Annotated in this window: 44 protein-coding genes (2 of these 44 only partly in view); 31 read left to right on the forward strand and 13 right to left on the reverse strand. The window is 49.0% G+C overall.

Going from position 1 to position 57,671, the window contains the following annotated elements; translation table 11 throughout:
- Together CZ379_RS12105 and CZ379_RS12110 are read left to right on the forward strand one after the other, a co-directional pair.
- Positions 1-4,062 carry the 3' portion of a WIAG-tail domain gene (locus tag CZ379_RS12105; protein ID WP_110931848.1) on the forward strand. The gene continues 1,209 nt to the left of window position 1, outside the view, so 4,062 of the gene's 5,271 nt are visible here — the last part of the coding sequence; its start codon lies beyond the left edge, outside the window; it ends in the stop codon at positions 4,060-4,062.
- A gap of 361 nt (positions 4,063-4,423) precedes the next feature.
- A complete protein-coding gene (locus CZ379_RS12110; RefSeq protein WP_110931849.1) occupies positions 4,424-5,437 on the forward strand; it encodes a LacI family DNA-binding transcriptional regulator in 1,014 nt (337 codons plus the stop codon).
- A gap of 100 nt (positions 5,438-5,537) precedes the next feature.
- Here CZ379_RS12110 and CZ379_RS12115 read toward each other — a convergent pair whose 3' ends face one another.
- Positions 5,538-6,482 (reverse strand): sugar kinase, encoded by a 945-nt coding sequence (locus CZ379_RS12115; protein ID WP_110931850.1) that lies wholly within the window; start codon positions 6,480-6,482, stop codon positions 5,538-5,540.
- A gap of 285 nt (positions 6,483-6,767) precedes the next feature.
- Between CZ379_RS12115 and CZ379_RS12120 the strand changes: the two genes are divergently transcribed.
- Positions 6,768-7,403, forward strand: a complete 636-nt coding sequence (locus tag CZ379_RS12120; protein WP_110931851.1) for a bifunctional 4-hydroxy-2-oxoglutarate aldolase/2-dehydro-3-deoxy-phosphogluconate aldolase — start codon at positions 6,768-6,770, stop codon at positions 7,401-7,403.
- A 90-nt stretch (positions 7,404-7,493) separates the two neighbouring features.
- Here CZ379_RS12120 and CZ379_RS12125 read toward each other — a convergent pair whose 3' ends face one another.
- The 5 genes from CZ379_RS12125 to CZ379_RS12145 form a co-directional block, all read right to left on the reverse strand.
- The gene (locus CZ379_RS12125) at positions 7,494-8,093 is read right to left on the reverse strand and encodes a sugar O-acetyltransferase (RefSeq protein ID WP_110931852.1); all 600 of its coding nucleotides are present in this window, start codon (positions 8,091-8,093) and stop codon (positions 7,494-7,496) included.
- 219 nt (positions 8,094-8,312) lie between these two features.
- The gene (locus CZ379_RS12130; RefSeq protein ID WP_110931853.1) at positions 8,313-9,416 is read right to left on the reverse strand and encodes a Gfo/Idh/MocA family protein; all 1,104 of its coding nucleotides are present in this window, start codon (positions 9,414-9,416) and stop codon (positions 8,313-8,315) included.
- A gap of 54 nt (positions 9,417-9,470) precedes the next feature.
- Complete coding sequence (locus CZ379_RS12135) at positions 9,471-10,205, reverse strand: ThuA domain-containing protein (RefSeq protein ID WP_110931854.1); 735 nt, start codon at positions 10,203-10,205, stop codon at positions 9,471-9,473.
- Positions 10,206-10,221: 16 nt separating this feature from the next.
- The gene (locus tag CZ379_RS12140) at positions 10,222-11,382 is read right to left on the reverse strand and encodes a Gfo/Idh/MocA family protein (protein ID WP_110931855.1); all 1,161 of its coding nucleotides are present in this window, start codon (positions 11,380-11,382) and stop codon (positions 10,222-10,224) included.
- Between the two features lie 162 nt (positions 11,383-11,544).
- The gene (locus CZ379_RS12145; protein WP_110931856.1) at positions 11,545-12,369 is read right to left on the reverse strand and encodes an AraC family transcriptional regulator; all 825 of its coding nucleotides are present in this window, start codon (positions 12,367-12,369) and stop codon (positions 11,545-11,547) included.
- Between the two features lie 266 nt (positions 12,370-12,635).
- Between CZ379_RS12145 and CZ379_RS12150 the strand changes: the two genes are divergently transcribed.
- The 6 genes from CZ379_RS12150 to CZ379_RS12175 all read left to right on the forward strand — a co-directional run bounded on the left by CZ379_RS12150 (position 12,636) and on the right by CZ379_RS12175 (position 18,557).
- Positions 12,636-13,424 (forward strand): thioesterase II family protein, encoded by a 789-nt coding sequence (locus CZ379_RS12150; RefSeq protein ID WP_110931857.1) that lies wholly within the window; start codon positions 12,636-12,638, stop codon positions 13,422-13,424.
- 300 nt (positions 13,425-13,724) lie between these two features.
- Positions 13,725-14,342: a helix-turn-helix transcriptional regulator gene (locus tag CZ379_RS12155; RefSeq protein WP_110931858.1), complete on the forward strand. Its 618-nt coding sequence runs from the start codon at positions 13,725-13,727 to the stop codon at positions 14,340-14,342.
- 13 nt (positions 14,343-14,355) lie between these two features.
- Entirely contained in the window at positions 14,356-15,153 is a 798-nt protein-coding gene (locus tag CZ379_RS12160; RefSeq protein WP_110931859.1) for a pyruvate, water dikinase regulatory protein, read from the forward strand.
- Between the two features lie 54 nt (positions 15,154-15,207).
- Positions 15,208-16,182, forward strand: a complete 975-nt coding sequence (gene glpX, locus CZ379_RS12165; RefSeq protein WP_110931860.1) for a class II fructose-bisphosphatase — start codon at positions 15,208-15,210, stop codon at positions 16,180-16,182.
- A gap of 300 nt (positions 16,183-16,482) precedes the next feature.
- On the forward strand, positions 16,483-17,430 hold the full coding sequence (locus CZ379_RS12170; protein WP_234405043.1) for a pectate lyase family protein: 948 nt from the start codon (positions 16,483-16,485) through the stop codon (positions 17,428-17,430).
- Positions 17,431-17,588: 158 nt separating this feature from the next.
- Positions 17,589-18,557: a radical SAM protein gene (locus CZ379_RS12175; RefSeq protein WP_110931862.1), complete on the forward strand. Its 969-nt coding sequence runs from the start codon at positions 17,589-17,591 to the stop codon at positions 18,555-18,557.
- A 124-nt stretch (positions 18,558-18,681) separates the two neighbouring features.
- On the opposite strand, the gene CZ379_RS12180 is transcribed toward CZ379_RS12175, so the two are convergent.
- From CZ379_RS12180 to CZ379_RS12190, 3 genes are read right to left on the reverse strand one after another with little or no spacing between them, the layout of a single operon-like run.
- Positions 18,682-19,806: an ABC transporter permease gene (locus CZ379_RS12180; RefSeq protein ID WP_110931863.1), complete on the reverse strand. Its 1,125-nt coding sequence runs from the start codon at positions 19,804-19,806 to the stop codon at positions 18,682-18,684.
- Positions 19,766-20,800 (reverse strand): ABC transporter ATP-binding protein, encoded by a 1,035-nt coding sequence (locus CZ379_RS12185; RefSeq protein ID WP_110931864.1) that lies wholly within the window; start codon positions 20,798-20,800, stop codon positions 19,766-19,768. The genes CZ379_RS12180 and CZ379_RS12185 overlap by 41 nt, the downstream gene beginning before the upstream one ends.
- Before the next feature lie 2 nt (positions 20,801-20,802).
- Positions 20,803-21,963 carry a COG1470 family protein gene (locus CZ379_RS12190; protein WP_110931865.1) on the reverse strand — a complete coding sequence of 387 codons (1,161 nt, stop codon included), beginning with the start codon at positions 21,961-21,963 and terminating at the stop codon, positions 20,803-20,805.
- A 234-nt stretch (positions 21,964-22,197) separates the two neighbouring features.
- Here CZ379_RS12190 and CZ379_RS12195 point away from each other — a divergent pair, with 234 nt between their 5' ends.
- The 7 genes from CZ379_RS12195 (at position 22,198) to CZ379_RS12225 (ending at position 31,065) form a co-directional block, all read left to right on the forward strand.
- A complete protein-coding gene (locus tag CZ379_RS12195) occupies positions 22,198-22,812 on the forward strand; it encodes an RNA polymerase sigma factor (RefSeq protein WP_110931866.1) in 615 nt (204 codons plus the stop codon).
- Positions 22,787-23,686: an anti-sigma factor gene (locus tag CZ379_RS12200; RefSeq protein WP_110931867.1), complete on the forward strand. Its 900-nt coding sequence runs from the start codon at positions 22,787-22,789 to the stop codon at positions 23,684-23,686. The genes CZ379_RS12195 and CZ379_RS12200 overlap by 26 nt, the downstream gene beginning before the upstream one ends.
- A 190-nt stretch (positions 23,687-23,876) precedes the next feature.
- Positions 23,877-25,688 (forward strand): sensor histidine kinase, encoded by a 1,812-nt coding sequence (locus CZ379_RS12205; protein ID WP_110931868.1) that lies wholly within the window; start codon positions 23,877-23,879, stop codon positions 25,686-25,688.
- Positions 25,689-25,762: 74 nt separating this feature from the next.
- Entirely contained in the window at positions 25,763-27,334 is a 1,572-nt protein-coding gene (locus tag CZ379_RS12210) for a response regulator (protein WP_110931869.1), read from the forward strand.
- A 196-nt stretch (positions 27,335-27,530) separates the two neighbouring features.
- On the forward strand, positions 27,531-28,451 hold the full coding sequence (locus tag CZ379_RS12215) for an ABC transporter permease (RefSeq protein WP_110931870.1): 921 nt from the start codon (positions 27,531-27,533) through the stop codon (positions 28,449-28,451).
- Between the two features lie 18 nt (positions 28,452-28,469).
- Positions 28,470-29,414 (forward strand): carbohydrate ABC transporter permease, encoded by a 945-nt coding sequence (locus tag CZ379_RS12220; RefSeq protein ID WP_110931871.1) that lies wholly within the window; start codon positions 28,470-28,472, stop codon positions 29,412-29,414.
- Positions 29,415-29,484: 70 nt separating this feature from the next.
- On the forward strand, positions 29,485-31,065 hold the full coding sequence (locus CZ379_RS12225) for an ABC transporter substrate-binding protein (RefSeq protein WP_110931872.1): 1,581 nt from the start codon (positions 29,485-29,487) through the stop codon (positions 31,063-31,065).
- A 53-nt stretch (positions 31,066-31,118) separates the two neighbouring features.
- On the opposite strand, the gene CZ379_RS12230 is transcribed toward CZ379_RS12225, so the two are convergent.
- Positions 31,119-31,958, reverse strand: coding sequence for an AraC family transcriptional regulator (locus CZ379_RS12230; RefSeq protein WP_110931873.1), 840 nt, complete (start codon positions 31,956-31,958; stop codon positions 31,119-31,121).
- Positions 31,959-32,142: 184 nt separating this feature from the next.
- Here CZ379_RS12230 and CZ379_RS12235 point away from each other — a divergent pair, with 184 nt between their 5' ends.
- The 5 genes from CZ379_RS12235 (at position 32,143) to CZ379_RS12255 (ending at position 39,700) form a co-directional block, all read left to right on the forward strand.
- Complete coding sequence (locus CZ379_RS12235) at positions 32,143-34,200, forward strand: beta-galactosidase (protein WP_110931874.1); 2,058 nt, start codon at positions 32,143-32,145, stop codon at positions 34,198-34,200.
- Between the two features lie 183 nt (positions 34,201-34,383).
- Positions 34,384-36,807 (forward strand): beta-galactosidase, encoded by a 2,424-nt coding sequence (locus tag CZ379_RS12240; RefSeq protein WP_110931875.1) that lies wholly within the window; start codon positions 34,384-34,386, stop codon positions 36,805-36,807.
- A 19-nt stretch (positions 36,808-36,826) separates the two neighbouring features.
- Entirely contained in the window at positions 36,827-38,116 is a 1,290-nt protein-coding gene (locus CZ379_RS12245; protein ID WP_110931876.1) for a galactokinase, read from the forward strand.
- A 264-nt stretch (positions 38,117-38,380) separates the two neighbouring features.
- Positions 38,381-39,319 carry an arabinan endo-1,5-alpha-L-arabinosidase AbnA gene (locus CZ379_RS12250; RefSeq protein ID WP_110931877.1) on the forward strand — a complete coding sequence of 313 codons (939 nt, stop codon included), beginning with the start codon at positions 38,381-38,383 and terminating at the stop codon, positions 39,317-39,319.
- Between the two features lie 105 nt (positions 39,320-39,424).
- Positions 39,425-39,700: a hypothetical protein gene (locus CZ379_RS12255; protein WP_234404898.1), complete on the forward strand. Its 276-nt coding sequence runs from the start codon at positions 39,425-39,427 to the stop codon at positions 39,698-39,700.
- Positions 39,701-39,756: 56 nt separating this feature from the next.
- Here the strand turns inward: CZ379_RS12255 and CZ379_RS12260 are convergent, their stop codons facing one another.
- Positions 39,757-41,502 carry a sensor histidine kinase gene (locus CZ379_RS12260; protein ID WP_110931878.1) on the reverse strand — a complete coding sequence of 582 codons (1,746 nt, stop codon included), beginning with the start codon at positions 41,500-41,502 and terminating at the stop codon, positions 39,757-39,759.
- Between the two features lie 15 nt (positions 41,503-41,517).
- Positions 41,518-43,089, reverse strand: a complete 1,572-nt coding sequence (locus CZ379_RS12265) for a response regulator transcription factor (protein WP_110931879.1) — start codon at positions 43,087-43,089, stop codon at positions 41,518-41,520.
- Positions 43,090-43,356: 267 nt separating this feature from the next.
- On the opposite strand from CZ379_RS12265, the gene CZ379_RS12270 reads away from it, so the two are divergent.
- Genes CZ379_RS12270 through CZ379_RS12280 form a run of 3 tightly spaced genes read left to right on the forward strand, consistent with a single transcriptional unit; the run spans position 43,357 to position 46,368 of the window.
- On the forward strand, positions 43,357-44,664 hold the full coding sequence (locus CZ379_RS12270; protein ID WP_199925585.1) for an ABC transporter substrate-binding protein: 1,308 nt from the start codon (positions 43,357-43,359) through the stop codon (positions 44,662-44,664).
- Between the two features lie 25 nt (positions 44,665-44,689).
- Positions 44,690-45,565: a carbohydrate ABC transporter permease gene (locus tag CZ379_RS12275; RefSeq protein WP_110931880.1), complete on the forward strand. Its 876-nt coding sequence runs from the start codon at positions 44,690-44,692 to the stop codon at positions 45,563-45,565.
- Positions 45,562-46,368 (forward strand): carbohydrate ABC transporter permease, encoded by an 807-nt coding sequence (locus CZ379_RS12280; protein WP_110931881.1) that lies wholly within the window; start codon positions 45,562-45,564, stop codon positions 46,366-46,368. The genes CZ379_RS12275 and CZ379_RS12280 overlap by 4 nt, the downstream gene beginning before the upstream one ends.
- 290 nt (positions 46,369-46,658) lie before the next feature.
- On the opposite strand, the gene CZ379_RS12285 is transcribed toward CZ379_RS12280, so the two are convergent.
- Complete coding sequence (locus CZ379_RS12285) at positions 46,659-47,609, reverse strand: helix-turn-helix domain-containing protein (RefSeq protein WP_110931882.1); 951 nt, start codon at positions 47,607-47,609, stop codon at positions 46,659-46,661.
- Positions 47,610-47,804: 195 nt separating this feature from the next.
- Between CZ379_RS12285 and CZ379_RS12290 the strand changes: the two genes are divergently transcribed.
- The 7 genes from CZ379_RS12290 to CZ379_RS12320 all read left to right on the forward strand — a co-directional run.
- Positions 47,805-49,937 (forward strand): glycoside hydrolase family 52 protein, encoded by a 2,133-nt coding sequence (locus CZ379_RS12290; protein WP_110931883.1) that lies wholly within the window; start codon positions 47,805-47,807, stop codon positions 49,935-49,937.
- 157 nt (positions 49,938-50,094) lie between these two features.
- Entirely contained in the window at positions 50,095-51,828 is a 1,734-nt protein-coding gene (locus CZ379_RS12295; RefSeq protein WP_110931884.1) for a sensor histidine kinase, read from the forward strand.
- A 1-nt stretch (position 51,829) separates the two neighbouring features.
- Positions 51,830-53,494: a response regulator transcription factor gene (locus CZ379_RS12300; RefSeq protein ID WP_110931885.1), complete on the forward strand. Its 1,665-nt coding sequence runs from the start codon at positions 51,830-51,832 to the stop codon at positions 53,492-53,494.
- A 106-nt stretch (positions 53,495-53,600) separates the two neighbouring features.
- Positions 53,601-55,259, forward strand: coding sequence for an extracellular solute-binding protein (locus CZ379_RS12305; RefSeq protein WP_110931886.1), 1,659 nt, complete (start codon positions 53,601-53,603; stop codon positions 55,257-55,259).
- Positions 55,260-55,362: 103 nt separating this feature from the next.
- Positions 55,363-56,262, forward strand: a complete 900-nt coding sequence (locus CZ379_RS12310; RefSeq protein ID WP_110931887.1) for an ABC transporter permease — start codon at positions 55,363-55,365, stop codon at positions 56,260-56,262.
- A gap of 12 nt (positions 56,263-56,274) precedes the next feature.
- A complete protein-coding gene (locus CZ379_RS12315) occupies positions 56,275-57,156 on the forward strand; it encodes a carbohydrate ABC transporter permease (RefSeq protein WP_110931888.1) in 882 nt (293 codons plus the stop codon).
- Between the two features lie 34 nt (positions 57,157-57,190).
- On the forward strand, positions 57,191-57,671 hold the beginning of the coding sequence (locus CZ379_RS12320; protein ID WP_110931889.1) for a glycoside hydrolase family 43 protein. 1,013 nt of this gene lie beyond the right edge of the window; only the first 481 of its 1,494 coding nucleotides appear in the window; its start codon is at positions 57,191-57,193; its stop codon lies beyond the right edge, outside the window.

The raw sequence follows: 57,671 nt of genomic DNA on the forward strand, positions 1-57,671 counted from the left end.
CAAGCGGTGACATCCTCCAAAATTGCCGATCAAAGCATTCTGCCGCAGAAAATAGCGGATGAATCCGTGCTCACGAGACATCTTGCACAGGGATCGGTTCAAAAATCGCAGCTTGCCCTAGGCGCAGTTACGTCGCGGCATATTGCTGTTGATTCCGTTCAGGGAGAGCATATCGCATCCCATGCGATTGATGAATGGCATATTGCGGAAGAAGCCGTCACCGGAGCTAAAATTGGAGATGGGGAAATATCGGAGCGGCATCTGGCTGAAGATTCCATCTCAACCTCCCTGCTTCAGGACGGTTCAGTGACAAGTGACAAGCTGGACAATGGAAGTGTGACCGGAAATAAAATTGCGAACGGGGCCGTAACCGGTTCGGCCATTGGTACGGAAGCTATCAATTCACGCCATCTTACTACCGGGTTAATTCATACGTCTCATCTATCTCCCAATATTGTGGGTGGAGAGCAACTGCAAGCTGGTGCTATAGAGGAGGAGCATATTCGACAAGGAGCCGTATTTTCTCATCATTTGCAGGATCATGCTGTAACTGCGCTGAAATTGTCGCCTGAGAGTGTCACAAGCGATAAGATCAATGATTTGGCAGTAACGACATCGAAGCTTGCGGAAGGAAGCGTACTCTCCACCAAGCTAGCCCCTGCCGCGATTCTGCCCCAGCATTTTTCTAAGGGAGCCGTTCAAAGCGATTCATTGGCAACCGAGGCGGTACTGTCCGAGCATCTAGCCAATGAATCCGTTACAGACAGGCATCTAGGCATGGGCATATTGAAATCTCATCATTTATCTGATGGCTCTGTGTCGGAACGGGTACTTGAAGACGGATCGATTTCGGCTTCCAAGTTAAGAGAGGGGGCTGTTCAGTCAACTCATTTAACTAAGGGCGTTATTGAAAGCCAACATCTTGGCAGTGAGGTAATAGAGTCTTGGCATGTAGCACCCCAGACGATTACAGGAGCTCATCTAGCTCCGGAATTATATCGCGACGGGCTGCTTCCAGAAGAAGGGATCAGCGGAAACAGTTTGAAGCCTGGTTCCGTGAGACGAGATCATCTGCAGCCGGGATCAGTCGATGAAATCGTGCTGAAGCACGGAGGGGTTAGTTCCCTGCATTTGCAGCCTCAATCCGTGCAAGGTCATCATATGAGTGCAGAGTCAGTCTCAAGTGAGCATTTGATCAATAATATTTTGGAATCTCGCCATTTGTCCGAAGGAGCTATAGGTGCAAGGCATATTGCCGATGGAGAAATTGATTCACGTCATATTCGGCTGCAGGCTTTGCAGATCGGGCATTTGTCTGCCGAATTGCAGCGGGAGGGACTGCTGCCGGAGGGCGGAATTCCCGGAGCAGCCATTATGCCAGAGGCGATAGGGCGTACTCATTTGCAAAGAGGTGCAATCGCCGACGAACAGCTACAAAGCGAATCCGTGGGTTCGTCCCATTTACAGCCAGGTTCTGTACAGAGCAATCATTTGGCGCAAAGATCTGTGCAAAGCGAACATTTGGCTGATGGAGCAATTCAGGGTCAACATTTGTTAATGGGCGCCGTTGACGGAAATCATATCGCTGAAGCATCGCTGGCATCCTGTCATATTCAGTCTCAAGCGGTGCAAGCAGAGCATTTATCAGCAGAACTGCAGCGGGAAGGATTACTGCCAGAAGGGGGGATCGCCGGCAGTGATATTGTACCGGGAGCGATTACTCGGTTGCATCTACAGGATGGATCGGTGGACAGCGATGTATTGCAAAGAGAATCCGTTGGCCCATCCAAACTGCAGCCGCGGTCGGTACAGCGCCATCATTTGAGTGATGAATCGATCATTAGTCCACATCTATCGGAATCTGTAATTCAATCTCATCACCTAACCAAGGGGATTGTAGACGGCAGCCATATTGCGGATGCTTCGCTTGATACCCATCATATCCGGCCTCTAGCAATTCAGTTAGAGCATTTATCAGCGGACTTGCAGCGGAATGGATTGCTTCCGGAGAGAGGGATTATTGGAAGCGATGTGACAACAGGTGCGATCCACCGCACTCATTTACAGGCGGAGATCGTAGATGGAGAAGTATTGCAGGGAGAGTCCGTTGGTTCATCACATTTACAGGCGGGCTCCGTCCAAAGTCATCATCTGGGGAAGGAATCAATCCAAGGCCAACATTTAGCCCCGGGGATCGTAGGTTCTTGTCATCTGTCTGAGGGAAGTGTAGAAGGAAAACATATCGCGGAGTCTTCCCTTGATTCCCGCCATATCCGGCCTCTTACAGTTCAAGTAGAGCATTTATCAGCAGACTTGCAGCAGGATGGATTGCTTCCGGAGAGAGGGATTATCGGCAGCGATGTGACCGCCGGTGCGATCAATCGCACGCATTTGCAGGCGGGGATCGTAGATGGAGAAGTACTGCAGGGAGAATCCGTTAGTTCATCGCATTTACAGGCGGGCTCCGTGCAAAGTTACCATCTGGTGGATGAATCGATCCAAAGCCATCATCTAGCCCCGGGTAGCGTAAATTCTCGTCATCTGTCTGAGGGAAGTGTAGAGGGTGAGCATATCGCGGAGTCTTCCCTTGATTCCCGCCATATCCGGCCTCTTGCGGTTCAAGTCGAGCATTTGTCAGCGGACTTGCAGCGGGACGGATTGCTCCCGGAGAAAGGGATTATTGGAAGCGATGTGACCGCGGGTGCGATCAATCGCACTCATTTGCAGGTGGGGATCGTGGATGGAGAAGTACTTCAGGAAGAATCTGTCGGTTCATCGCATCTCCAGGCGGGCTCCGTACAAAGTTACCATCTGATGGATGAATCGATCCAAGGTCAGCACCTGTCTAGTGGTATCGTGGAATCCGAGCATTTATCCGACGGAAGTGTGGATGGAAGCCATATTGCGGAAGCCTCGCTTGATTCCCGTCATATCCGTTCGCAAGCAGTACAGGTGAAGCATTTATCCATTGATTTGCAGCGTAATGGCTTGCTCCCGGAGAGAGGGATTATCGGCAGCGATGTGGTAGCAGGTGCAATTAGCCGCGCACATTTGCAGGCGGGTGCGGTAGATGGGGAAGTGCTGCAGGCAGAGTCTGTGGGTTCCACGCATATACAAATCGGTGCGGTACAGAACTATCATCTGGCGGATGAATCGATCCAAAGCCAGCATTTGGCGTCAGGAGCGCTGGAGTCCCGCCATTTGTCCGAGGCCAGCGTGACCAGTGCTCACTTGTCTGAAGCAGCGATTGAATCAGGACATATTCAGCCTCAATCCGTGCAGCTGGAGCACTTATCGGCGGATCTTCGCCGGGAAGGCCTGCTGCCAGAAGGCGGTGTGAGCGGAAGCGGCCTAGCGGAGGATTCGGTTAGCCGCGCACATTTGCAGGCGGGTGCAGTAGATGGGGAAGTGCTGCGGGCAGAGTCTGTGGGTTCCAAGCATATACAAATCGGTGCGGTACAGAACTATCATCTGGCGGATGAATCGATCCAAAGCCAGCATTTGGCGACAGGAGTGCTGGAGTCCCGCCATTTGTCCGAGGCCAGCGTGACCAGTGCTCACTTGTCTGAAGCAGCGATTGAATCAGGACATATTCAGTCCCAATCCGTGCAGCTGGAGCACTTATCAGCGGATCTTCGTCGGGAAGGCCTGCTGCCAGAAGGCGGTGTGAGCGGAAGCAGCCTGGCGGAGGGTTCGGTTAGCCGCGTGCATTTGCAGGCGGGTTCCGTTCAGAGCCAGCATATTCAGCAGGGCGCTGTTCAATTGGAACATCTAGCAGTGACGCCAACATTATCCATCCATGGTCAGCCAACGATACAGCAGTTTGGAATGGCAGCTTTTCTTCTTCAGAATCATGAAGAGTCGACTGAAGTGTTGGTTATGTTCGAAGAGCCGTTTGCTCATGCTCATTATGTAATTGTGGCGATGTCGAATCATTCCGGATATTATGCTACATTGAAATCACAATCGCCTGAATCAGCAATTTTTGAAATTACACGATTGAAGAATAGCTCTAAAAATTATGGATTCATAACATGGATTGCCGTAGGCAGTATAAATTAATCGGCTGAACCGAGAAAAGTGTAATTAAGTTTGGCACTGCGATGTAAGAGAGACATTTCCTTTTGTAATTTATCCGCAGTTAAAAGAAATCATGATCAAATCATCGGGGATTTTCTCAGAAATAAGCCGATTCGATTTTAAATATAAGCCTTGTCCAAATCTTAATGTATAGCCTGCCGGCAGTCCGGTGGGCTTTTTCGATATTAGAAGGCTGTTAAGGGCATTTTTAACGGTGGATAGTCAGCAACTATAGATTATTTACTAAAAGGCAGGTATACTTTTTTAGTAATACTGATTTTTAGTAACGATATCCGATTAGCATTGTTTCTCAGCTGGATTGGAGAAGGAGCGGTGAAGGCTGATGAAAAAACCGACAATCGAAGATGTAGCGAAAAGAGCAGGGGTTTCTAAAAGTACAGTTTCCCAATATTTGAATGAACGATATCAGTATATGAGCGAGAATACGAGACAGCGGATCAGCGAAGTTATCGAGGACTTGAAATACCAGCCTAACGGGCTTGCGCGAAGTCTGAAGCAGAATCGAACCTTCATGGTCGGCATTATTGTGGCGAACATCGACTACTCTCTTTCGATTAAATGCATACGTGCCATTGAGAATGAACTCCAGCAGCACAAGACACAGGTAATTATTTGCAACGCTGACGAAAATCCTGAAAAGGAGCGGGAGTACATCGAGATGCTGGCCGCGCGCCAGGTCGATGGTTTGATTGTATTTCCCTCCGGCAATGGAAATAGTTCATATAACAGAATTATGGAAATGAAGCTGCCGCTTGTATTTCTGGATCGCCTTGTCGATGGAGTATCGACGCAAAGTCTGCTGCTTGATAATGAGGCCGCGGTGAAAATTGCGATACAGGAAATGGCAAGCAGGGGCCATGAGCGAATTGCGATGCTGTCGCTGCCTTTGGGCGAATATGCCATCACTCCGCGCAAGGAACGGGTCAGCGGCTATAAAAAAGCGATGGAGGAGCTCGGTCTGCCGATCGATGAATCCTACATTTGTCACGCTCCAAAAGATGAAATACCCGAAATTTTGGGGAAGCTGCTGTCATTGCCCCAGCCGCCTACGGCGCTACTCGCGGGCAATGATATCGTGCTGGCGGAAATATTAAAGTATGCCAATCAGACAGGCCTGCGGATCCCGGATCAGCTATCTGTTATTGGCATCGATGATGCTGAGTTTGCGCATATTTACAATCCAATTATCACGACGATATCCCAACCGGCTTCTGATATGGGGACGCAGGCGGCGAGGATTTTACTTTCTTCGATTGAGCAGAAGGGGACGGAGCTGCCGATTACGTATCGTTTTCCGCCTGTTTTGCAGCAAGGGCAATCTGTACAAAATGTATAAGCTTAAACAAAGAAGAACATGCTTCACTTTTATAAGTGAAGCATGTTCTTTCGTTTGTAGAGCGTAATATTCATCATTCTAAATCTATGATTGCACCCAATTATCGGTTCATAAACTTTTGCAGCTTTTCCCGGTCAGGCAGACCGTCCATATCTCCCGGCGACATGATATTGATGGCACCGATCGCATTGCCGCGGCGGACAGCTTCTTTGAGCGGCAACTGCTCCAGCAATCCGCTAATAACTCCAACAGCAAATCCGTCTCCGGCACCAACGGTATCTACGACTTCCTCGACCTTGAAGCCTTCAGCATATCCCTCCTGATCGGCTGATTTGAAATAAGCGCCCTCCGGCCCGAGCTTAATGACGACGAGCGAAACACCGCGCTCAAGGTAAAAATCGGCGATATCCTCAGGCTTATCATGGCCTGTAAGCTGCTTGCCTTCGCTTATGCCCGGGAACACCCAGTTGGAGCGCGCTGCAAGATCATTAATGGCTTGAATCATTGTGTCGGTATCCGGCCAGAGAGAAGGGCGCAGGTTTGGATCGAAGGATACGGTCTTGCCCTTGGATCTCATAAAATCGATAGCATGAAGAGCGAATTCATGGCACGATTTAGATACGGCCGGGAAAATGCCCGTCACATGCATATGCTTGGCCAAAGCGAAGTAATCGCTATCAAAATCAGCCAAGTTCAACGTGGATGCGGCTGAATTTTTGCGGAAATATTCTACAACGGGATCACCCGTCAGCACCTTGGATTTGACCAGCATGCCTGTTCTATATTCATCCGTAAATTTTACGTTCGAAGTGTCGATGTTTTCTTGGTTTAAAGTTTCGGTAATAAAATGGCCAAAGTTATCTTCTCCAAGCTTGGTGACAAGGCCAACGGAATGTCCCAGGCGGGATAAACCAACGGATACATTGCATTCCGCTCCAGCCATTGCCTTGGAGAAAGAAAGCGCTTTATGCAATTCCCCGGGTTCATTGGCGTAAAACATGGCCATCGGTTCACCGAAAGTGACTACGTCCAGCTTTTTGTTCATGTGTGCTTCCTCCTAAACCTTTTTAAAGTGATTGTTTATGGGTGTACTCCAGAATTAATGCTTTACCTTGAAATTAACACATAAATCGGTTTTGTACAATAAAGGAATCGTTAATTTGTGATAAGACACATAAAATCCTTAAGAAATCACGAAAATTAGCGAGAATATAATTATTTTTCAATAATATAGTGCATTTACTTCGGGAATGTTGTTTAATATGATGTAGATAATAGTAAAATAAGAGAGTAAATTTAATAAAAAAGTTTAGTTGAAAGGGAGATTGCGATGAAAAAAATAAAAGTGCTGCAAAATATTACGACGCTGGGCGTTGTAGCGGTTATTCGTGGTGATGACGCAGAGTCGGCCTACCAGATGTCTAAAGCTTGCATCGAGGGCGGCTTGAACAATATCGAGGTTACTTTTACAACGCCTGATGCGGATCAAGTCATTAAACGGCTGATTCAGGAATATGGGGAGAAGGCGGTGATCGGCGCTGGGACAGTGCTCGATCCGATTACGGCGAGAATCGCCATTTTGGCTGGAGCTGAATTTGTAGTGAGCCCGTCATTTGATGAGGAGACCGGAAAGCTCTGTAATTTATACAGCATTCCTTACATGCCTGGATGCATGACGCTGAACGAGATGAAGGAAGCATTGAAGGTAGGCGTGGATGTGCTGAAGCTCTTCCCTGGAAACAACTTTGATCCTGGCTTTATTAAAGCCGTCAAAGGCCCGATGCCGCATGTGAACATTATGCCGACGGGTGGGGTGGATCTGGACAATATGGAGCAGTGGGTTCGTAGTGGATGCGTGGCTGTAGGGATTGGCGGCAACCTGACTGCCCCGGCTAAGGAAGGACGCTATGACCTGATTACTGAGCTGGCAGCCAAATATGTAGCTAAATTTCGCGAGATTCGTTAATTGACGCTTATCCGATATTGATGCAGAAAAAGATCGAGCAGGGCTAAATCATCGCGCCTTGCTCGATCTTTTTTCGTTTGGCTCTGTAAATTAATTATTATTTACAGTAATTTTTAACCCGATTTTATCTTTTTCGGTTATTGGTCGGATCACTCTACATGGTACACCCGCCGCAACAACATTTGCAGGTATATCTTTTGTAACAACACTCCCAGCACCGATAATAGTATTATCACCAATAGTCACTCCTGGAACAATCGTAACAGAACCACTAATCCAAACATTATCCCCTATATGAATTGGCGATGACCTCTCATAGCCTGCTTTACGCTCAGCAGCATCCATTGCATGATTTGGTGTATACAAACTAACATTTGGACCAATCAACACATTGTTTCCAATAGTAACCTTGGCACAATCCAAAATAGTGCAATTTGTGTTTGCGTAGAAGTGATCCCCAATTGTAATGTTATAGCCAAAATCACAGTTAAAAGGTGATTCAATCCACGCGTTTTCTCCTACGGAATGAAACAATTTTTGAATGATTTGGTTTCTTTCATAGCGTTCCGATGGTTTCATATTATTAAATTCAAATAACAAATCTTTCGCTCTTTCTCTTTCTTTGGTTAACTCTTCGTCCCAACATATGTAATACTCTTGATTTAACATTTTATCTTTTTCAGATTTCATTGTGTAAATCTCCTTTTTAGCCTTTTAATTGTACATACCATTATAATGACATGTATTTTCCAGTCACTCCAACAAAAACTCCAACAAAAGCCTTTATTCAACTATACTAACTGCTTTGTTAGTTGAATAAAGGCTGCACATTGAATTTTGGCAGTCGTAAACTGTCATAGGTGTTGGTCATTTTCATTGATTAAACGACCAACAGCAGAGCCTTTCGCTTTAGTCCAGCGTGTATGGCGCAAGGTTGGACGGAAGAGCTGCTGGACGATGGCACCGGCTTGTCATTTCGTAATAATGTCCTGAATCGGAGGATTCATGGAAAGCCCACATCGCTTCCAGAACGTGATAAGCCAGCTCGCCACTGGCTCGGTGCGGACGTTTATTGATTAGAGCATAGGCCATGTCAGCAGGGCCTATTCCGCGGCTATTCTCGGAATAGCCCGGGAGAAGGGGCTGCTCGCTCCATTCGGCTTCACCGATTTTGCGGTATTTCACGGGGCCGCCGAAGGTGTTGGGATCCGGCACGAGGATCGTCCCTTCTGTACCATGTATTTCGATCGGAGGCAGGCTGCTGCCTCCAAAAATATCAAAGCTTGTAATCAGCGTGGCGATGGCCCCGTTTTCGAAGCGCAGCGTACCGGCGACATGGGTCGGAATGTCCACAGGAATCGCTTTGCCGTACTTTTTCTCGCTCGTAATGACCCGCTCCTCCATCGCTTTTCCCGTCATTCCGGCAATGCTGCGAATTGGCCCGAGCAATTGGATGAGGGCAGTCAAGTAATACGGACCCATGTCAAACATAGGCCCTCCGCCTTGCGCATAGTAGAACTCCGGATCGGGATGCCAGAATTCGTGACCACGGCTCATCATGAAGGCCGTCGCCGATACTGGGCGGCCGATGACACCGTCCTCGATTAATTGGAGTGCGGTTTGGATGCCGGCTCCGAGGAAGGTTTCCGGGGCACTGCCAACGAGAAGGCCGAGCTTTTTCGCCTTATCCAGCACGAGCCTGCCTTCCTCTAGTGTGGCGGTAAGCGGCTTTTCCACGTAGACATGCTTGCCGGCTTCCAGCGCTTTAATGCTCACCTCGGCGTGAACGGCTGGGATCGTCAAGTTGATCACGATATCGATATCCGGATCGCCGAGCAACTCATCCGTGGTGCAAGCACGGGGAATACCGTATTTCTCCGCTTGTTCCCGAGCCCGGTTCAAATCCAGATCAGCGCAGGCCGCGAGCTCCAGAACGCCGAATTTCTTGCAGTTTTCCATATAAATGCTGCTTATTTTTCCACAGCCGATAATGCCTACCTTCATTCTATCCATCATAGGACTCTCCTCTTAGAAGCAGCTTTGGGGTTATCACCCATAGCTCCTGGGTTATTGACTGTCGCCCATACCGGTATAATTGTTCTGCGGCTTAAGTGCCTTGTCGCCATACAGCGCTTCGGCCTGCTGCTTGCCTTCCGCTGCCCAAAGCAAGCCGCGAGTCATCAGCTCAGTGACCTGCGGAAGTGCGACGATGTCTGCGTGATGCCCCAGAGAGTTATAGTAGACGCGCCCGACTCCCCAGCGCTTCGTCCAAACAACCGGCATATCGACGGCCTTATTCAATCGATGTGGACCGTCTGCTACAGGAAAGCGGGTTGTAGCCAGCACTTCGACCGCAGGGTCGACATGCAGATAATATTGCTCGCTTTCCACCGTGAAATCTTCCATTCCTGCGACAAGCGGACTTGAGGACTGCTTGATTTCCACCGTATATTTCACACCGTCATTGCCCGGATGGGCCACCCATTGGCCGCCGGTCATAAACTGCCAATCTACGTTATGCCGGAAAGAATCGCACATGCCGCCGTGACAGCCGGCCAGACCAGTACCGTTCTGTACAGCTGCCGATACATTGTCGACGTAAGCCTGCGGGATTTCTCCCATCGTCCAAACCGGTACGATCAGATCGAGATTCATCAGCTTCTCTGCATCTGCATACGCTTCCAATGTATCAGCAACCTCGACGTCAAATTGATGCTTGCGCAATATATTTGCAAAAATGGCAGCGACTTGTTCCGGCTCGTGTCCATCCCAGCCGCCCCAAACGATTAATCCCTTTTTCATATCTTATATATCTCCTTTACATTTCCGAGATTTCAACCCAGCGACGCTCATCGATGGAGCGTTCTACTGCTTCGAGGACAGCTTGGCATTTTACGCCGTCATGGAAATTTGGCTGCGGCAGCCTGTTTTCCCGAAGAGCATTCGTAAGTTCTAATATTTCATGGATGAAGGTATGCTCGAAGCCGATCGTATGTCCTGGCGGCCACCAGGCTTCTGCATATTCATGAGCCGGATCCGTAGCCAACACCCGCCTGAAACCTTGCACATCCTCTTCATCGGAGGTGAAGTAGACTTCAAGTTCGTTCATCCGTTCAAAATCAAATTTCACACTGCCGAGACTTCCGTTAATTTCAAAGGAATTGGTCGACCGATGGCCTGCTGCAAAGCGCGTTGCTTCGAAGCTGCCGAGTGCGCCGCCTGCAAAGCGTGCCAAGAAAAGCGTAGCGTCGTCAACGGTTACGGGGCCCTTCGGAGCGTCCTTACTGCCTTTAGCGCTCAAGCCCGTCATCTCAGCAGCAATCGGGCGTTCTTTAATGAAGGTCTCGCTCATGCCGATAACCTCATCGATGTCTCCTACTAAATAGTGGGCAAGATCAATCAAATGGGCGCCGAGATCGCCATGCGACCCGGAGCCGGCGATTTCCTTCTGTAATCTCCAGACGAGCGGAAATTCTGGATCCATGATCCAGTCCTGCAGGAACCAGGCTCTGAAGTGATAGATTTTGCCTAGCCTGCCGCTCTCCACCAGCTTCTTGGCCAGCTTGACCGCTGGCGAGAAGCGGTAATTAAAGCCGACCATATGAGCGACCTTGGCTTCTTCCGCTGCCTGCAGCATTTCGCGAGCATCGCTTAACGTCAGCGCAAGCGGTTTCTCGCAGAAAATATGTTTCCCCGCCTTGGCAGCAGCGAGCGCGATTTCTTTATGTGCGTCACTAGGAGCATTAATGTCGATTAAGTCGATATCGTCACGGGCGATCAGATCCTTCCAGTCTGTTACGATATCAGACCATCCCAATTGTGTGGCGGCCTCAGTTACAGCAGCTTTGTTTCTTCCGCACAGAGCGGTCATTTCAGGCTTAAGAGCTTCAGGAAAAAACATCGGCAGCGTTCGATAAGCGTTGCTGTGTGCTTTACCCATAAATTTATAACCAATCATTCCGACGCGCAGCTGTTTCATTGTATCCCTCCATCACATCATAATAATTGATATCACTATCATTATAGAAAGTAGCGCAATGAATCTCTCGCCAGTTTATGCTTATTCATAGACAAAAAATGCACTTTAAGCATAAAGTGCATTTCAGATTGAAGATAGAATTGGCTAATAGGCTTTATAATATCAAGAGACGCCGTAACGTGAGCTTGAAGGAACGCAGCCCTTCAGTTCTTTATATACCCGATTGAACGTACGAATGCTGTTGAAGCCGCATTCCAGCGCAATCTCCATGATGCTGGCATCACTGCTGATCAGTTTGCGTTCCGCCTTGAGCACACGGATCGTATTGAGATAGGTTCGAAAATTCATACCTATAGCGCTTTTGAACGTACGGCAAAAATAAGATGGCTCCATTTGAAAATGGGCCGAGATCATTTCCACCGATAAATCATCCTGATAATTCTCTTCGATGAACGACAAAATTTGCTGTGTTCTAGCCCGCTTCGATTCGAGCTTGCTTCGCGAGCTGCGGCTCAGGCTCTGAGTCGGCAAGCTTCTCTGCAGCGTTCCGCATAACTCAAGCAGACCGGCCTTAATGAACATTTGATGACCGGGCCTGGCGTTCTCTTTTTCCTCTATAATGCCGTAAAGCAGCTGCTTGATATGCGTAAATGCCGGGTGCCCTCCCGGGATGAAGGGAGAAACAAAGCTGAAATCATTTGGCCAGTTCACGGCCAGGCTGATCATTTCCGGTTTGAATATGAGTATGATGACCTGTGAATTTTCCTTGCTCTCAAAATAATGAATGTCGTTACTGCAGCAAATGACCATATCGCCTTGCGTGAGAAGACGTTTTTCCTCATTTACTCCGACTAGGATGCTTCCTGTTTCCACATAAATAAACTCAATTTCAGAATGATAATGTGCATAGAACGTCAGGTTATGTCCGTGGTGGATAACTAATGGCAGCTCGTAATCCAGTATCCAATTTTGATAGAAAGATTTCATGCCCTCACTCCCGTGCTTTGAACATTACACACTTTCATCATATCGAGAAGTACAATTAATGTCTAATGGGAGAGAGAGGGCATAGCTGTTTGAAGCCTCTTTTATTTGGTTTTTCTGAACAGGGTAGCAATAACGCCGATCACGATAAACAGAATGATGCTGGAGATCATTAATTCTTATGTAAATAATTTGAATATCGAAGTATAATTAGTCTATTGGAAGAAAAATATGGAATATTGGCGACTGTTAGGAGCTGGACATCTCCGATGCAGTCCAATATCGACAGCCGGGAGTATGTTCATTTGCTTGGGGATGAAATGGAGAGGAGAGATATACATATGTCTATAGGTAAATTAATATGTATTGCGCATGCGGGTGGCAGTGCATCGTCTTACTTGCGTTGGAGCAGGTATTTCGATGCGAATATGAAGGTTGTTCCGCTTGAGTATGCGGGGCGAGGGGTGAGATCGAGTGAGAAATTATACAATAATATGAACGAGGCCGTGGCAGATCTTGTCGATGAGTTGAAGCCGCATCTAGCCGATGGCATTCCTTACGCACTGTTTGGGCACAGTCTCGGAGCGCTGGCTGCTTACGAGCTGGCTTGTGAGCTGCAAAAGTCTCATTTGCTTATGCCGACAATATTAGTCGTCTCGGGGAGAAATCCACCCCATATGAGGAGTACAAAAAAACGTCATGAATTGCCCGAGGCAGAGTTTCGGGAGGAATTGATCACTATGGGCGGAACGCCTTCCGAGCTGCTGCAAGACAAATCGTTCGCCGAATATTTCATTCCGATCGCCCGCTCCGATTTCAAGCTCGCCGAAACGTATCAGTTGCAGTCGGCAAGACCTAAGCTGCATACAAACGTAGGTATATTGAATGGTATGGCTGATGAATGGGTCGATCTGGAGCATGCGGACAAATGGGGGGATTACTGTGAAGGGATTGTTTGGAATGAGCAGTTCCCGGGAGGTCACTTTTACCTGCATGAGTCTCCCGAGCAAGTGGCTTTATTCTTGAACCGAAGGCTCGCCCAGCAGCCCGTTTGGTAAATATCGTTTGAAGGCTAATTTTATAGAACTGGAGAAGGCTGGCGCCATAATGGCGCCGGTTTATTTGCTATTAAAACATACTAATATAATCATTAATCGTTTTAAATTAACAAATAGTGCGTATTATATATTGAATATTAATTAATTATGACGTAATATATACACAATAAAACTTTTTTTAAGGAAAGGAGGAATCGAAATTCGCTAATATGACATTCTAATGATCGATGCAGGAATGTTATACTAAGAGCGAACTTATCTGAAGCGGAGGGATTTATTATCAAACTTACATCCCGTCAAATAGAAATTATTGACATTGTGAAAAAGCATGCTCCGATTACCGGAGATCTCATAGCTGAAATGCTAAATTTAACTCGCCCAACGATCCGTTCAGATTTGTCCATTCTCGTTATGCTCGATTACATCGATGCTAAACCGAAGGTAGGATATTTTTTGGGCAAGAGAAGAACGCCTGAAGACGGGAGCAAGCTTCCGCTGCTCGATATGAAGGTCGGTGATCTTCACGGCGTGCCGGTGATTGTCCGTGAAACAACAACGATTCAAGAGGCGGTCGTCTCGCTGTTTTTAGAAAATGTAGGTCATTTGATTGTTACAGATGAGCAAGGAAGATTAGCCGGGATCGTATCCCGCAAGGATCTGCTCAAAGTAACGCTTGGCAATGCTACTGCATCTTCAATGCCCGTAAGTTTCATCATGACTCGGCGCCCCAACATTATCACCGTCTCGCCGGAGGATTCTGTGCTTGAGGCGGCAAGGAAAATTATCGCTCATCAAATTGACAGCTTGCCTGTTGTTGTGCCGGCGGAAACCGGAGAAGAAGGGGACGTGAAGGTGGTAGGGCGAATTTCTAAAACAAACATAATAAAAATGTTGCTAGATACGATAGCTGAGGAATAGTGGGAGGAATGGGATGAATCAGGCTCCAGCTCATTTTATAGCAATCTGTTCAGATTCCATCGGGGAGACTGCCGAGGCGGTTGTCCGGGCCACTCTTGAGCAATTCGAATTATCCAACACAGAGATCAAGAGATTTATGCATGTGCGCGATGAAGAGGAGTTAAGTCGTCTGATGGAGGAAGTATCTGAACGCGGAGGTTTCGTTGTATACACGTTAGTGCAGCCCGAGCTGCGAGAGGCGATGAGGGAGGAAGCCGTCCGCTTAAACGTTCGTGCCGTAGATATTATGGGGCCGATGATGCAGGCTTTTGTTGATACATTTAATGATACGCCGAAACGTACGCCAGGCCATAAGCTCGATGAGGATTATTTCCAGCGGGTGGACGCAATAGAATTCGCCGTAAACAACGACGATGGCAAAGACGTAGGCGCAATACTTAAGGCAGATATCGTTATTCTCGGGGTTTCGCGAATTTCCAAGACGCCGCTGTCCATGTTTTTGGCACATAAGGGGAGGAAAGTCGTCAACTATCCCGTTGTTCCTGAATTAACGCCTCCTAGCCAATTGAAAGAGGTCGACAGCCATAAAATAATCGGATTGACGATCGATGCGCAGCATTTGGTCAAAATCCGTTCAGAACGACTTAAGGCGCTGGGATTGCCGGATGATGCCGAATACGCTTCATTGGAGCGGGTTGAGAATGAATTGAAATATGCCCAGTCGCTGTTTGCCTCGTTAGGCTGCCAGGTCATTGACGTCACCGACAAGGCGATCGAAGAAACCGCTGGGCTGATCATGAAGCACTTATAAATTTCTTGAAATGGAAGTTTGCAAAATATAAATAAGTGGGTGGAGGGAGTAAATATGGAGCGTCATATAGCACTGGAATTAGTACGCATTACGGAGGCGGCAGCCCTTGAGGCGGCTCGCTGGACAGGTCGGGGCGACAAGAATAGCGCTGATGAGGCGGCAACATTAGCAATACGCAGCAAATTTAATTCCGTAGCTATTGACGGTACTGTAGTTATTGGTGAAGGAGAGATGGATGAAGCCCCTATGCTGTATATCGGTGAAAAAATAGGCAATCGCCGCGGCCCAAGAGTCGATATCGCGGTCGATCCTTTGGAGGGGACGGAGACGGTAGCAAACGGGTTGAACAATGCCATCTCCGTTATTGCCGCTGCTCCCCAGGGCAGCCTGCTCCATGCCCCCGATATTTATATGGAGAAGCTCGCTGTAGGGCCGGCGCTTGCCGGACAGCTATCACTCGATGATCCCATCGAGACGACGCTCGCCAAAGCTTCTGCTATATTAGATAAGCCGCTCGCGGACATGACAGTGTCAATTCTGGATCGGGAACGGCATGCGGCTTTGATCGATGCCCTGCGTAAATCCGGCGTCCGGATCAAGCTGCTGAGTCACGGCGATGTGATGGGAGCCATCGAAGCTGCTATGGAGAAGGATGTCGATATGTATGTGGGCTCCGGCGGAGCGCCGGAAGGCGTGCTTGCCGCAGCCGCGCTAAAATGCCTCGGCGGGGAGATGCAGGGCAGACTTCTTCCTAATGGACTTGAGGAATACAATCGCTGCATTCGCATGGGGCTTGCCAAGCCGGATCAATTGCTGCGGATGGAGGATATGATCGGTCATGACAACGTCCTGTTTGTAGCTACCGGCGTGACATCGGGTGATTTTCTGCATGGGGTGCGCTACCTGCCTAAGCATAAGGCAGAAACCCATTCCGTTATTATGCACTCCGAGAACAGAACGATCAGCTATATTGAGACCACGCATCATTTTACCGAGCAGCTCAACTCGGTGAGAGGTGCGGCCATATAACAACTACTGGATCGAATTACTTATGAATAGAACGGGACTACTTCTAGAGCTGCGCTGGCTTTGTAGAGTAGTCTCGTTTTTTGAAGAGAATATAAATAAAATATACCAAAATATATAATTTATGGTAGAATCGAAAGTGTGGGAGGTGATTAATCTGGATCGAGAGGCGAGGGGAGGTTATGGGATCAATCTATTAATCAGCAAATTGAAAACGCTTTCTATTCTCTGTGCTTACTATATTTGAAAAAGGATGTGAACCGTATGAAACAAAGATTAGCTTTATTGTTGGTACTGACAGTCATGATAAGCATGTTCTCTCTTCCTTCTTCGCAAGCAGCTGATCCCGGGTATGTTGGGTTTGCGACTTTGAATGGCGGAACAACCGGGGGAGCCGGGGGTACTTCCGTTACGGTCACCACAGGGGCCGCGCTGCAAACAGCGCTCAAAAACAAAGGCAGCCAGCCGCTGACGATTTATGTATCGGGCAAAATCACTCCGGCCAACTCCTCGGACAATAAAATCAGCGTCAAGGACGTAAATGACGTCTCGATCCTGGGCGTGGGTGCCGGAGCTGAATTTGATGGGATAGGTATCAAAGTGACGCGTGCCAGCAATATCATCATCCGCAATCTGAAAATCCACCATGTCAATATTGGCGACAAGGACGCGATCAGTATTGAAGGTCCGGCCAATAACGTCTGGGTGGATCACAATGAGCTGTATTCCACTCTGGATTCCGACAAAGACTATTATGACGGGCTGATCGACGTGAAGAAAAATGCCGAGTATGTTACAATCTCGTACAATTACATCCATGACAGCTGGAAAACATCGCTGGTCGGCTCGTCCGACAGCGACAATTATGACCGGAAAATCACTTATCACCATAATCGGTTCGAAAATATCAATTCCCGCGGGCCGCTGTTCCGTTTTGGCCAGGGCCATCTATTCAATAATTATTACAACAATATTATCGACACAGGGATCAACTCAAGAATGGGGGCCAAGCTCCGTATTGAGCATAATGTGTTTGAAAATTCAAAAGATCCGATCGTTACATTGTACAGTAAAGAGCAAGGATATTGGGATGTGAAGGACAATCTGTACGTGAACAGCACGGGCAGCATGCCCACTACATCTACAACCAGCTACACTCCGCCTTACAGCTATTCGCTAGATGCGGTAAATACGGTGAAGAATCACGTGATTGCGAACGCAGGCGTGGGCAAGATCAACGTTGGAAATTAATCGATAGATTGAATTTTATACGCGTGTACCCGGCAGGGTTGCGCGTTTTTTTGTATGAATGGATAGTTGTCTTCCTCTGATGTATAAGAAGGGTCATAGACAGTCGGCGGCAAGTTATTTTAAGATAAAGCCTAATTTGCCCTAAAGGAGTCATAAGCATGAAATACAAATCGTTAGAGCTGGAAAAACCTATAACTTATGAGTTGGAAGGGCTGGAAATCGGCATCACTTCCAATTGTAACTTCCGCTGCGATTATTGCTGCGCCTATCAGAGAAACGACGGGAACAGCATCGGAGCGAAGGAGATCATTCCTCTTCTGGAACAGCTGCCGCACCTCAAGAGAGTGAGGCTCTCCGGCGGCGAGGTCACTTTAAAGTATGAAGATTGCGTGGAGGTTGTAAGTTACTGTGCGGCTCGCGGGGTTCAAACTCAGCTCAATTCCAACGGCAGCCTGCTGAGTGAGGAACGAATCCAGCGGCTGGCTGATGCGGGACTTACGACGATCCATATATCGTTTAATTTTACTACGGCTGAGGCGTTTTCCCAGTACTATCATATTCATCCCAGCGTGTATCAGAAAATTAGAAACAACATTGCTATGTTCGCTAAGACTAGGGTCGATACCGTGCTTGAGACGCTGCTCTTCAGTGAAACCGAGCATCATATGAAAGAGATTCATGACCATGTCTATGAAATGGGCGCTCGCACGCATGAGATACAGAATAGCATCATTATGAACCATAGCGGGTGGAAGGCCATAGCTGCACGGGAAACTTTGAAGCAGGCGGTAAATGATCTCATTGCCCATAAAAAAGAAGATATGACGCTATATTTTACCTGCATGGATCGGTTTATGGAGGAGCTTGGTTTTCAGGAACGGCCGGGCGTTTATTTCCCGCACTGTATCGAAGGAAAGAAGCAGCTTCATTTGCACGGCAACGGCGATATCATTATTTCGGAGCTTTGCCATCCTGTCATTATTGGCAATATACACAAAGGTACTTCACTGCGTGATATTTACCTTGAAATGCCAGCGGCATTAAAGCAGTTTCTCGACCAGGAACCATGTCCCGCGCGGGAAGCCCTATTTCCGTCCGACCCTCATTCGGATGAAACCGTGCTGTAGGTAAGCGGCCATTATCGCTCGAAGCATGGTAAATTAGAACAGATAAAAACGGCTATCCTCAATGCGCGGAGGATAGCCGTTTGTTGATTTAAAGACGGCTGCAAAACCGCCGTTTTCGGTTCCGTCAGGAGCGGCCGCGAATTTCCTGCCGAAGGAACAGAACGTAGGAAATGGCGAAGCAGATCAAGGTCAAAGCGATAAGGCCGGTCACCTGCGGCCAGACGAGCAGCAGGCTTTGCCCGAAGGGCAAGGGACTGGCAATGGCACCGTAGACCTGCTCGGTCGTAAGCGGCCCCAGGTTGCGAACCGAGGGCATGAGCAGAGTCGTCGTCGCTTCATTGAAGAGCGTGTAGGGAGACAATCTGCTCAGCCATAGCATTTGATTCTGAAAGCCAACAATGTCCTCGACGGTTGCCGTTCCGGCATTTGGGGCGATACCCTTGGACACGATGTTTAATATCATGTCATAGAAGAAGCTGAAGAACAGCCATACGGCGATTCCTGATAGCGCCGAGGTGGCGGGCTGCCGGAAGCGCACCGAGAATACGATGGATAAATTAAGCCAGAACCCGATATAAAAAATAGTGACGAGCAGGAAGCTGATCATTCTTAAAAATTCCTCTAATGTAGGAGGAATGCCGATAATGATCGTTCCCAGCGCCATAATAAGGAAGCCCAGCGTCAGGAACATCATGCTGATGACGCTTAGGGAGGCGGCGAACTTCGCGTTCAGCAAAGCGTCGCGGTGCAGCGGCTGTGCCATGATTCGGCTTAATGTTCCTTTATTCCGTTCGCTGTTAATGGCGTCAAAACCAAGCCCGATTCCGAGAAGCGGGCCGAGAAACCCGATAAAGCTGATAAAGGAAGGCAAGGTTCCGTCCGACAGCGTGAACAGCTTCAGAATCACGAATTCATTTGCGGAGCTGTCCGATTGGATTGCCTCTTGTATGCTGTTCATGGCCGTATACAAGGAGGCGATACAGGTAAGAAGGATTATGCCAAGCAGCAGCATAAAGCGCCAGCTTCGGATATGATCGGAAATCTCTTTTCGCACCAATACGCCAAAAGGGGAGGCGACCCGGCTTAAAGTATCCTTACTCCTTTCGGAGAAAGATTCCGGCTTCCGGCTTTCGACATTACGTGAAGCCCAGCGAAGCAGAGGCGATTCTCGCCAGCTTTGGACTGCACGCCGCAGGCTGCCTATGAGATCAGGCTTGCTGTTTTTCTGTTCGGTCGCTTCCTTGGTCATGTCCTTCACCTCCTTCGAAATAACGATGATAGATTTCATCAAGCCCATACTGCTTCCGCTGCAAGCCGAACAAGGAGACGCCGGATTCCACGATCATTCGGGCAATTCCATCGCTGCAATCGGTATCGGAGCCGATCAGCAGTCTTGTGCGACCACTGGACTCGACTCTATCCTGCAGGGATAGCTGCCCATCCTCGTGACCTTCGGCCAATTCGGCATGCCGTACGCCTGGGATGGCCCGAATCCGCTGCAGCAGCTCGGCATCCAAGGGTCCGCTCTCCACGGTAATTTGCAGAGGATCGTCGGCAAAGAGCGTGTGTGACAGGCTGGCTATGTCGCCTTCGGCGAGCAGACGACCGCGGACGAACAAGCCAACCCGGTCGCAAATTTGCTGCACCTGGTGGAGTTGATGGGAGGACAGCAGCACTGTCAATCCTTGTTCCTCGCTCAGGCTGCGGATGAGAGTGAGCAGCTCATCCATTCCCTTGGGATCAATGCCAAGGGTAGGTTCATCCAGAATAATAATTTCCGGCGCTTTAATCAGGACATCGGCCAATCCGAGCCGCTGCCGCATGCCTCGAGAATAAGCGCCAACCCTCTTGTGTGCTGCATGCTGCAGGCCTACGCTCTCCAGCAATTGATAGGCACGATCCTTGGCTTCCGCTTCGGGCACCTGGTTTAGTCTCGCCGTCAGCACCAGATTTTCCAGGCCGGTACGATCCTCGTAGAAGCCGACATCGTCCGGCAAATAACCGACCTTGCGTTTCACGGGAATAGGCTCCCTCGTGGGATCGAGACCGAGAACGTTTATGGTGCCGCTATCAGGCTCGCTGAGCCCAAGCAGCATGAGAATTGTCGTCGATTTTCCCGCTCCGTTCGGCCCGAGCAGGCCGAATATTTCGCCGCGTTTAATTTGCAGCGACAGCTGATCGACAGCTCTTACCCCGTTATAGCTTTTCGTCAATTCCTGAATGTCGATGACCGTCTCTGACACGGTTATCGCCTCCCGTATTTACGAATCAGATAGTAGATGCCTCCAAGGATCGCTGCAATGACAAGCACTCCGACCCAGCCCCAGAGCATAGAGCCTTTCACGGCAACACGGAACTGTGCCGAGGAGCTGGATTCCGGAGATGAGGCTGTCATGCCAGTGACGTAGTCTCCGGCAATCGCTTTTTTGCTTGCCGTTATTTTGGCCTCGACAGTGGTGGATTGCCCGGCCGCCAGCTTGTCGATCGTTTTCGGGCTAAAGCTGACCTCCCAGTCTACCGGCGCGTTCGAGCTAAGGTTAATGTCTGAAAGATCGGCGGTACCGGTGTTTTTAACCAGCAGGTCGATGGTTTTGCTGCCGCCTGCGGTAACATTCGTGCTAAGCAATCCGCTTGGTGTAGTCAGCTCTAGTCCGTAGGTACCTGTGATGACGGCTTCCAGCTTCACCTCGGAAGAGGTCGATTGATTAGAAGCGCTGACGGGAATGCTGTAAGCTCCTTCCTTCACCTGCTCCGGCGGCTGTACCTTAACGGTGATGGATTGGTTTGCCCCAGGCTCTACCTCGACAGAGGATACCTGATTGTCTCCGGCCGTAAAGGTTACGTTCCACCCCGGGTCGGCCTGAGCCTGCAAAGCGTAGTTTTGTTTATCCGCCGTACGGTTTTGCAGCTTGAGCGAGTAAGTGAAGCTGGAATCGGAAGGACCCTGCAAATTGGCCTGATCTGTCGTCAGCTCGGTCTGATAGGTTCCTTTTTCCGTAATTTCTACTGTAAATGGCAAGCGCGCTGCAGAACCGGCTGCAAGTTCGAAGCGATAGGTTCCTTTGTCTATTTGTAAGGGAACCGTCACATTTAGAGAGACGGAGCTGGATTCGCCCGGCTTAACGGACATTTCCTTCACCTGCCAGCCGCCGCTGTTCAACGTAGCGGTCCAGTCCTTGGGCAAATTTTGGAGCTCTAATGGCACTGTAACTACATCAGATGTGTTGTTGATAACCTCGACACTGTAATCCAGAGATTCGCCGGGCGGGACGGAAATCGAAGTGTACGCCGAATAAAGCGTGACTCCTCCGGCAGCAGATGCTGGCATTCCGCCGAGCAGGCCGGCTCCGAGCGCAAGCAGGAGCAATAGGCTCAACAGTTTCATGTTCCTTCCCAACGGTTTCATTGTATAAACCCTCCTCGAATATTTGTTCATAAGAAGTACGATGGAAGATGCTCGTTTGGATTTATAGAAAGCTTAAAATCAGCTAAATATTTGCTTAAAATCAGCTAAAATGTCATTAATCAGGCAAAAAAGCGAATTTTATTTGCTACAATACGGTTAAAACGATAGGCCCTAATAAGGTTAGGCCCCAATATGATCCTAAGAAAACGGTTATGATCAAGGAGGGAATGGGCTATGAAGGAGAGCCCTGAATTATGGCTGGCGGAGATTGCGGAGGGGTCGGCTGCTGCTTTCGGCCGTTTTTATGATGCATATGCTCCGATGGTTTACAGAATGGCCGAACAATGGATGATGGATGCTGTCGAGGCCGAGGATGTATGTCACGATGTATTCATGGAAGTTATGGACAAGGCAGGCAGCTATAATCCTGCGCGTGGCAGCGTGGAGGCATGGCTGGCGGTTCGCACCCGCAGCCGATCCATGGATCGATTGCGGAAGCATCAGCGAGTGTCCGTTGCAGAAGAATGGGAGATAAATCGGGAAGCGGATATTCTCTGGAGCCGAGGAATTGAATCCGCCGAGTATGAGGCGCTGCGCAAGTGGGAGATGGAGCAGCTGAAGGAGGCGATGCAGGCTATTCCGTCGATGCAGCGGATGGCGCTGCACGGGAGCTATATCGAGCAGCTATCGCACCGCGAAATTGCCGAGCATATGAAGAAGCCGATTGGAACGGTTAAATCCTTAATCCGCTACGGTATCCGCAATTTGCGCCGGCGGCTGGATGAGATGACCCCGGGCAGGCTGAGAGGGGGAGTGGAGTCGTATGCACAAGATGAATTTCACAAATAAACCCTTGGAATTGCCTGATGCCCAGGCGGAGCTTTGCGGCTTATTCACGGAGGAGCAGCTGGTGGATTTCGTTATGGGGCAGCTGCCGCCAGGAAAACAAGCAAAAATACTGGAGCACCGGAATCAATGCCGGATTTGTGATGTGATGATTAACGAATGGTCGGAGCTGTTGGGTCAGGCCGGCCTGGGGCTAAGCCCTGATTACGCAAGCAGCAATGCACTGTCTCAGGAGGCAGATGTCGCCGGGGCTGCTGAGCGAAGCCTTGACTGCGCAAGCAGTAATGGTGAACGGCATCCGCAAGGGCTGCCACATTCACTATCTCATCCGCCGCGAAGGCTGCGTGGTCGGCTGCTCCTATCTTTCAGGCTGCGATCACTACGCAAAAAGTGGTCTGCCCATCGCAGCGGTTATACCTATGGCGCGCTTGGTGGGATAACGGTATTCATGCTCATATGCGGTCTGTTTTCACTCCGGCCGCAAGGCTGGGTCGGAGGGGATCATGGCCAGCTTGAGCGGGATATTTCGCAACAAATCCACCTCATTCAAAGCGCTCATACGGAGCAGTTTATCATCGAGCCTCATCCGCCGTATTACGGAGAGGGCATGGTCTGGCTGAAGCGGGAATCAGGTGAAGTGCTGATCGTCGTCGATGGTTTGCATTCCGTTGTGGAGAAGGATTATCAGATCTGGCTGGAGATGAAGAATGAGGCGAGCAGCCCGGGGATTCTCTCCATACCGCATCCGCAAGGAAAAAGCTTTTACCATGGGTATGGGGCCGGCGAAGCCGAGCGTCTGATCATTAGCCTGGAGCCGAAAGGCGGCAGCCAAGTGCAGACCGGGCCCGAAGCGGTATGGGTAGATATGAAACGTTAAAATATGATTGCCGGAATATTCGCCTCGCCGAACCGGCATTGTGGCATGCATAGGCATTGTGAGCTCGGGGATTCGAGAAATCACGATGTCTTTTTTTAATTTCCTGTTAAACTGATATTCAATAGAGCATAGGTGATCACGATAAAGATAAATAGACCAGACCAAAATGATTAAAGGGGAAGTCATAGCGATGTCCAACATGAAGAAACGTTACATGCCGTTCACTTACAAGATGATGATCCCTTATTTGCTGCTCGTTTTGCTGACGGACGTGCTCATTGGTTATATTTCTTATACCATGCTGACGGAATCGCGGACGGAAATGGCCGAAACGAATATTCGTACGGGCATGGAGCAGGCCAGGGACAGTATCCAGTATCAGATGGATGAAATCCAGCGCATGTCGGATACGCTGTTCGGCAGTGAGGCTTTTCAAAGAGCGCTGCAGAAAAAAGGAGAGCCGCTGGACATGTATTTGACGATGATGGACGAGGTCATCCCCCAAATCGTTTCGCCGCTGCAGCTGTTCGGCAACAATATCCGTTTTATGCTGTATACGCCCAATAGCGACATGATCATTATAACCGGCGACAATCTGGAACAGCCGATCAAGCAAAGCGATTATTATATCCTGCCTTTCAGCGACATTGAATTTACCAATTGGTACAAATCCTACAAGGATTCGGATCTTGATAACATCTGGATTCAAATCGATACCGATAAAAAACTGGATAACATCTCCCATATTCGCAAGCTCGTCTCATACAGCGATTACGGGGCGATCATCGGTTTTGTGCGAATTATCGTCTCCCTGGATGATTTGTTCGCCAACTTCGCTACCTTTCCGGTGGAAGAAGGCATTACGGTTCGGTTAATCCATCAGGTGACGGGGGAGCGGATATATCAACGCGGGCAAGCGGAACAGGTGGGGCAAGTGGGACAAGCAGAGCAGAGAGGTCAAGCGAAACAGGCGGGACGAGGACAGCAGAAAGGCAGTAGAGATTCCTATTTAAGTTTGCACGAAATTATTCCGGGAACTGATTTTGCCATCGAAACAGTCGTGCCTGAGGCATATTTAACGAAAGACGCCGGAAAGCTTCAGAGGGTTATTCTGGGCGTATGCGCTATCAGCTTTATCGTGATGACCTTGATCGGATTTATGGTAGCCAGGCTCAGCGGCAGAAAAATGACCCGGATCGTCATGCTTGTCCGTTCGTTTCAGGAAGGGAACTTCCAGAAGCGTATCCGCTTCTCCGGCAATGATGAGTTCGTGCGGATTGCCGATGCATTCAATATGATGGCGATGAATATTCAAGATTTGATTGACAGCGTATATTGGCAAGGGGTTCAGAAGAAGCAGGCCGAGCTGGAAGCGCTGCAGGCGCAAATCAATCCTCACTTTCTATATAACACTCTATCGACGATTAACAGTCTGGCGAATCTGGGGGAAATCAGCAAAGTAACGGAGATGGTTCAAGGCCTCTCCCGCTTCTATCGGCTAACGCTGAATCAAGGAAATGTGCACATCCATTTGAAAAAGGAGCTGGAGCAAGTCGAGACGTACCTGGAGATCCAGCGCGTTAAATATGCAGACACGTTCACGGTGTATGTCGATGTGGAGCCCGAGATATTGGACTATCAGGTCATTAAGCTGATCATGCAGCCATTCGTAGAGAATATTTTTAAGCATGCCTGGTTTGGAGAAACGATTGCGATTCGGATCACGGGACGTCGCGTAAAAGACCGTATTGAGCTGAAAATTATCGACAACGGGGTGGGGATGCGTCCCGAACAGGTCAAGCAGTTGATGACTGGCCCCAGCTTGGCTGGGGGATACGGCGTGAAAAATGTGGATGATCGCATTAAGCTCAGGTACGGGGAAGCGTATGGTATCTACATCGCCAGTATCTATGGAGCAGGAACGACAGTCCGTCTTCTGCTGCCAATCGATCACGGGGAGCCCGAGGATAGGACTGAAGTGCTGGAGGCGCCCTATTTATAAATTCGGGGCAGTTGGTATGACCATGGATTAGCGACTAGTTTGCGATAATTGCTTCTTAGAGAGGAGTTCGCCAAATGAGTGTAAATGTATTGCTGGTTGACGATGAGGCCATCGATTTGGAGTGGCTTCGCCGCAGGGTGCTCGCCAGCGGGCTGGATATTCATGTAGCAGGTACGGCAAACAGCGGCTTTTTAGCCCTAAAGGTGCTGGAGGAGCAGCGGGTTGATTTGATTTTGTCGGACATCAGGATGCCGATTATGACAGGTACCGAGTTTGCGCGTAAAGCCAAGGCGATCAATCCTGAGGTCAAGGTCGTCTTTATCAGCGGACATGAAGATTTTAATTATGCCAGGGAAGCGATCGAAATCAACGCTTGCGATTATTTGCTGAAGCCTGTTGAGGACAAGGAGTTATATACGCTATTGAATAAGCTTTACGAGGAAATAGAGCGGGAGAAGGAGCAGGCCCGTACCTTTTCCGAGACATTGTCTCTCGTTAGCGAGGAACTGCTGCTGCGTTGGTTCGAGCACGGGGATTCCGGCTCTGCCGAGTCGCATATGCGTAATATTCTGGATCCGCTATTGCTAGACGGCACCGCTGCGGCGCTGGTGGAGATTGATGATTTGGAATGGAAGCTGCGGGATTTATCCGAGGAGGTTAGAAGAACCGAGATCCGAACAATTGTACAGATGATTAAATCGCTGGCGAGAAATACAGAGCTTGGCACTTTGATTATTCCCCGGCAAACGCGTTTGATTATTATGTCCTCGGTTTCCGAGGAGTTATTTCTGAAGCGGCTGAATGAGCTCATTCATGAGATTGCGCAAACGACGGCTTATACGGTGACGGTAGGCGTCGGAAAATATGCAAATGACGCCCAAGGCTTGTATGAGTCTTTCCAGCAGGCACAGGCTGCATTAAGTGCAAAATGGCTGCTTGGCAAAAATCGTCTGCTGCGCGATGCGACGGAACCATCCGGGGAGGGGACACCGGGGACTCCGGTTGATGATGCTGTCTCTACGATGCTCGGGGCCATCATCGATTACGACCTGGTCGTGATTGACGATTGTTTACTGGAGCTGCTTTATAAAGACATGCCGCACGCCAGCAAGAAGGATGTATATGAGCTCATTATTCGCATTACATCGAGTCTTCACGCCGAATTGCTGCAGCGTAACGAGAATTTGTACGAGCTGCTGGAGTGGGAATCGCATCAGCCTGATGTCTTATTTCAGTTCGAGACCGTGCATGATGTCCTCTCGTGGTTGAGGCGAAGATTCTTTGAACTGTCGGAGAAGCTATACGTAAAGCGCCAGCGGCAGAAGCGCAAATTGATCGATGAGATTATGAATTATGTCGAGGATAATTTGGAGAAGAAGATAACACTGAAAGAGGTAGCGGTGCATTTTGATTTTACGCCGAATTACCTTGGGCATCTGTTCAAGGAAGAAGCGGGAATGCTGTTTAGCGAATATTTGAATGAGTGCAAGATAAACCGGATCTGCGAGCTTTTGCGTGATCCGACTTTAAAGGTATATGAAGTGGCAGAAATTATGGGTTACAAGAACATTATTTATTTTAACAGGCAATTCAAGGCGAGCTTGGGAATGACGCCCGGGGAGTACAGGAAAAAGAACAAAATCTAGCTTAGGAACGCAGTCAAAATAGGAAGATGAATTGACCTCGGCTTAAAGGCCGGGGTTTTTTTTCTGGAATGATTCATCAATCGGTGAATTAGTATTACTTTTTGTTGTTTGCCTGAATCCTCACACCAGAGGCGCGCCTTTATAATTAAAAGTAAGGTAATTAGAGATAAAAAGAGATTACGAGAGGGGAGTAGACATGAAAAATCACGGTTTTTTCAGCGATCTCAAGAAATATAGAGCACTGCTGCTGATGCTCACCCCCGCTGTATTGTTTTTCCTGTTGTTTGCCTATATACCTATGGCAGGCATCGTTCTTGCATTTAAGCAGTTCAACTATCAAGGGGGCATATTCGGAAGCCCGTGGAACGGATTGGAGAACTTTCGATTTTTCATGGAATCGGGAGATGCCTGGCGCGTAACCCGCAATACGGCACTTTATAATATCGCGTTCATTATTATCAACAATCTGCTGCAGATTGTTACGGCGATCCTGCTGTTCGAGGTAGCCGGCAAATGGTTCCGCAAGGTAACCCAGACAGTGTTATTCCTACCGTACTTCATTTCCTGGGTCGTGGTTGGGGCTATCGCGTACAACTTGTTTAATTACGATGTAGGCACACTGAACGTTATGCTGAGATCGATCGGTCTCGGGCCTATCGATATTTATAACACGGCCGCTTACTGGCCGCTGATTCTTATCGTGGTGTCGGCATGGAAGGCGCTGGGATATGGTTCCATTATGTATCTGGCGGCGATCACGAGCATCGATACGGAAATGTACGAGGCGGCGGAAATTGACGGGGCGAATATTTTTCAGCGAATTCTGAAAATTACCATACCGAATCTCATGCCTACGGTCATTATTTTGTTCCTGCTGGCAATCGGCAATATATTCCGAGGAGACTTCGGCATGTTCTACAACATGGTCGGTAATAACGGACTTCTCTTCTCGTCCACGGACGTCATCGACACTTATGTGTTCCGTTCGTTAACATCATCCAATGAAATCGGCATGTCTGCGGCAGCAGGGTTCTATCAATCCATCCTAGGATTCGCGACGATTCTGTTAGCCAACTATGCGGTGCGCAAATACGACAAGGATCGTGCCTTGTTCTAGAAAGGGAGGCCTGAGGCTATGAGTGCGACAACAGCAAATCCCCGTCGCTTCGATCCGGAAATCCGGGGGCATAAAGGCAAGGGGAAAACTTCGGATCGTCTGCTGCTCGCGGCTATCGGATATACGTTACTCACCATTTTAGCGCTATTTTGCATCTTTCCTTTTATTTTGGTTATCTCCTCCTCGTTCACCGAGGAAAGCATGATTATCGAGCATGGGTTCCAAATCATCCCTACCCAATTTTCCTTGGAGGCCTACAGCATTCTGTTCAAGTATCCTGCGGATATGCTCAAAGCTTACGGGGTGACAATCAGCGTGACCTTGATCGGTACAGCGGTCGGATTATTTCTGACCTCGATGACGGCTTATGTTCTGTCCAGAAAAGATTTCAAGTGGCGAAACCACTTTTCCTTCTTCTTCTTTTTTACGACTTTGTTCAGCGGCGGGCTCGTCCCTTGGTATTTAATGATCGTCAACTATTTGCAGCTGAAGGATACCTTGGTCGTGCTGATTGTGCCTATGCTAATGAACGTGTTCTACATCATTGTGATGAAGTCGTTCATGAGCAGCATCCCAGAGGCGATTACTGAATCGGCTAAAATAGATGGAGCTAGCGATTTCCTGATTTTCATGAAGCTTATCATTCCTCTCTCCAAGCCAGCACTGGCAACGATTGGTTTGTTCATTGCTTTAGCCTACTGGAACGATTGGTATCACGCCCTGCTCTTTATTTCGAAATCCGACCTGATGCCGCTGCAGTATTATCTCTACCGGCTGTTAGGCAATATGGACGGGATGCGGAAGGCGATGATGGAATCCGGGGTGGCCATGAACATTGATATTCCGACAGAAAGCTTGAAGATGGCAATGACCATCGTTGCTACGGGGCCTATTCTAATCGCTTATCCGTTCATACAGCGCTTCTTCGTTCAAGGGCTGACGATCGGTGCCGTCAAAGGATGACCACAGGGAAACCTGGTTATCAATATATAGCTGTACTCTTGAATACATTATTTGATTGGGGGAAAATGCCATGAAACAGACTAAAAAAACGGTAACACTTCTATTGGCTGTTTTTCTGATGCTGGCGACGCTGCTAAGCGCTTGCGGCGGAGGCAAGAATGCGGCAGAGAACAGCGGCGCCTCTAACGCCGGTAAAGGAAATAGCGAAGCAAACAGCACAGAGGTGACAGATGAGATTGATACATCCAAGGAAGTCAAATTAAAGATGCTTCTCGTCGGCGGCAAGCCGGTGGATTATGAAGAGGTATTTGGCGAGCTGAATAAGCTGTTGAAGGAAAAAATCAACGCTACCGTCGAAGCGGAGTTCCTCGACTGGTCGGACTGGACGCAGAAATATCCGCTGAAATTCGCGGCTAATGAGGATTTTGACATCGCCTACACCGCAAACTGGGCATTTTACAACGATCAGGCAATTCGCGGCGGCTTCCTGGAATTGACGGAGGATATGCTTGCAAAATACACGCCAAAAACGTGGGAAGCACTTCCGAAGGCTGCTTGGGAGCAGGCGAAGGTATCCGGTAAAATATACATGGTGCCTCAGAATAGTAACGAAGTCGTAGATAAAGTAGTATTGATCCGCGAGGATTTGCGCGTGAAATATAATCTTGAACCGGTGAACAGCCCTGAGACGTATGCGACTTACCTCAAGACGATTGCCGCCAATGAAAAGGGAATGGGAGCTTTCGGCGCCAAGCCGGGCGACGGCTGGAAATGGCACGAACTGGACGAGGTACTGCTCGAGCAGCAGAACAACTGGAAGGTCGTAGATCCGAACGTGCCGTTCGCGTTCAAAATGGACGATCCAGCAGGAAAAGTATTTAACGTTTATGATACGCCTGAATTTACGGAATTGTTGAAATATTATAAAGATTTGGTTGATAACGGCGCATGGTCCAAAAACGTCATCAGCTACAAAAACGATGTATGGCAGGACATGAAGGCCGGCAAGTTCGCATCCCGTGCGCAGAACCTGGGTACTCTTGCGTTCAACGTGGCGGAAGCTCGCCGGGATAAGCCGGAGTATGAGATGGTGGTCGTAGATTTGACACCGGACAAAATGAAATCAGCGGCGGTTTCGACGCAAAACGGGATGGCAATCCATGCTACCTCCAAAAATCCAGAGCGTGCGCTGATGCTGATCGACCTGCTTCAAAACGATAAAGAAATTCATGATTTGACGATGTATGGCATCGTTGGCAAGCACTTTGAGCCGGTAGGCGACGATCAATTTACGCCTGGGCCAAGCTCCACGAACTATACAGGCTTCTCCAACTGGGGATGGAATTCCCTGCTGAACCGCACGGATACAACGTATCCGAAGGAAGCTGACGAAATGCTTAATCAGTGGCAGGAAAAGGTATACCATTATCCGCTGGAAACGTTCGTCTTCGACGATAGTCAAGTGAAGAACGAAGTATCAAACATTGGCAACGTTATGCTGCGCTATGCGATTCCGCTTGAATACGGTCTGATTCAGGATATTGAAAAAGGCCAGGCAGAATTGATCAAGCAGCTGCAGGCGGCGGGCATCGATAAGGTGGAGGCCGAGATGCAGAGCCAGGTAGATGCTTTCATGGCAGAACAGAAATAGCAGAATATAAGGCTGCCCCAGACGAAGCGTTTGGGGCAGCCTTTTTAATCTCATCAGTACTGGTCTTTATACTTTTTTGGGGTCATTCCATAAGTCCGTTTGAACATACGGATGAAATAGCTTGTCTCCATGCCGAGCTTCTCAGCGACGCTCTCCACTGTTATAGCAGGATTCTCTTGAAGCAGCTGGGTCGCTCTACGCATTCGCAATTGTAAAATGTACTGCTGCGGCGTCATACCGTAGCTGGTTATGAACAAACGATGAAAGTGCTGGGGCGAATATCCGGCGGCTCGAGCTACATTCGTTAGTAATAGTCTTTCGTTATAGTGATCGTGAATTAGCTTTACCGCAGCCTGCAGGGCAGGCTGTGGACTTCCAGATGAAGTGACGCCCTTCAGGATTTTCTTATCGCTGGTTTGTCCTTCAAGCAGGGAGATGGTCATGCCGTAGATGCGCTTGGAGGCTTCCCAGTAAGCCTGTTCCCCGTTGAGACTGATTAGCTGCCATAGAGATTCCAGTTGGCTCCAGAGCAGCTCAAAGTTGGGCACCTGCAGAACAGTTAGTACGAGCTGATCCATTTGCTCAAGAAGGGATTTTGCCGCATTGCCATCAAAGGCGACGAAGCCTAAATCCCAATTTTCCGCCGATTCATACGGAAAGTAGGCGTGCGGCTGGTTGGCAGGAAGGAGCAAGGCCGTGCCGGGAGTCAATAGGATATCGGCATGGCCATGGATGCGAAAGATCCCTTGGCCGCTTCTGGATAAAAACAGCTGATGCGCAGGATACCCCTCGGGGCGCTCCAAATGTTTTTGTTCATGGCTTCCGACGCAGTAAACATAGAGGGGGAGTATTTCTTCCAAATTTGTGAATTCGGCAAGCAGAAAAGGCATCATAATGAATGCGACCTCCATTATCAGGAAATAGGTATGTTTGCCCATGAGATTAATGCTGGAAAAATGGCTCAATGATAAGATAGGACGATTTTTAGATGGATATGTTCTATGAGTATAAGCGGTTTTTGGTCTATTATCAAAGGTAGATAAGTGAATATGACGATTTATAAGGAGAGATATAGCGATGACTAAGAAATTTCCGCCTATTAGTGATAAACTTCCTGTTCTAATGCACGGAGCCGACTATAACCCGGATCAATGGCTGCATGATCCAAAGGTGCTGGAAGAGGATATTCGCATGATGAAGCTCGCGAATTGCAATGTGATGGCGCTGGGCATGTTCTCTTGGGCAGCTCTTGAACCAACGGAAGGGGTTTTTACGTTCGAATGGCTGGATAAGGTGCTGGATTCATTCGCGGCGAACGGGATCTATGCCTGGTTATCCACTCCAAGCGGTGCGCGTCCAGCCTGGATGTCGGCGAAATACCCTGAGGTGCTGCGCGTGGAAGCAAACCGCGTCCGCAATTTGCACGGGATGAGGCATAACCACTGTTATACATCGCCGGTCTACCGGGAGAAAACGGCTATTATTAATGGAAAATTGGCTGAACGTTACGGGAATCATCCCGCCGTCATCGGCTGGCATATTTCAAATGAGCTCGGCGGGGATTGCCACTGCGATTACTGCCAAGATGCATTCCGGGCATGGTTGAAGGAGAAATACGGTACGCTCGAGGCGCTTAACTTTGCATGGTGGACTTCCTTCTGGGCGCATAAGTACACGGACTGGAGCCAAATCGAGTCGCCTGCTCCGCATGGCGAGAGTATGGTTCATGGCCAGAACTTGGATTGGCGCCGTTTCGTGACGGATCAAATGACGGATTACTGCGATCACGAAATTAAATCTGTGAAGACGGCGAACCCTGACTTGCCTGCAACGACGAATATGCACATGATCGAAGGGCTAGATTACCGGAAATTAGCTAAAATTCTCGACGTGATTTCCTGGGACGTGTATCCGACCTGGCATGATTATAAAAATGATATCGAACTGGGCGCTTCGATCTCGTTCTGGCATGATCTGTACCGTTCGCTCCAGCAGAAGCCGTTCCTATTGATGGAGAGCACGCCAAGCCTGACAAACTGGCAGCCGATCAGCAAACTGAAGCAGCCAGGCATGCATAAGCTGTCCTCTCTGCAGGCGGTTGCCCATGGATCGGATTCCGTACAATATTTTCAGTGGCGCAAGAGCAGAGGCTCCAGCGAGAAGTTCCACGGGGCGGTCGTGGATCACGTTGGGCATGAACATACAAGAGTGTTTAAGGATGTCGCGGATTTGGGACGCACGCTTGCCGATATTTCGGAAATTGCGGGTACGCCCACTCCGGCGAAGACGGCGATTCTCTTTGACTGGGATAATCGCTGGGCAGTACAGGATGCGCAGGGGCCGCGCAATGCAGGCATCCATTACGAGGAAACGGTCATCGCGCATCACCGTGCGATTTGGGAGCAGGGTGTGCCGACGGACATTATCGGCTCTGAGGATGATTTCGCCGGGTATAAGCTGATCGTTGCTCCGATGCTGTATCTGTGCCGGGAGGAGACGGGGCAGAAGCTGGAGAAGTTCGTCGAGAACGGCGGAACCTTGGTTACGACGTACTGGTCCGGTATTGTCAACGAGTATGATTTATGCCATCTTGGCGGGTTCCCAGGGCCGCTGCGCAAGACGCTTGGCATCTGGGCGGAAGAGATTGAGGGATTGTACGATCATGAACGGAACGGCATAGCGATGGCCGAGGGCAATGAGCTAGGCTTCAACGGCAGCTTCGAATCCCATGAAATCTGTGAGCTGATTCATACGGAAGGCGCCTCGGTTCTGGCAACTTACACGGACAGCTTCTATGCGGGCAGACCAGCACTAACCGTGAACCGGCTTGGAGAAGGCCGCGCTTATCATATGGCAACGCGCCTCAAGGACGATTTCCTCGGGGAGTTCTATAAGCAAATTGTAGATGCGGCAGGCGTTGAGCGGGCAATTCATACGGAACTGCCAGCTGGTGTAACCGCCCAGGTTCGAACGGATGGACAATCGGATTATGTATTTGTAATGAACTTCAGCGGACAGGAGCAGCGCGTAAAGCTGGATGAGCGCTCTTATACGAACATGGAAACGGGCGATGCTGTAAGCGGGGAGCTTGCGCTGCCTGTTCATGGAGTAGTTGTGTTGAAGCGCCTGGCATAAGATCGAGCGGTATTATAACGTTATTCCACTCCGCTGGGGACTGAGGCGTTCCTTAAGCCAAAGAATAGAGTAGAGTCAATTGTAAATATAGCCTCATAACAAGCCGGAGCGAATGCCCGGCTTGTCTTCTCTGAATTGGTAATTGGCAGTTCCAAAATTATAGCTGTGAGAGGAGTTTTGACGATGCAATATTCCATTCGTGCCAAGATTATGCCTAAAGAAATACGCCCCTCCACCTTACGGTTGGGCGGACGCAATCCTGCTGGAGATGAAATCGGCTTCACTAATTATTATATGGAATTGAATGGAGATCCGTTTATAGCCATCTGCGGTGAATTTCATTATTCCCGCTATCCAGAAGCGGGTTGGAAAGCCGAAATCAACAAGATGAAAGCATCGGGCATCAATATTCTTGCGACTTATATTTTCTGGAATCACCATGAGGAGATCGAAGGGGTCTACAATTGGCAGGGGAACCGCAATTTGCGGAAGTTCATTGAGCTGTGCCAGCACAGCGGCCTTTACGTGATTCTGCGCATCGGGCCTTTCTGTCATGGAGAGGTGCGCAACGGCGGGCTGCCGGACTGGCTGTTTGGCCGAACGTTCGATGTGCGCTCGAACGATGAGGGATATTTGCATTATGTCCGTCGTTTATATGCGGAAATCGGACGGGAAGCGTCCGGGCTGATGTTCAAGGACGGCGGGCCCGTTGTCGGCATTCAGCTGGAGAACGAGCTTAATGCCGCCGCGGCGCTCTGGGAACTGACTGCGAAGCAGGGAGATGAGTATTTAAGCGGAGGCAGCCGGGGCAGCGAAGGGGTAAAGCATATGCGGCACCTGAAGGAAATGGCGATCGAAGCAGGGCTTGAAGCTCCGATTTATACGAGTACGGGCTGGGGCGGGGCACCGGTGCTGGAGGATGAGGTGCTGCCGCTCTATGGCGGTTATGCCTATACGCCTTGGAGTATCAGCGCGCAAGATCAACTGCAGCAGCCGACGCGGGAGTATTTATTCGACAGCTATCATGATGAAGGGGTAGCCGGGGAATTTTCGCCGCCGTACCCGAAGGAAAAATATCCGTTTGCCTGCTGCGAAATGGGCGGGGGCATGCAGACCTGGTATTTGTCCCGCTTTCAGGTGGAGCCGGAGAGCGTATCTGCGATGAGCCTGATGAAAATCGCGGGGGGCTGCAACTTTATCGGGTATTATATGTTTCATGGCGGAACGAATCCGGTAGGCCGGGATGGTTATATGAACGAGAGCACAACCCCGCGGATTACGTATGATTTTCAGGCTCCGATTGGGGAATTCGGCCAAATTCGGGATTCGAATCACCAGCTTCGCCTTCTGCACTATTTTCTCAGAGCATTTGGGGATCGTCTTGCCTCAACGTCTACAGTATTGCCCGAGGGAGCGACCGGGCTTACGCCGGAGAACACAGATGTGCTGCGTTATGCCATACGTACAGACGGGAAATCTGGATTTGTATTTGTGAATAACTATCAGGATCATGTCGAGATGAAAGAGCATAGCGAGGTGCAGTTTGTCCTTCAATTGCCGGAGGGAGATCTTGTCCTGCCTCAGTCCAATTCATTGACAGTCCGGAAAAACGCTTCGTTTATCCTGCCGTTTCAATTTGATCTGTCCGGCTTGCTTTTGCGCTATGCAACGGCTCAGCCTGTAACCGTGACGGATTCGGGAGAAATAAGTACTTATTTCTTTGCTATGCTGGAAGGAATCGATGGGGAATTCGTGCTGGCTGCAGACGGTATCGGAAGCATCGAGTGCGATGCGGGGACGGTACAGCTAGAAGACGGAAGCTACTGTATCGTCGTGCCGCATGACGCATCGGCGATGATTCGCATTCATCGCATGGACGGGAGCGAGACCCGTATTTATGCGATGGCATCCGAGGAAGCCTTCAAGCTGTGGGAAGTGGAGACAAGGACAGCAAGAAGCGAAGACGAATCGGGAGTAGAGTTGGTATCAGCCACAGCACGAGGTAAAAGCAGAAGACGCCTTCTTTTCTCGGGAACACCGCTCGTCGGCACGGCCGAAGGACTTGAATTTTTCAGCTATGGCGCGCATGAATTTTCGTTCCGGGAGTATCAGCATGAAGTGGATGAGCAGGAGTGGCTGATAGAGGAAAAGGACTGTCGTATTTCGGCCCAGCGGGAAGGCTGGTTTGAAACATGTCATATACAGATTCCGGCCAAAGAGATTAAAATGGAAGTGAATCGCATTCATGATCATAAGATGCTGGTTTCCTTAGATCAAGGTATACTGGACAACGTAGAGGATGTACTCCTGAAGATCAATTATACGGGGAATGTCGGCTACGCTTTCTCGGAGGGCCGGTTGTTTCACGATCATTTCTATAATGGAGCCCTATGGGAGATCGGTTTGTCGCGGTTCAAGGAGGCTATTCAGGGCGGGGAAATCGTACTGGAAACGACACCGCTCCGCGAAGTAGTCATAAATGTGGCACAAGACGCGGCTATGGCGGTGGAGCAGCTGTTTGAGGGAGAGCAGACGGCGGAATTTCATCAGGTATCGGCTGAGCCGGTATATCGCGTCGCGGTGACGAGCAGAATGAAAAAGTTGTAGGAGACAGGAGGACTTCAATATGCTAAATGCAGAGCAAACCATTGAAAGGCTGCAAAGCAGCACTGCAAAGACATTACTGTCCAAAATGTACGGGGAAGGACAGCTATCGGATCAAATTACTCGATACAGCGCATTGATCCAATCTTTTAAGGGGCATTTCGGAGATGGCGAGCTGGCTTTATTCAGCGCACCCGGCCGCTGCGAAATCGGTGGAAACCATACGGATCATAACCAGGGGAAGGTGCTGGCGGGCAGCATAAATCTTGACACCATTGCAGCAGCCGTGAAGGTGGACGAGCCGGTCATTACATTTATTTCGGAAGGCTATCCGGGACAATTTGAGGTTGATTTGACGCAGCAGGAGGCGGTTGAGGGCGAGGCTTCCACTTTATCGCTTGTTCGCGGCATCGTCTCCGGGTTTAAGGAAATGGGCTATGAAGTAGGCGGCTTTAAAGCCTATATTACGAGCAATGTCATTCCCGCATCGGGACTCAGCTCCTCGGCTTCGTTCGAAATGCTGATCGGCAGCATCCTGAACACGTTCTATAATGAGTCCAAATTGGATGCCGTCATTTTGTCCGAAATCGGCAAATATGCGGAGAACAAGTACTGGAACAAGCCATCCGGCTTGCTCGACCAAATGGCCTGCGCTTACGGGGGCCTCATTACGATTGATTTCGCAGATCCAGAGCAGCCTGTCATTCAGCCGGTAGACTATGATTTTCAAAGCAGCGGCTACTCTTTGGTCATTGTGAATACGGGCGGCAATCATGCCGATTTGACAGAGGATTACGCCGCTGTGCCGAATGAAATGCATGCCGTAGCCAAGGCGCTTGGCGCTAAGGTTTGCCGCGATCTTTCACCGGAGGATGTTTATCGCAACTTGAATTCCCTTCGCGAGCAATGCGGAGACCGCGCAGTACTGCGGGCGCTGCACTTTTTTGCAGAGAATGATCGAGTGGATGCCCAGGTAGAAGCTTTGCAGGGCGGACAATTGGACAGATTCCTGGAGCTGATCACGGATTCGGGGAACTCCTCCTGGAAGTGGCTGCAGAACTGCTATCAGGAAACCGATGTTCGTCATCAAGGCATTACGGTGACGCTGGCGCTCACAGAATCTTATTTGAAATCGATCGGCAAAGGGGCCTGCCGCGTACATGGCGGAGGATTTGCCGGAGTGATACTGACGATACTTCCAAATGAAGAAGCACCGAAGTATGCCCAATTTATTAAAGAGACGATTGGCACCTCCACCTTCATTATCAACGTACGGGAGCAAGGAGCTATCTGTTTGGATTTGGAGGGTTAGGGTTGAGCGAACCCGAGGACAAACTAAAGGAAGCGCGGATGGGTAGGCATAAGGGATTATATTTTTGTGGAGTACTAGTTCGTACAGGAGCAGTTATCCTAGAGAAATTCTAGGGTGGCTGCTTTTTTTAGGGATATCATTTTAAATAAATGTATACTGTTTTAAATTTATTATTCCAAAATATTTACTTTTATAGTATATTGTAGTTTGAGGAAAGCGTTATCATTTTTCTCAGCAAATTTATATCCAATGGAGGAATGTTAAATGCGTTATCGGAAATTGCTTTTGTCGATCATTTGCAGCGTGGCTATTCTTGGTTCGGCTGTTGGTACGGCGCTTGCGGCGCATTGGAACCTGACAGGGGATGTCGGCGTTCATGATCCGTCCATCATTAAGGAAGGCTCGGCCTGGTATACGTTCTCAACAGGACAGGGCATACAAGTGCTTCGATCGGATAACGGCACCAACTGGTACCGTGTTCCCCAAATTTTCTTGACCCCGCTTTCCTGGTGGAAAACCTATGTGCCGAACATGACTACCAACGATGTATGGGCACCGGATGTGCAGCTTTACAACGGGCGGGTATGGCTTTACTATTCGATTTCAACCTTCGGCAAAAATACCTCGGCGATCGGTCTTACTTCGGCAACGAGTGTAGGGGCGGGCAGTTGGCGGGATGACGGGCTTGTCATTAAATCTGATCCTTCTGTGGATTACAATGCGATTGACCCAAATCTGGTCATCGATGCATCCGGAAATCCGTGGCTGGCTTTCGGCTCCTGGTTCAGTGGCATTAAGATCACAAAGCTCGACAAAACGACGATGAAGCCAACAGGCAGCCTCTATTCGATCGCCAAGCGGAGCAATGGAATTGAGGGCGTGTCTATCGTATATCGCAACGGCTATTATTACATGTTCGCTTCCATTGATAATTGCTGCCAAGGCTCGAACAGCAACTATAAAATCGTCGCTGGGCGATCAACGAGCATCACCGGGCCTTACAAGGATAAGAACGGGGTAGATATGATGAACGGCGGAGGAACGGTATTCGATGCGGGCAATACGCGATGGGCAGGCCCTGGCGGACAGCATGTGTATAACAATGTGATTGCAAGGCACGCTTATGACCGGAATGATAACGGCAATCCGAAGCTGCTCATCAGCGATTTGAACTGGGACTCCAGCGGCTGGCCTACGTATTAGGATCGATTTTGAACACGTCATTGACGTACGGAAGCTGAAGTTTGAATGGTTTGAGCCTGCTAGAACTGCAAAAGGAGAGATTTCATTTATAGGAGGTTTTATTTTATGAAAATGCAAAATAAATGGCGTGCCGGTTTTATGCTGGCCTGCATGCTAATTCTCACCTCCTTTCCCCTGCAAGCCAGCGCGGCCTCTACCACATTTATTAATCCAGTCGCGCCTTATTCCTCGGCAGACCCGCATGTGATGAAGCATACGGACGGTTATTATTATTTTGTCCATACTTCGCAATACTGGGATAAGATCGATATCGTCCGCTCGTCCTCCTATCCGGGTATATATACTCAGAAGAATTATCAACTGTGGGGGATGCAGTTCTAGCTTAATATTCATAGAGAAAGGAAGCTAGCGGCCTGAAACCAGATAGCTTCCTTTTTTTACTCCATAACCGGCAGCGTAATTTTGATCGCCGTACCGTACCCTTCCTCGCTTTCGATTTGTACGCCGTAATTTGATCCGAACAACAACTGAATCCTCGCGTGGACATTATTGATCCCGATCCCGGATAAGTGATGTTTCTTCTTTTCCTTCATCTGATCGACGCTAGAGGACATGCCGACCCCGTCATCCATGATCTCGATCATTAAATTCTCTTCAAGTCGGCGTATAAAAATATGAATATTCCCGTTTACGAGTCCCGGGAAAGCATGGAAAAAAGCATTCTCCACAAAAGGCTGAATGATCAGCTTGGGAACAAGAAGCTGCCCACAGTCCTCTGCTATTTCATAATGAACCCCGATTTGTTCCCCGTATCGGATCTGGTTAATGAACACGTAGTGCTTGAGGGTTTCTATTTCGGTCTCCACGGTCACTAAATCCTCGGTCGAGCCAAGCGTGCTCTGCAGCATCGAAATCAGGCTGTCGATCGTTTGATCCACCTCATCTGTGCGGTGCATTTTTGCCAAATATTTAATCGAGCTCAGGGTGTTGTATAGAAAATGCGGATTGATCTGCATTTGCAGTGCATTAAGGTCGGCCTTTCTGCGTTCCTGCTGTTCAAATACCAGCTTATCGGTATACTGATCGATTTCTCGGATCATCCGATTGTAAGCCTTGGTCAGCACGTTCGTCTCATAGCTGTCGCCTTCCTTCAAGGGATGAAATTTCAAATTATCCCCTTTGGAGGTCTGCATCGTTTTGACCAATTGGTTCAGTGGGCGGGTAATTCGTCTGCTTAGGGAGTAGACAAACGGCATAGTGATCAAGAGTACGATGCTGATGACCATAAAAATCTCGGTGGAAATGTTGTATAAAGGTGCAAAGGCAGTTAACTGATTGATTTCCTCCAGTAAATACGCATTGAATTCCGGCAGATAGTAGGATATATAGGTCTGCTTGTCCTCTGAATCTGACCAAACGCCCCCCTGCTGAGACACGTGATTAGCCATAGACAGAAGGGACAAGTTCTTCTTGCTGATAGAATCCTTGCGGCTGCTGGACAGTATCGTGCCATCCGAAGAGATCAATGAAATATGGATGCCTTCGGAAATATAGGGACTGTATTTGCGGTAAATATTCAGCTCATCCATCACGACCGCAGCATATCCGTACATCCAGCCTGTTCCACTGTCGACAAGCGGCTTAGTAGCAAAAATATAGTTATCATATGGGACAGACTCTACGAATAAATCCGGGCTGCTGTTGTACCTGATAAGGTTAGGAATCGTTCCGTCAACAGTCATATAGGTCGAAACGATATCCTGAGGAATTTTGTCCCATTTTAAGGCGTTGCTCGAATAATGCCGGCCGCCTATCCCCGGCAGGGCAGATACAATAATATGCGATTTCTCCGGACTTAAATAGTCTTTGTACAAGTCAATGTATTTGCCTAAGGTCATGACCAGATTTATTTGCTCCTGCGGCGTATTCGCTGGTCTTGTAATGTAGTTCCTGAATTCGCTGCTGCTGTTGATTTGCATCATCGTATTGACGACTTGATCGTTGTAATTCAGCAGCTCGTCTTTAACATGGTTCATATTCGCAGATGCATTCTTGACGACTTGATTTAGCAAAATACGCTCCGAGATCGTCGAGGAGGCGAGCATCAGCAGGATTGAAATAATAAGAATGCCCGAGAGCATCAGGACAAGAATTTTCATAAAGATGCTATTTTTTCGCAGCACGTTGAACACCTATCTTTATTGTGAAATTTGATTGCGGTATTCCACAGGGGTCATTCCGGTCATCTTTTTGAACACTTTAGAAAAATAATTGTGATCCGAAAATCCCGTCAACCTGCTTATTTCCGACACGGATAATTTGTAGTCAAGAAGCAGCTCCTTGGCTTTGTCTGTTCGTACCCGATTAATGTAGGAAGTCAGATTCTCATTCGTGCGCTGCTTGAAGTAGGAGGACAAGTAACTGTAATTCAAATGCAGCTTGTCGGCCATTTCAGACAGTGAAATCTCGTTTGCATAGTTTTCGTGGACATAGGCGTAAATTTGCTGAAGAATCGGCGATTGCTGCTGATCCGAGCGTGGGAGGATATTCTTTAGATCCTGCAGGAAATGCAGCATGATTCCTTCAAGCTCATTGATGTCAAATGCCAGGTCTATTCTCTTGAACAACTTCAGCTTGGACGAACTGAGCTCGGCTACGGGCTGCTTCAACTGCTCAAGCGTACTCATCGCGGTGTAAATGAGATTCTGGCACAGCCGCTTCAGGCTATATTCATCATAGGCCATGCTCGCAGTTATTTCTGAAAAAAGCGTTTCCAATAGCGCGCCGGCTTCATCGATGGAGAAATTGCGCAGCGCCGCTGTAAAATGCTCCTGATTAAAGTCCACTTTCTCGCTCTGCACAAGGATTTCATCCTCAGCAATCAGCGCCTGCTCAGCAAAGTATAGCAGCTTCCCAAGATAAGGAGTGAGCCTAGTATGTTCCTCCTTAATTTGCTGCAGGCTCCCAAAGGCTTTCGATAGAACGAACGAGATATAGGAGAGAGCTTCCAATGCCTGTGCCGCAAATCGTTTCAGTGCGGATATTACCTCTACGGATTGACGTGATTCATAATTGACGAGCAGCAGACATTCACTTTTTAGGAAAACGAGGGCATGATCCAGGCCAGACAAATGCTCTACGGTCAGCTCGAGCAGCTTTTGCTCCAATTGGCTCTGGGTAAAGTTGGTTCTCGACAGCAGCAAGCTCGTGTTAGCTTTGGCGATGATGAAAAGTTCGGATTTGAAATCCTCGCGAAGCTCCTCAAGCATTGCTTCAGTTTGTTTATCTTCCTCTATAGGGCTATTATTGCCGCCCAGCCATTGTCCCAATAGCAATGAAGGATCATTTTTATTCGAAAGATGGTCTTGTTGGCTTAAATCGATGCCGCTGCATAACGACTGGATTAACGATATCAATTCAGCAGCCGAGACTTTAGGTTTAAGCAAATAGTCGGTGACCCCGTATTTGAATACTTCACGTACATAGTTGAATTCACTGTAGCTGCTCAATACGACGATTTTGACTTCAGGATGCTCTTTGCCCATAATTTTGGCGAATTCAACCCCATCCATGATTGGCATGACAATGTCGGTGATGACCACATGCGGATGAACTTCTTCTATATATTGGAGCGCCTCCAAACCATTCGAAGCCTGGGCGACGATTTCAATGCCATACTCGCTCCAATTGCATAGATGCAGCATGCCTGTGCGTAGGATCGCTTCGTCATCCACGATCATGACCCGATAGTTTGCGGAGCGTTCTTCCATGTTTACACCTCACCTGTATAGTCCTTTGTCCTCATCATATACCAATCCCTGTGATAAAGGTATGATTGGACAAGGTAAAAGCTGAAAATACAAAATAACTGCTACCACCCATAATTTTTACTAGGAAAATGATTACAGCAAGCTATAAAGCAATAATTACTGCTATTATAGAGCTAATTTTGATTATACTTCGCCATATATATTTTCTAAAATAGATAACGAATTACATGAAACGCTTACAAAAACACACAAAAGGGGTTGTAAAGATTGAAAAAATGGTTATCCATGTTGCTGCTGGTTTCCATGACAGCATCACTGCTTGCGGCGTGCGGTTCTTCGAATTCGGACTCTGCAGAGAAGGGCGGTAATGAGGCGGGAGGCGCCGGAGCAAAGAAAGTGGTTGCTTGGGCATGGGATCCATCCTTTAACGGAGCCGCACTGAAAATTGCCGAGGATTTGTATAAGAAAGATCACCCGGATTTCCAGCTTGAAATCGTCGATATGGCAAAAGCGGATCTGGAGCAAAAGTTGAACACGAATTTGGCCGCAGGCGTTAAAGACGGACTGCCGGACATTATTCTAGTGAACGACCCGAATATTCAAAAATACGTTACCGCTTACCCGGGAACGTTTGCTGATTTTAAAGAAAATGTAGACTTTACGCAATTCTCCCCTTATAAAGTGGATGCGCTGCGGATCGATGATAAGATATACGGCGTTCCGTTCGATATCGGTGTAACGGGAATGTTCTACCGCTCCGATTATCTTGAGGAAGCTGGCTATACGGCAGAAGATCTCGAGAACATTACTTGGGATGAGTATATTGAAATCGGTAAAGTTGTGAAAGAAAAGACAGGGAAATACATGGCTACCATCAATCCCAACGATGAAGCATTGACTTCGATTCTATTGCAATCCGCAGGATCTTGGTACATTACGGAAGACAACAAAGGGAACTTTGTAGACAACCCGGCCATGACGGAAACGCTTCGTGTCTATAAAGCGATTGCAGATTCCGGAATTGCCAAGCCGGTAACCGGCTGGAGCGAGTTCGTGGGCAGCTTCAACGCTGGCGACGTAGCTACAGTTGTATCCGGGGTATGGCAAATTGCTTCAATTATGGATGCACAGGATCAAAGCGGCAAATGGAAAGTTGCCCCGATTCCAAGATTGGAAGTGGAGGGCGGCGTGAATGCTTCCAACGAGGGGGGCTCCAGCTGGTTCGTGCTTGAGGGATCCGCGAATAAAGATTTGGCGATTGATTTCCTCGCCACGACGATTGGCGGCAGCACGGAATTTTATGAGCGCTTCTTGACTGAAAACGGGGGAGTCGGTTCCTATATTCCTGCTTTCTCCAGTGAAGTTTATAATCAACAGCCAGAGTTCTTTGGCGGGCAAGCGATTTACAGCGACTTCACGAAATGGTCGACAGAGGTGCCAGGTATTTCTTTGGGAATGTACACGCAAGAGGCTAAGGATGCTTTGAAGAACGAACTGCCTAACATTTTGAACGGTGCAGATTTGACCCAAAGCTTGGCTAATATCCAGAAACACTTTGAACAGCAGGTGCAATAAATACTAAATTAGCGGGTGGTAACCGATGGGCAGTAAATGGAATAAATCTTCTTTGATGGGGTGGCAGTTTGTCCTATTGCCTTCAGCGCTTATTTTATTGTTCAGCTTCTATCCCATGGTACAATCCTTGCTCTTGTCGTTTCAGTCCGGCAAAGGAACAGTATATCAATATGTAGGCCTCGCCAATTATGGACGCTTGTTCTCTGATCCGATGTTCAAGCAAGCGGTTCTTAATACTTTGCTGTACCTGGTTGTCCAGGTGCCGATCATGCTGATGCTTGGGCTGGTAATCGCTTATTTTCTGAACATGCCCAAGCTTCGCTTCAAAGGATTTTATCGTACGGCCATATTTCTACCCTGTGTAACATCGCTGGTATCTTACGCGGTGCTGTTCAAAAGTATTTTTGCAGTAGATGGTGTTCTAAACCGGATGCTGATGTCGATTCATTTGATCCAAGAGCCAGTTGCCTGGCTCATGGATCCGGTTTGGGCGCGCGTGGTCATTATTGCGGCGATTACTTGGCGCTGGACGGGCTATAACATGATTTTTTATTTGTCGGCCATGCAAAATATCGATCCTAGTGTCTATGAAGCGGCCTCAATTGACGGGGCGTCAAAGACGCGGCAATTTTTCAGTATTACCGTTCCGATGTTGAAGCCGATCATTCTGTTTACGGCAATTATTTCTACGAATGGTACGTTGCAATTGTTCGATGAGGTTGTCAATATTACGAACGGCGGCCCAGGCAACTCAACGATGACGATATCTCAGTATATTTATAATTTGTCCTTTGTATATACGCCTAACTTTGGTTACGCGGCTACAGTGTCTTACGCGATCGTGGTTATGGTTGCTGTGCTGGCATTGCTCCAGCTTAAGGTCGGAGGTGAGAAGCAATGAGAAAATTAAGCTCGTTGGGCATTCATTTATTCCTGATCCTCGCGTCCGTGGTTTCTCTGTTCCCCTTTGTTTGGATGCTGATCGGCATGACCAACAGCTCGTCCGACATCGTTAAGGGCAAATTCAGCTTCGGTTCGATGCTGCAGAGCAATATCACCAAATTATTGGATATGACGAGCTTGGGAGCTGCCTTCGGAAATTCGGCGTTAATCGCGATTGTCGGTACCATCGGCACGCTGATCCTAAGCTCCATGGCTGGATTCGGATTTGAAATTTACCGTTCCAAGGGTAAAGACAGACTGTTCGGCTTGCTCATGCTCTCCATGATGATGCCGTTCGCGGCCGTCATGATTCCGCTATTCCGCATGTTTAGCAATATAGGCATGCTTAACACGCCAACGGCGGTTATCCTGCCTTCCATCACGACGGCATTCATGATTTTCTTCTTCATGCAGAATACGAAGTCGTTTCCGCGTGAACTGCTGCAGGCGGGGCGGGTTGATGGGCTAGGCGAGTGGCGTTTGTTCGCTCGCGTCTACGTTCCGACCATGAAGCCGACCTATGCGGCTGCGGCGATCATTACGTTCATGAACTATTGGAACAGCTTCCTATGGCCTTTGATTGCATTGCAGACACAGGACAAGAAGACGCTGCCGCTGATCGTATCCTCCTTGGCGTCCTCCTATAATCCGGATTACGGAATTATTATGGTTGCCATCGTTGTGACAACGCTGCCGACGGTGCTCATCTTCTTCCTGCTGCAAAAGCAATTTGTGCAGGGGATGCTCGGTTCGGTGAAATAAAGGTAAAGAAAAGATCAAATATGAAGGGCTGTCCCTTAGTCGTAAAGCCGACTGCGGTACAGCCCTTTTTTAGTTCTAGAATTCATATGAAAGTATGTCGAGAGATATTTTGTATGACCTGTACGACAGGTTAGTATATCCAACAGTTTATATAGGAGGACTTAGGGATTTTACGTCCGCCTTTAGGAGCCATTTGTCACATCAAAATCTAATCAAGACAAATGGCGGATAACAGCGGCCCGTAGATCGTTATTATTTTCCCCTCATTAAGAGGTTGTTGAACACTTATTCTATATAAACGGATTGTCGCGATAATGCCGCTCAATATCGATCTCCCGGCGGTCGGGGTGATTGAGCTTGCGATAGCCCTGCGGAGAGAGGCCAGTCCAGCGTTTGAACTGCTTGCTGAAATGGGAGGCATCGCGGTAGCCGAGGCGCAGGGCGATTTTCTCCACAGACAAACTGTAATTCAACAGCAGCAGCTTGGCCTGACGGATAATCAGCCCTGACAGGTATTGACGCGGCGATTTGCCGTAAACCTGCCGGAATACGCGGTTGCAGTGAGCAGGGCTGTAACCCAGCTTCGCGGCAATATCCTCGATGCCGGCTCTTCCTTCGCCGCCTGCCGAGGCGGAAACTAGCCCCTCAAGATGCTCTTCAATAGCATTGGCGAGCAGAATCGCGTTCTCGGGCGGGCTTGGCTCGTATGTCGGCGGGACATCGGGCAGCTCCGATAAAGTCCAGCCGCTAAGAGCGGTGAGCAGGCGGAGCGAAGCGCGAAGTGTATTTAAGCGCTGGCGATGCGTATCTGGCTCCCCGGAAATCGTAGAGCGGATGAAATCGTCCAGCGCCTGCCGAACGTCCGATATTTCCGCCGTATCTCCCGTAAGAATGACTGAATCAGCCATCATCAGAGAACGCCGCAGGGACGAATCATCGATATCGAAATTAAGCGCGTAATACGTCATCCCATTCGGCCCGCCTGAGCCCTGGCTGGAATGCTCCACGCCGGGGCGAATGAACAAAATGTCCCCGGTTTGCTGCACGAAGGGATGGCCGGCAACGGTCATCTGCTGCTCGCCTTCCAGTACGATGTTGATTTCAAACGCGCGGTGCTGATGAACGGGATAACTCCAAGCGGCGTTGACTTTGCGCCAGTGGGTGGCATAAATGCGGAAGGCGGCCTGAATATCCGGAGAAATGATGCTGTCCATGGTGTTAGGTATACCGGTATAATCCATCACGATCAGAACCTCGTCTACTTTGAATTGGTAGTTATATTATATCATACGGCAGAAGGGCAATCTGGACGGCGGACGTCCGTTTTGCCCATTTTGTCGTAAGGTTTGACCCTGTTCCTCCACGGATGTAAGCCTTAACATAGATTTTGAAACCTATGGATTTTAGGAGAATCGCATAAAAGGAGTGTCCGAGGAATGACGCCAAAAAACCAATTTTTTAACGCCCATCACTCGCCGATCGGGGCTTTTGCCAGTTTCACTTTAGGCTTTCCCGAGGCAGGCGGGGGATTCGATTTGGAGCTGGGCCAGTCGCCTATGCAAAATGTGTACATCGGCCTTGAACGGGAGGATGGCAATGGTTATGATTCGCTGCCGTTCCATGAAATGACGGGGGAGGATGACCGCAAGCGCTATGACGTAGAGAAGGAAGACGATCCTGCCGTCAAAAAAAAGCGGAGAATCATCCATCATTTTCCCCGGGAAGAGATTAAGCGGGATTTCCGGCTGGCGACCGACAGCTGGAGTGCAGGCGGCCTGACCTTCCGCATCATCTCGCAGGTGCGCTCTGTTCCCGATCCGAAGACCGCTTCCGAGCAGGAATTGAAGGATGTGCTCGTTCCCGCCGTTTTGGTGGAAATGGAAGTGGACAATACGAGGTGCAGCCGATCAAGACGAGCCTTCTTCGGCTTTCGCAAGAACGACCCTGCAGGCTCTATGCGCAGGCTGGACGATGTGTCGGATTGCCTCTCCGGGATCGGGCAGGGCAGATTTATCGCGATTGCGTCTGAGCGCGGGACGGCGCAATCCGGACTATATTTCAATATAGAGGAAATTCTCAGACCGGCGTTTGAAGAGAACTGGGGCTTCGGGCTCGGATCGTCCGGGGCTATGCTGATGGACGTTCCGGCTGGGACGAGGCAGACCTATCGTTTTGCCGTTTGCTTCCATCGGGCCGGATATGTAACTACCGGAATAGATGCGAGCTATTATTATAATCGCTTTTTCCCGAATATCGAATCGGTCGCCGAATATGCCTTGTCCAGGTTTGATGCTCTGAAGGAGGAGGCGGAGCGAGCGAATAATTTAATCGATAAATCCTCCTTGAACGAGGATCAGTCCTTCATGCTGGCCCATGCCATTCGAAGCTATTACGGCTCCACGCAGCTGCTGGATTATAACGGCGAGCCCTTCTGGGTGGTCAACGAAGGCGAATACCGGATGATGAACACCTTCGATTTGACGGTGGATCAGCTGTATTATGAGCTGCGGATGAATCCGTGGACGGTACGCAATGAGCTGGATATGTTCGTGGAGCGCTTCAGCTACGAGGATACCGTAACTTTCCCTGACGATCGCACCGAATATCCGGGAGGGATCAGCTTCACACATGACATGGGCGTCAACAACTCCGTCTCCCGACCGGGCCATTCTTCATACGAAATATACGGTTTGGACGGCTGCTTCTCGCATATGACCCATGAGCAGCTGGTGAACTGGATATTATGCGCAGCGGCGTATTACGAGAAGACGAAAGACATCGCGTGGATGAAGCAGAATATGGGCGTGATGGAGCGATGCCTGGACAGCATGCTGAACCGGGATCATCCCGACCCGGCTCAGCGCAACGGCATCATGGGCCTGGACAGCACCCGGACGAAAGGCGGAGCGGAAATCACCACATACGACAGCCTGGATGTATCCCTGGGTCAAGCGCGCAACAATATTTATTTGGCGGGCAAAAGCTGGGCGGCTTATGTGGCGATGGAGAAGCTGTTTGCCGAGTTTGGAATGGTTGAGAGTGCTCAGAGCGCAGGGGAACAGGCGGACAAATGTGCTGCAACACTCGTGGCCAGCGTTACCGAGCAAGGCTACATTCCAGCCGTTATTGGAGAAGGCAATGATTCCAAGATCATCCCTGCTATAGAAGGACTGATATTCCCGTATGTGACGGGCTGCCGTGAGGCATTGGAGCGCAGCGGTCGTTTCGGAGCATATATCAGGGTGCTGGATCAGCATCTGCGCAGCGTGCTGCAGAAGGGGATCTGCCTCTTCGAAGACGGGGGCTGGAAGCTGTCCTCGACGAGCAACAACAGCTGGCTGAGCAAGATTTATTTGTGTCAGTTCATCGCCCGGAAAATTCTGGGCCTATCCTGGGATGAGCAGGGCCGCAAAGCCGACAAAGCCCATGTGAAATGGCTGACGCATCCGGAGCTTTCGATCTGGAGCTGGAGCGATCAAATTATTTCGGGACAAATTACGGGAAGCAAATATTATCCGAGGGGCGTAACGGCTATATTGTGGTTGGAGGAAAGCGCAGTGGAGATATAGACGCGGCATACTCGACTGCAAGAGCAGCCACAAATGCAACAGTAAGCAAAGGCAAACATGAGTTCCATTGGAACTGCAGTCGTATTAGGAGTTATCAGCCTTCGATAGGGAACAAGCCTATATAGAAGGCTCTTTTCTATTTTGTGGGGGGGAGATTATGAATCTGAATCATCCATGGAAAAAAAATGTGCTCAAAAGACTGATCCTCTCGTTTATTTGCATTCTTCTTCCGCTTTATCTTCTCAGCATGATCATTTACAACTGGGGAGTCCGCACCTTGAAGGACGAAATCTCCAAATCGATGATCTCGCAGGTATCCCAGTATTACAGCGGCCTGGAGGAGGAATTCAAAAGAATTCAAACGCTGCAATATGATGTCTTGAGCGATGATAATCTGAACGCGCTGGGCGCGATCCCGGAATCGATGAATGATATCGAGAAAATGCAGAGCATTCTGCGCTTGCAGCAGCGGCTTAACGCTATACGGAACAGCAGCGCCTATATTGTTGATGTGCATGCCCATATCCCGGCGATCCAAAAAAACGTCTCCGCTCTCACGATATCTACGTTTGATCAGCAGGAGTTCAATGAATTCAAGAACGTTCCATTGTCCCTGGATGCGAAGCTCATTAATGTGAATGGAAAAACCTATTTAAGCGCCTCCTACCCTTTCGTTACGCCGGAGAGCAAAAAATGGCCGATCTTTATTATTGCCATTGAAATATCCCAGGAAAAGCTGAGGGAGAATTTGAAAATGATGGTCAATTCCCCGGGAGAGGAGTTGATCTTTAAAAGCTCGCAGTTTGAAATCACGACTAGCCATGACGCGCACTTCGATATCGAAACCGCTGTGCAAATGCTAGGCGACATCGATACGAACACAGCCCAGACTGTCGCTATAAAAGATAAGCAATATTTAGCCGTCTACAGCTATTCGTATTTCTTCGGTGCGGTGCTCAGCAAATACGTTCCGGTTCATGCGGTGTTTCAGCCGCTCGAAAAATACCGGAGCTGGTTCGTTCTGCTGCTGTTTGTATCCATCGCCATCATCGTCGTTTATTCTCTCTACGTCTACAAATACATTCACAAGCCGCTGTACAAGCTGGTCAAGGCCTTTCGGAAAGTGGAGCACGGCGATTTCAACGAGCAGATCGCCCATGACTTCAACGATGAGTTCCAGTACATTTATATGCGCTTTAATGCGATGCTGGAAAATTTGAAATCCCTGATCGATCAGGTATACAAACAGCAGTTATTGACACATAAGGCCGAACTGAAGCAGCTTCAGTCCCAAATCAACCCGCATTTTCTGTACAACAGCTTTTTTATTCTCAACACGATGACGCGCTTGGGTGATTACGACAACCTGGAACAGTTTACAAATCAGCTCGGGGAATATTTCCAATTCATTACGCGGGGCGATTCTGACGAGGTGCTGCTGGGAAAAGAGGTCAATCACGCCAAGGTATACTCCGAAATCCAGGCGATGCGTTTCGCCAAGCGCAATCGGATCGAGTTTGGAGATTTGCCGGAGAACGTGGGACATATTATGGTGCCAAGGCTGATTTTACAGCCGATTATTGAGAACGCATTCAAATACGGACTGGAGAAGAAAAGCGCGAACGGCATTTTGAGCGTACATTTTGCCAGAATCGAAAACGAACTTCTGATGATCGTGGAGGATAACGGCGAGGAGCTGGACGATGAGCAAATTCGATCCTTGAACGGATGCCTGTCCTGTCCGGATGAGGCGGAGACGACGGGGCTGCTTAATATACACCAGAGAATCCGCTTGAAGTTCGGGCAGAACAGCGGGTTATATATGGAGCGAAGTGAATTGGGCGGATTAAAAGCAACGATTCGCATCATGATTACGGATGGAGGCATGTAATATGTACAGACTTTTGGTCGTTGATGACGAAATGATTATTGCGGACGGGCTATACGAGGTGCTCTCAAATTTGCCTCAATTGGAGCTGGATGTATACAAAGCGTATTCGGGAGATGAGGCGGTGCGTCTCTTTGACCGGACACGCTTCGATATTGTGCTTACGGATATCCGGATGCCCGGCCTGAACGGTCTTGAGCTTCTGGACAAAATCAGGGAGAGATGGCCCAGCTGCAGGGTTATTTTCCTAACCGGACATAATGAATTCTCTTATATTTACTCCGCTTTCCAATACGAGGGTGTCAGCTATTTATTAAAGACTGAAGGCTACGAGAAAGTGATTCAGATGGTCGAGCAGGCGGTCATGGATATCGAGACGGAGCTGAAGGCGGAGGCGCTTCTTCAGAAGGCGCAGGAGCAGCTCGACGCCACGAGGGAATTGCTGCAAAAGGATTATGTCAAAGGAATTTTGAGCGATCAATTGGGTGTACAGGAGATCCATCAAAATCAGTTCGATGAGCTGGTTATCCCGCTGTGCGCAAAGAGCCCTGTCCTCATTATGCTGGGCAGAGTCAACAGCTTCGCCAGCGGGCTGACCTATGCGACGAAGTCCAGGCAGCTCTACAGAATCAGGCTCATCGCCAGCCAGTACTTATCTGCCCGCATCTCGTTCGTCGACGTTGTGAATGAAAATATGGATCCGGTTTGGCTGATCCAGCCACTTCAAGAAAGCGGTGGAGCCGATGGCTGGGATCGAGCCTTGACGTTCATGAAGGGAAATTTGGAGCTGATCCAATCGGCATGCCGTGAATCTCTCGGCGAGGTGCTTTCTTTTGTCCTCGATGATAGTCCGGTGGAGTGGACAGATGTGGCGGAGCGCTTTTCTACGCTGAATATGCTGATGAATTACCGGATCGGGCAGGGCTGCGGCATGATGCTTCTCGATAAGCAGATGATCGAGCAAGAGCTTCATCCGTCAGGCGAGGGACAGCGTGAGAAGTCGCTCGTACGCCATTCCAAGCTGAGCGTGCTTGCCGATCAATTGGAGCACGGGCGGCGGACGGAATTCAGAGCAACACTGCTCGAATGCGAGTTGGCGCTTGCGGGCATTGACAGCATGCACTATGTTCCTGCCCAGGAGCTGTACTATTCCATAGGGCTGGTAGTTCTGTCCTATATGAATCGTTGGAACCTGGTAGAGACGGTGGCGACTCAGATTGGACTGCACAAGCTGATGCAGCCGGGTGAGCATGAGTCTTGGAAGCTCGCTTTTGACTATTTGATCCATGTCGGGGATATGCTGTTCAATCTTCAGAGCCAGGAGGAAGAGAGAAGGGCAAGGAATGTCATCACCGTCATTCAGAAGCATGTCCAGGAACATCTGCATGATCCCGATGAAATATCGCTGGTCAGACTGGCGGAGCTGGTCTATTTCAATCCGTCCTATCTGTCCCGGCTGTTCAAGCAGGTGACCGGCGCAAACTTATCCGAATATATCTCGGCGACCCGCATGGCAAAAGCCAAGCGGCTGCTGGAAAGCCCCGACGTAAAGATTCAGGACGTGGCAGAGCTCGTGGGATACGGAACCGCCACAAATTTCACGCGCTCCTTCCGTAAGGCGACCCATATGACGCCCCAGGAATATCGAGCCTCCATATCCAACAGGTAAACAGCTGATTCAAATGTCAAGAGATGAATATTGAATGAGAGCGATTTCAAATCTAACATTAAGATATAAGGGCCCTATACCACTAACAGCTTTCAGGGAGGTTCATATGAAAAAGAGAAGAACAATAAAAAAAACAGCAATTCTATGCTTGGCAGGATTTATGCTGCTGACAGCCTGCGGAGGCCCGAAAGAAGCAAATTCGCCTGCAGCCGCTCCGGAACCGGCAAATACCGATGTAGATTTAATGGCGAAGTATGATCCGCCCGTGGATATTACGGCATGGCGTTATACAGAATCGACGTACAAGTATGAGAACAACGATACGATTGAAGACAATATCTATACCCGTACGTACTTAAGCGATCTCGGCATCAATTTGAAATATGCTTGGACGGTTCCCGTCGAGCAGTTCGACCAGAAGATGAACGTGTCCATTGCTTCGGGGGATTTGCCCGATATTATGTGGCTGAAAAACAAGCAGTTAACCGATTTGGCTGAAAACGACATGCTATACGATTTGACGGATTTGTTCGAGAAATACGCCTCGCCTATTACGAAGGAAATCATGCTGCAGGATGAGGCCAGTTTCAATACAGCGAAGATCGGCGGCAGATTGATGGCTATTCCGCATACGTCCTCCGCGGTTGACGGTCTGCCGATAATGTATGTCCGTACCGATTGGTTGGAGAAGCTGGGACTACCTGAGCCGCAAACGATGCAGGATGCGCTGGCGATCGCGGAAGCATTTACGAAGAACGACCCAGACGGCAACGGCAAGAATGACACGTTCGGCTTGGCGCTCACCAAAACGTTCTTGACAGATGCCCACTTCGGAACGTCCGGATTCTTTTCCGGCTATCATGTGAATCCCGGCAAATGGGTCAAGGATGAATCCGGGCAGCTCGTGTACGGCAGCATTCAGCCCGGTGTGAAGGATGCGCTCCAGCAGCTTCAAGATTTGTACGCCCAAGGCATGCTGGATCGGGAGTTCGGTGTTAAGGATCGGGCGAAGGTCACCGAATCGGTAGCGAGCGGCAAAGTAGGCCTGTTCTACGGTTCCATGTCCGCTCCGCTGTCCATTATCCAGCAGAATGTCGACAACGATCCGAATGCCGAGTGGAAAGCTATTCCGCTTGTATCCGTGGATGACAAGAAGGCTACCCCGATCGGTAAAATGCCGATTACGAGATACTACGGTGTGAGCAAGGACAGCAAGCATCCAGAAGCGATCATCAAGCTGCTGAATTTCAGTATGCAGGGCTATGACCCGGAGGCAGCGCAAGAGAACAGCAAATTTGGGATCACCGACACGAACATTCCGGTATATTTGTACAGTTTGATTAGCGCCGATCCTGCGAAGAAAAACTTGAACGCGCATCTCAATACGATGAATGCACTGGAGTCGAATGATCCATCCCAACTCTCTGTCGAGGAGAAGGGCTATTACGATAGAATCGTCGATTACCGCGGCGGCAACAGAGCCAACTGGGGAACGGAGCGTGTATTCGGCTCGCCGAGCAGCTTCGATGTGATCGACCATTACGTGCAAGAGGACAATTATATCTTCGACGCCTTCTATGGGGCGCCAACGCCAACGATGGTCGAGAAGCTCGCCACGCTGGAGAAGATGGAAGAAGAAGTATTCACCAAAATCATTATGGGGCAATCGCTGGATAGCTTCGACAAGTTCGTGGAGGACTGGAAGAAGCTTGGCGGAGAGCAGATTTCGAAGGAAGTCAACGAATGGGCAGAGAAAAACAAATAAAAGGTTAGCAATGGTTGGATAAGAGGGCGATGAAAAGGGAAGAAAGGGGCAACTCTATTTTCCCTTTTTATTGTCAGCAAGGATATGAATTGGAGGAGCCGCTATGAGAATGAAAAAGAAACTGCAGGAACTTCCTCTGCATCTTATGATTTTGCCCGGCATTATTTTAACAGTGATCTTTAGTTATGTCCCTATCATGGGATCTGTGATTGCCTTTCAAAAGTTTGTTCCTTCGAAAGGGATTTTCAATTCCAAATGGATTGGACTCGACAATTTCCGCTATATGCTGGACATGCCGAACTTTACGAGCGTATTGTGGAATACGATCTTTATCGCCGTGTTAAAGATTATCGCGGGACTGATTGTCCCGATTATATTTGCGCTGCTGCTCAATGAGCTGGCGGGAGCTTTTTTCAAACGAACGATTCAAACGATTATTTACTTTCCTTATTTCTTGTCCTGGGTCATTTTGGGCGGGATTCTGATCGATATATTGTCTCCTTCGAGCGGGATCGTGAATCAGTTCCTAGGTATGTTCGGCATTGAGCCGATCTTCTTCCTAGGGGATGACAAATGGTTTCCGTATACTCTCGTATTGACAGATACCTGGAAAACCTTCGGCTACGGCACGATCGTGTATTTAGCCGCCTTGACAGGGATTGACCAGAGCTTATATGAAGCGGCCACCATGGACGGTGCGAACCGCTGGAAGCAGACGATACACATCACGCTGCCTGGCATGCTGCCGATCATTATGCTGATGACTGTGCTCAGCTTGGGCAATGTGCTGAATGCGGGCTTCGAGCAGGTATTTAACCTGTACAGCCCAATGGTTTACAGCACGGGGGACATTATCGATACGCTAGTGTACCGGATCGGTCTCGTGGATGCGCAATATGGCGTGGCGACTGCGGTTGGCCTGTTTAAATCGCTGATCTCCTTCGTTTTGATTGTTCTGTCGAATAAGCTGGCCAATAAATATGCCGGATACAGGGTTTTTTAGGGGGGAGAAGGAATGCACAAAACTTCAATCAGTCGAAAAATATTTCTAACGTTCAACTATATTCTTTTAAGTTTTACGGCCATTGCATGCATACTGCCGCTAATTAACGTGCTTGCCATCTCCTTCAGCTCCAGCAGCGCCGCCGCCGCTGGGTACGTGAAGCTATGGCCCGTGGAATTTACGGTAGCTTCTTATAAATACGCGCTTACAAAAAGCGAATTTTTGACTGGATTTTTAGTTTCGGGGAAAAGAGTACTGCTCGGTTATATCGTCAATATGCTCATTACCATTTCGATCGCCTATCCGCTCTCCAAGGAGAAGAAGGCGCTGGGCATGCGGAATGTCTATGCATGGTTCTTCATTATTACGATGCTGTTCCATGGCGGGCTGATTCCGACTTACATGACGATCAAATCCGTGGGTCTGCTGGATTCGATTTGGGCGCTTGTACTGCCGGGGGCTGTGCCGGTCTTCAATGTCATTTTGCTAATGAATTTCTTCCGCAACCTGCCTAAAGAAATCGAGGAAGCAGCTTATATTGACGGGGCCGGGCATTGGCGTGTGCTGTGGAGCATCTATTGCCCATTGTCAAAGCCGGCCTTGGCGACCATTTCGCTGTTTGTTCTTGTAGGGCACTGGAACTCCTGGTTCGATGGCTTGATCTACATGAACTCGCCTGCCAACTATCCGCTGCAAAGCTATTTGCAGACGATCATTATTGAAGTGGACCCGAGTATCGTCAGCTCCAATGAGCTGCTGGATATGTCGGAAATCTCCAACCGGACGTTTAAGTCGGCCCAGGTGTTTTTGGCGGCCTTCCCGGTTTTGATCGTGTATCCGTTTCTGCAGAAGTATTTCATGAAGGGGCTTGTGTTTGGAAGTGTTAAAGGGTAAAGGGCCTAAAATAGGGGAGTGGAGAATTGTGGAAATGAACCGAATGGTGACAATGCCCGCTTGGGGAGATCTTGGTAACGGCTATTATCGCAATCCCGTGCTGAATGCGGATTTCTCGGATCCTGACGTTATTCGCGTCGGCGACGATTTCTACATGGTATGCTCGGACTTTCATTTCATGGGCATGCCGGTGCTGCATTCGAAGGATCTGGTCAACTGGTCGATTATCGGAAGAGTATATGAACGGCTGGACATCGATCCGGCGTATGACGAAATGCGGGCTTATGCCAAGGGAAGCTGGGCGCCTGCGCTCCGCTACCATGACGGACTGTTCTATGTGTATTTTTGTACGCCGGACGAGGGGCTGTATATGAGTACTGCACAGGATCCGGCCGGGCCCTGGAGTCCGCTTCATGAAGTGAAGCGCGTTGCCGGCTGGGAGGATCCCTGCCCGTTCTGGGACGATGACGGAAATGCTTATCTTGGACATAGCACCGTCGGCGCGGGTCCGATTA

This window comes from Paenibacillus bouchesdurhonensis (assembly GCF_900155685.1).
GTDB lineage: Bacteria > Bacillota > Bacilli > Paenibacillales > Paenibacillaceae > Fontibacillus > Fontibacillus bouchesdurhonensis.

What these genes read in the sequence shown, in the direction of transcription:
- CZ379_RS12110 (WP_110931849.1), top strand. Translation starts at nt 4,424, where the DNA reads ATGAAAAAACCGACAATCGAAGATGTAGCGAAAAGAGCAGGGGTTTCT.
- CZ379_RS12115 (WP_110931850.1), bottom strand. Translation starts at nt 6,482, where the DNA reads ATGAACAAAAAGCTGGACGTAGTCACTTTCGGTGAACCGATGGCCATG.
- CZ379_RS12120 (WP_110931851.1), top strand. Translation starts at nt 6,768, where the DNA reads ATGAAAAAAATAAAAGTGCTGCAAAATATTACGACGCTGGGCGTTGTA.
- CZ379_RS12125 (WP_110931852.1), bottom strand. Translation starts at nt 8,093, where the DNA reads ATGAAATCTGAAAAAGATAAAATGTTAAATCAAGAGTATTACATATGT.
- CZ379_RS12130 (WP_110931853.1), bottom strand. Translation starts at nt 9,416, where the DNA reads ATGGATAGAATGAAGGTAGGCATTATCGGCTGTGGAAAAATAAGCAGC.
- CZ379_RS12135 (WP_110931854.1), bottom strand. Translation starts at nt 10,205, where the DNA reads ATGAAAAAGGGATTAATCGTTTGGGGCGGCTGGGATGGACACGAGCCG.
- CZ379_RS12140 (WP_110931855.1), bottom strand. Translation starts at nt 11,382, where the DNA reads ATGAAACAGCTGCGCGTCGGAATGATTGGTTATAAATTTATGGGTAAA.
- CZ379_RS12145 (WP_110931856.1), bottom strand. Translation starts at nt 12,369, where the DNA reads ATGAAATCTTTCTATCAAAATTGGATACTGGATTACGAGCTGCCATTA.
- CZ379_RS12150 (WP_110931857.1), top strand. Translation starts at nt 12,636, where the DNA reads ATGCAGTCCAATATCGACAGCCGGGAGTATGTTCATTTGCTTGGGGAT.
- CZ379_RS12160 (WP_110931859.1), top strand. Translation starts at nt 14,356, where the DNA reads ATGAATCAGGCTCCAGCTCATTTTATAGCAATCTGTTCAGATTCCATC.
- glpX (WP_110931860.1), top strand. Translation starts at nt 15,208, where the DNA reads ATGGAGCGTCATATAGCACTGGAATTAGTACGCATTACGGAGGCGGCA.
- CZ379_RS12170 (WP_234405043.1), top strand. Translation starts at nt 16,483, where the DNA reads ATGATAAGCATGTTCTCTCTTCCTTCTTCGCAAGCAGCTGATCCCGGG.
- CZ379_RS12175 (WP_110931862.1), top strand. Translation starts at nt 17,589, where the DNA reads ATGAAATACAAATCGTTAGAGCTGGAAAAACCTATAACTTATGAGTTG.
- CZ379_RS12180 (WP_110931863.1), bottom strand. Translation starts at nt 19,806, where the DNA reads ATGACCAAGGAAGCGACCGAACAGAAAAACAGCAAGCCTGATCTCATA.
- CZ379_RS12190 (WP_110931865.1), bottom strand. Translation starts at nt 21,963, where the DNA reads ATGAAACCGTTGGGAAGGAACATGAAACTGTTGAGCCTATTGCTCCTG.
- CZ379_RS12195 (WP_110931866.1), top strand. Translation starts at nt 22,198, where the DNA reads ATGAAGGAGAGCCCTGAATTATGGCTGGCGGAGATTGCGGAGGGGTCG.
- CZ379_RS12200 (WP_110931867.1), top strand. Translation starts at nt 22,787, where the DNA reads ATGCACAAGATGAATTTCACAAATAAACCCTTGGAATTGCCTGATGCC.
- CZ379_RS12205 (WP_110931868.1), top strand. Translation starts at nt 23,877, where the DNA reads ATGTCCAACATGAAGAAACGTTACATGCCGTTCACTTACAAGATGATG.
- CZ379_RS12210 (WP_110931869.1), top strand. Translation starts at nt 25,763, where the DNA reads ATGAGTGTAAATGTATTGCTGGTTGACGATGAGGCCATCGATTTGGAG.
- CZ379_RS12215 (WP_110931870.1), top strand. Translation starts at nt 27,531, where the DNA reads ATGAAAAATCACGGTTTTTTCAGCGATCTCAAGAAATATAGAGCACTG.
- CZ379_RS12220 (WP_110931871.1), top strand. Translation starts at nt 28,470, where the DNA reads ATGAGTGCGACAACAGCAAATCCCCGTCGCTTCGATCCGGAAATCCGG.
- CZ379_RS12225 (WP_110931872.1), top strand. Translation starts at nt 29,485, where the DNA reads ATGAAACAGACTAAAAAAACGGTAACACTTCTATTGGCTGTTTTTCTG.
- CZ379_RS12230 (WP_110931873.1), bottom strand. Translation starts at nt 31,958, where the DNA reads ATGATGCCTTTTCTGCTTGCCGAATTCACAAATTTGGAAGAAATACTC.
- CZ379_RS12235 (WP_110931874.1), top strand. Translation starts at nt 32,143, where the DNA reads ATGACTAAGAAATTTCCGCCTATTAGTGATAAACTTCCTGTTCTAATG.
- CZ379_RS12240 (WP_110931875.1), top strand. Translation starts at nt 34,384, where the DNA reads ATGCAATATTCCATTCGTGCCAAGATTATGCCTAAAGAAATACGCCCC.
- CZ379_RS12245 (WP_110931876.1), top strand. Translation starts at nt 36,827, where the DNA reads ATGCTAAATGCAGAGCAAACCATTGAAAGGCTGCAAAGCAGCACTGCA.
- CZ379_RS12250 (WP_110931877.1), top strand. Translation starts at nt 38,381, where the DNA reads ATGCGTTATCGGAAATTGCTTTTGTCGATCATTTGCAGCGTGGCTATT.
- CZ379_RS12255 (WP_234404898.1), top strand. Translation starts at nt 39,425, where the DNA reads ATGAAAATGCAAAATAAATGGCGTGCCGGTTTTATGCTGGCCTGCATG.
- CZ379_RS12265 (WP_110931879.1), bottom strand. Translation starts at nt 43,089, where the DNA reads ATGGAAGAACGCTCCGCAAACTATCGGGTCATGATCGTGGATGACGAA.
- CZ379_RS12275 (WP_110931880.1), top strand. Translation starts at nt 44,690, where the DNA reads ATGGGCAGTAAATGGAATAAATCTTCTTTGATGGGGTGGCAGTTTGTC.
- CZ379_RS12280 (WP_110931881.1), top strand. Translation starts at nt 45,562, where the DNA reads ATGAGAAAATTAAGCTCGTTGGGCATTCATTTATTCCTGATCCTCGCG.
- CZ379_RS12285 (WP_110931882.1), bottom strand. Translation starts at nt 47,609, where the DNA reads ATGGATTATACCGGTATACCTAACACCATGGACAGCATCATTTCTCCG.
- CZ379_RS12290 (WP_110931883.1), top strand. Translation starts at nt 47,805, where the DNA reads ATGACGCCAAAAAACCAATTTTTTAACGCCCATCACTCGCCGATCGGG.
- CZ379_RS12295 (WP_110931884.1), top strand. Translation starts at nt 50,095, where the DNA reads ATGAATCTGAATCATCCATGGAAAAAAAATGTGCTCAAAAGACTGATC.
- CZ379_RS12300 (WP_110931885.1), top strand. Translation starts at nt 51,830, where the DNA reads ATGTACAGACTTTTGGTCGTTGATGACGAAATGATTATTGCGGACGGG.
- CZ379_RS12305 (WP_110931886.1), top strand. Translation starts at nt 53,601, where the DNA reads ATGAAAAAGAGAAGAACAATAAAAAAAACAGCAATTCTATGCTTGGCA.
- CZ379_RS12310 (WP_110931887.1), top strand. Translation starts at nt 55,363, where the DNA reads ATGAGAATGAAAAAGAAACTGCAGGAACTTCCTCTGCATCTTATGATT.
- CZ379_RS12315 (WP_110931888.1), top strand. Translation starts at nt 56,275, where the DNA reads ATGCACAAAACTTCAATCAGTCGAAAAATATTTCTAACGTTCAACTAT.